At 73.1% G+C, this 56,148-nt stretch carries 54 protein-coding genes and 1 riboswitch (1 of these 55 only partly in view); of the genes, 21 read left to right on the forward strand and 33 right to left on the reverse strand.

The annotated features are described in order from the left end of the window. Nucleotides 1-1,509: the 5' portion of a sensor histidine kinase gene (locus ACZ44S_RS16895; protein WP_466929531.1), read on the reverse strand. The gene continues 213 nt to the left of window position 1, outside the view; only the first 1,509 of its 1,722 coding nucleotides appear in the window; its start codon is at nt 1,507-1,509; its stop codon lies beyond the left edge, outside the window. Between the two features lie 220 nt (nt 1,510-1,729). On the opposite strand from ACZ44S_RS16895, the gene ACZ44S_RS16900 reads away from it, so the two are divergent. From ACZ44S_RS16900 to ACZ44S_RS16915, 4 genes are all read left to right on the forward strand, one after another. Further along, nucleotides 1,730-2,326, forward strand: a complete 597-nt coding sequence (locus tag ACZ44S_RS16900; RefSeq protein ID WP_466929533.1) for an LURP-one-related family protein — start codon at nt 1,730-1,732, stop codon at nt 2,324-2,326. Nucleotides 2,327-2,374: 48 nt separating this feature from the next. Continuing rightward, nucleotides 2,375-2,983, forward strand: coding sequence for a DUF1349 domain-containing protein (locus tag ACZ44S_RS16905; RefSeq protein ID WP_466929536.1), 609 nt, complete (start codon nt 2,375-2,377; stop codon nt 2,981-2,983). A gap of 82 nt (nt 2,984-3,065) precedes the next feature. Continuing rightward, nucleotides 3,066-3,776, forward strand: coding sequence for a DsbA family oxidoreductase (locus ACZ44S_RS16910; protein ID WP_466929538.1), 711 nt, complete (start codon nt 3,066-3,068; stop codon nt 3,774-3,776). A 116-nt stretch (nt 3,777-3,892) separates the two neighbouring features. Then, on the forward strand, nt 3,893-4,945 hold the full coding sequence (locus ACZ44S_RS16915; RefSeq protein ID WP_466929541.1) for an aminotransferase class V-fold PLP-dependent enzyme: 1,053 nt from the start codon (nt 3,893-3,895) through the stop codon (nt 4,943-4,945). A gap of 262 nt (nt 4,946-5,207) precedes the next feature. Here ACZ44S_RS16915 and thpD read toward each other — a convergent pair whose 3' ends face one another. The 5 genes from thpD to ACZ44S_RS16940 all read right to left on the reverse strand — a co-directional run bounded on the left by thpD (nt 5,208) and on the right by ACZ44S_RS16940 (nt 9,855). After that, nucleotides 5,208-6,104: an ectoine hydroxylase gene (gene thpD, locus ACZ44S_RS16920; RefSeq protein ID WP_466929544.1), complete on the reverse strand. Its 897-nt coding sequence runs from the start codon at nt 6,102-6,104 to the stop codon at nt 5,208-5,210. Between the two features lie 6 nt (nt 6,105-6,110). Then, nucleotides 6,111-6,509: an ectoine synthase gene (locus ACZ44S_RS16925; RefSeq protein ID WP_190161834.1), complete on the reverse strand. Its 399-nt coding sequence runs from the start codon at nt 6,507-6,509 to the stop codon at nt 6,111-6,113. A 35-nt stretch (nt 6,510-6,544) separates the two neighbouring features. Continuing rightward, on the reverse strand, nt 6,545-7,816 hold the full coding sequence (gene ectB, locus ACZ44S_RS16930) for a diaminobutyrate--2-oxoglutarate transaminase (RefSeq protein ID WP_466929546.1): 1,272 nt from the start codon (nt 7,814-7,816) through the stop codon (nt 6,545-6,547). A gap of 77 nt (nt 7,817-7,893) precedes the next feature. Next, a complete protein-coding gene (gene ectA / locus ACZ44S_RS16935) occupies nt 7,894-8,400 on the reverse strand; it encodes a diaminobutyrate acetyltransferase (protein WP_190161832.1) in 507 nt (168 codons plus the stop codon). 354 nt (nt 8,401-8,754) lie between these two features. Further along, nucleotides 8,755-9,855, reverse strand: a complete 1,101-nt coding sequence (locus ACZ44S_RS16940) for a pyridoxal-phosphate-dependent aminotransferase family protein (protein WP_466929548.1) — start codon at nt 9,853-9,855, stop codon at nt 8,755-8,757. A gap of 181 nt (nt 9,856-10,036) precedes the next feature. On the opposite strand from ACZ44S_RS16940, the gene ACZ44S_RS16945 reads away from it, so the two are divergent. The 5 genes from ACZ44S_RS16945 to ACZ44S_RS16965 all read left to right on the forward strand — a co-directional run bounded on the left by ACZ44S_RS16945 (nt 10,037) and on the right by ACZ44S_RS16965 (nt 14,723). Next, nucleotides 10,037-10,888, forward strand: coding sequence for an ABC transporter substrate-binding protein (locus tag ACZ44S_RS16945; protein WP_466929550.1), 852 nt, complete (start codon nt 10,037-10,039; stop codon nt 10,886-10,888). Between the two features lie 4 nt (nt 10,889-10,892). After that, nucleotides 10,893-11,729, forward strand: a complete 837-nt coding sequence (locus tag ACZ44S_RS16950; RefSeq protein ID WP_466929552.1) for an amino acid ABC transporter permease — start codon at nt 10,893-10,895, stop codon at nt 11,727-11,729. After that, complete coding sequence (locus ACZ44S_RS16955) at nt 11,726-12,517, forward strand: amino acid ABC transporter ATP-binding protein (RefSeq protein WP_466929553.1); 792 nt, start codon at nt 11,726-11,728, stop codon at nt 12,515-12,517. Before ACZ44S_RS16950 ends, ACZ44S_RS16955 begins: the two co-directional genes overlap by 4 nt. A gap of 21 nt (nt 12,518-12,538) precedes the next feature. Further along, a complete protein-coding gene (locus ACZ44S_RS16960) occupies nt 12,539-13,630 on the forward strand; it encodes an amidohydrolase family protein (RefSeq protein WP_466929556.1) in 1,092 nt (363 codons plus the stop codon). A 178-nt stretch (nt 13,631-13,808) separates the two neighbouring features. Next, on the forward strand, nt 13,809-14,723 hold the full coding sequence (locus ACZ44S_RS16965; protein ID WP_466929558.1) for an SCO1860 family LAETG-anchored protein: 915 nt from the start codon (nt 13,809-13,811) through the stop codon (nt 14,721-14,723). Nucleotides 14,724-14,839: 116 nt separating this feature from the next. Here ACZ44S_RS16965 and cobC read toward each other — a convergent pair whose 3' ends face one another. The 6 genes from cobC to cobM are packed head-to-tail and all read right to left on the reverse strand — an operon-like array spanning nt 14,840 to nt 21,121. Continuing rightward, nucleotides 14,840-15,907 (reverse strand): Rv2231c family pyridoxal phosphate-dependent protein CobC, encoded by a 1,068-nt coding sequence (cobC, locus tag ACZ44S_RS16970; protein WP_466929559.1) that lies wholly within the window; start codon nt 15,905-15,907, stop codon nt 14,840-14,842. Continuing rightward, complete coding sequence (locus ACZ44S_RS16975) at nt 15,897-16,811, reverse strand: sirohydrochlorin chelatase (RefSeq protein ID WP_466929562.1); 915 nt, start codon at nt 16,809-16,811, stop codon at nt 15,897-15,899. The genes cobC and ACZ44S_RS16975 overlap by 11 nt, the downstream gene beginning before the upstream one ends. Then, on the reverse strand, nt 16,808-17,395 hold the full coding sequence (locus ACZ44S_RS16980; RefSeq protein ID WP_466929564.1) for a precorrin-8X methylmutase: 588 nt from the start codon (nt 17,393-17,395) through the stop codon (nt 16,808-16,810). Before ACZ44S_RS16980 ends, ACZ44S_RS16975 begins: the two co-directional genes overlap by 4 nt. Beyond that, nucleotides 17,392-19,074, reverse strand: coding sequence for a precorrin-3B C(17)-methyltransferase (gene cobJ, locus ACZ44S_RS16985; protein WP_466929566.1), 1,683 nt, complete (start codon nt 19,072-19,074; stop codon nt 17,392-17,394). The genes ACZ44S_RS16980 and cobJ overlap by 4 nt, the downstream gene beginning before the upstream one ends. Beyond that, nucleotides 19,071-20,306 (reverse strand): precorrin-6y C5,15-methyltransferase (decarboxylating) subunit CbiE, encoded by a 1,236-nt coding sequence (cbiE, locus tag ACZ44S_RS16990; RefSeq protein WP_466929569.1) that lies wholly within the window; start codon nt 20,304-20,306, stop codon nt 19,071-19,073. The genes cobJ and cbiE overlap by 4 nt, the downstream gene beginning before the upstream one ends. Continuing rightward, the gene (gene cobM / locus ACZ44S_RS16995; protein ID WP_466929570.1) at nt 20,303-21,121 is read right to left on the reverse strand and encodes a precorrin-4 C(11)-methyltransferase; all 819 of its coding nucleotides are present in this window, start codon (nt 21,119-21,121) and stop codon (nt 20,303-20,305) included. Before cobM ends, cbiE begins: the two co-directional genes overlap by 4 nt. A gap of 95 nt (nt 21,122-21,216) precedes the next feature. On the opposite strand from cobM, the gene ACZ44S_RS17000 reads away from it, so the two are divergent. Next, nucleotides 21,217-21,945 (forward strand): ZIP family metal transporter, encoded by a 729-nt coding sequence (locus ACZ44S_RS17000; RefSeq protein ID WP_466929573.1) that lies wholly within the window; start codon nt 21,217-21,219, stop codon nt 21,943-21,945. Between the two features lie 17 nt (nt 21,946-21,962). On the opposite strand, the gene cobI is transcribed toward ACZ44S_RS17000, so the two are convergent. From cobI to ACZ44S_RS17045, 9 genes are all read right to left on the reverse strand, one after another. Further along, the gene (gene cobI / locus ACZ44S_RS17005) at nt 21,963-22,694 is read right to left on the reverse strand and encodes a precorrin-2 C(20)-methyltransferase (protein WP_466929575.1); all 732 of its coding nucleotides are present in this window, start codon (nt 22,692-22,694) and stop codon (nt 21,963-21,965) included. Beyond that, nucleotides 22,691-24,145, reverse strand: coding sequence for a cobyrinate a,c-diamide synthase (locus tag ACZ44S_RS17010; protein ID WP_466929577.1), 1,455 nt, complete (start codon nt 24,143-24,145; stop codon nt 22,691-22,693). The genes cobI and ACZ44S_RS17010 overlap by 4 nt, the downstream gene beginning before the upstream one ends. Beyond that, a complete protein-coding gene (gene cobO / locus ACZ44S_RS17015) occupies nt 24,139-24,747 on the reverse strand; it encodes a cob(I)yrinic acid a,c-diamide adenosyltransferase (protein WP_466929579.1) in 609 nt (202 codons plus the stop codon). The genes ACZ44S_RS17010 and cobO overlap by 7 nt, the downstream gene beginning before the upstream one ends. After that, nucleotides 24,747-26,744 carry a putative cobaltochelatase gene (locus ACZ44S_RS17020; RefSeq protein ID WP_466929582.1) on the reverse strand — a complete coding sequence of 666 codons (1,998 nt, stop codon included), beginning with the start codon at nt 26,742-26,744 and terminating at the stop codon, nt 24,747-24,749. The genes cobO and ACZ44S_RS17020 overlap by 1 nt, the downstream gene beginning before the upstream one ends. 108 nt (nt 26,745-26,852) lie before the next feature. Next, entirely contained in the window at nt 26,853-30,503 is a 3,651-nt protein-coding gene (cobN, locus tag ACZ44S_RS17025; protein WP_466929585.1) for a cobaltochelatase subunit CobN, read from the reverse strand. Further along, nucleotides 30,500-32,011 carry a cobyric acid synthase gene (locus tag ACZ44S_RS17030; protein ID WP_466929587.1) on the reverse strand — a complete coding sequence of 504 codons (1,512 nt, stop codon included), beginning with the start codon at nt 32,009-32,011 and terminating at the stop codon, nt 30,500-30,502. Before ACZ44S_RS17030 ends, cobN begins: the two co-directional genes overlap by 4 nt. Next, complete coding sequence (locus ACZ44S_RS17035) at nt 32,008-32,949, reverse strand: cobalamin biosynthesis protein (protein WP_466929589.1); 942 nt, start codon at nt 32,947-32,949, stop codon at nt 32,008-32,010. Before ACZ44S_RS17035 ends, ACZ44S_RS17030 begins: the two co-directional genes overlap by 4 nt. 122 nt (nt 32,950-33,071) lie before the next feature. After that, nucleotides 33,072-33,209: riboswitch (cobalamin riboswitch) on the reverse strand. Nucleotides 33,210-33,361: 152 nt separating this feature from the next. After that, nucleotides 33,362-33,583: a hypothetical protein gene (locus tag ACZ44S_RS17040; protein WP_466929591.1), complete on the reverse strand. Its 222-nt coding sequence runs from the start codon at nt 33,581-33,583 to the stop codon at nt 33,362-33,364. A 31-nt stretch (nt 33,584-33,614) separates the two neighbouring features. Next, nucleotides 33,615-34,868 carry an inorganic phosphate transporter gene (locus ACZ44S_RS17045; RefSeq protein WP_466929594.1) on the reverse strand — a complete coding sequence of 418 codons (1,254 nt, stop codon included), beginning with the start codon at nt 34,866-34,868 and terminating at the stop codon, nt 33,615-33,617. Between the two features lie 161 nt (nt 34,869-35,029). Here ACZ44S_RS17045 and ACZ44S_RS17050 point away from each other — a divergent pair, with 161 nt between their 5' ends. The 3 genes from ACZ44S_RS17050 (at nt 35,030) to ACZ44S_RS17060 (ending at nt 38,655) form a co-directional block, all read left to right on the forward strand. Further along, nucleotides 35,030-35,740: a class II aldolase/adducin family protein gene (locus ACZ44S_RS17050; protein ID WP_466929596.1), complete on the forward strand. Its 711-nt coding sequence runs from the start codon at nt 35,030-35,032 to the stop codon at nt 35,738-35,740. Between the two features lie 182 nt (nt 35,741-35,922). Next, nucleotides 35,923-37,050 carry an alpha/beta hydrolase gene (locus tag ACZ44S_RS17055; protein WP_466929598.1) on the forward strand — a complete coding sequence of 376 codons (1,128 nt, stop codon included), beginning with the start codon at nt 35,923-35,925 and terminating at the stop codon, nt 37,048-37,050. Nucleotides 37,051-37,197: 147 nt separating this feature from the next. Next, nucleotides 37,198-38,655, forward strand: coding sequence for a hypothetical protein (locus ACZ44S_RS17060; protein WP_466929601.1), 1,458 nt, complete (start codon nt 37,198-37,200; stop codon nt 38,653-38,655). A gap of 55 nt (nt 38,656-38,710) precedes the next feature. Here the strand turns inward: ACZ44S_RS17060 and ACZ44S_RS17065 are convergent, their stop codons facing one another. Continuing rightward, nucleotides 38,711-39,124 (reverse strand): VOC family protein, encoded by a 414-nt coding sequence (locus ACZ44S_RS17065; protein WP_466929604.1) that lies wholly within the window; start codon nt 39,122-39,124, stop codon nt 38,711-38,713. A 213-nt stretch (nt 39,125-39,337) separates the two neighbouring features. Between ACZ44S_RS17065 and ACZ44S_RS17070 the strand changes: the two genes are divergently transcribed. The 3 genes from ACZ44S_RS17070 (at nt 39,338) to ACZ44S_RS17080 (ending at nt 42,429) form a co-directional block, all read left to right on the forward strand. Further along, nucleotides 39,338-40,936, forward strand: coding sequence for an ABC-F family ATP-binding cassette domain-containing protein (locus ACZ44S_RS17070; RefSeq protein WP_466929607.1), 1,599 nt, complete (start codon nt 39,338-39,340; stop codon nt 40,934-40,936). Nucleotides 40,937-41,298: 362 nt separating this feature from the next. Further along, nucleotides 41,299-41,520 carry a helix-turn-helix domain-containing protein gene (locus ACZ44S_RS17075; protein ID WP_029385158.1) on the forward strand — a complete coding sequence of 74 codons (222 nt, stop codon included), beginning with the start codon at nt 41,299-41,301 and terminating at the stop codon, nt 41,518-41,520. 105 nt (nt 41,521-41,625) lie between these two features. Beyond that, nucleotides 41,626-42,429, forward strand: a complete 804-nt coding sequence (locus ACZ44S_RS17080) for an enoyl-CoA hydratase/isomerase family protein (RefSeq protein WP_466929610.1) — start codon at nt 41,626-41,628, stop codon at nt 42,427-42,429. A 385-nt stretch (nt 42,430-42,814) separates the two neighbouring features. Here the strand turns inward: ACZ44S_RS17080 and ACZ44S_RS17085 are convergent, their stop codons facing one another. Continuing rightward, nucleotides 42,815-43,540, reverse strand: coding sequence for a nucleopolyhedrovirus P10 family protein (locus tag ACZ44S_RS17085; protein ID WP_466929612.1), 726 nt, complete (start codon nt 43,538-43,540; stop codon nt 42,815-42,817). Between the two features lie 86 nt (nt 43,541-43,626). Between ACZ44S_RS17085 and ACZ44S_RS17090 the strand changes: the two genes are divergently transcribed. The 5 genes from ACZ44S_RS17090 to amaP are packed head-to-tail and all read left to right on the forward strand — an operon-like array spanning nt 43,627 to nt 45,916. After that, nucleotides 43,627-44,118 (forward strand): Asp23/Gls24 family envelope stress response protein, encoded by a 492-nt coding sequence (locus ACZ44S_RS17090; RefSeq protein WP_466929614.1) that lies wholly within the window; start codon nt 43,627-43,629, stop codon nt 44,116-44,118. A gap of 25 nt (nt 44,119-44,143) precedes the next feature. Then, nucleotides 44,144-44,329: a hypothetical protein gene (locus ACZ44S_RS17095; RefSeq protein ID WP_073937463.1), complete on the forward strand. Its 186-nt coding sequence runs from the start codon at nt 44,144-44,146 to the stop codon at nt 44,327-44,329. Further along, complete coding sequence (locus ACZ44S_RS17100; RefSeq protein WP_466929616.1) at nt 44,326-44,709, forward strand: Asp23/Gls24 family envelope stress response protein; 384 nt, start codon at nt 44,326-44,328, stop codon at nt 44,707-44,709. The genes ACZ44S_RS17095 and ACZ44S_RS17100 overlap by 4 nt, the downstream gene beginning before the upstream one ends. Then, complete coding sequence (locus ACZ44S_RS17105; RefSeq protein WP_466929618.1) at nt 44,706-45,335, forward strand: DUF6286 domain-containing protein; 630 nt, start codon at nt 44,706-44,708, stop codon at nt 45,333-45,335. Before ACZ44S_RS17100 ends, ACZ44S_RS17105 begins: the two co-directional genes overlap by 4 nt. Further along, on the forward strand, nt 45,332-45,916 hold the full coding sequence (gene amaP / locus ACZ44S_RS17110; protein ID WP_466929725.1) for an alkaline shock response membrane anchor protein AmaP: 585 nt from the start codon (nt 45,332-45,334) through the stop codon (nt 45,914-45,916). The genes ACZ44S_RS17105 and amaP overlap by 4 nt, the downstream gene beginning before the upstream one ends. Before the next feature lie 152 nt (nt 45,917-46,068). Here the strand turns inward: amaP and ACZ44S_RS17115 are convergent, their stop codons facing one another. The 10 genes from ACZ44S_RS17115 to ACZ44S_RS17160 all read right to left on the reverse strand — a co-directional run bounded on the left by ACZ44S_RS17115 (nt 46,069) and on the right by ACZ44S_RS17160 (nt 56,117). Continuing rightward, on the reverse strand, nt 46,069-46,824 hold the full coding sequence (locus ACZ44S_RS17115; protein ID WP_466929621.1) for an SDR family oxidoreductase: 756 nt from the start codon (nt 46,822-46,824) through the stop codon (nt 46,069-46,071). Nucleotides 46,825-46,828: 4 nt separating this feature from the next. Beyond that, the gene (locus ACZ44S_RS17120) at nt 46,829-48,631 is read right to left on the reverse strand and encodes a glycoside hydrolase family 15 protein (RefSeq protein WP_466929623.1); all 1,803 of its coding nucleotides are present in this window, start codon (nt 48,629-48,631) and stop codon (nt 46,829-46,831) included. Between the two features lie 12 nt (nt 48,632-48,643). Continuing rightward, nucleotides 48,644-49,009, reverse strand: a complete 366-nt coding sequence (locus ACZ44S_RS17125; protein ID WP_466929626.1) for a hypothetical protein — start codon at nt 49,007-49,009, stop codon at nt 48,644-48,646. Next, nucleotides 49,006-49,623: an RNA polymerase sigma factor gene (locus tag ACZ44S_RS17130; protein ID WP_466929628.1), complete on the reverse strand. Its 618-nt coding sequence runs from the start codon at nt 49,621-49,623 to the stop codon at nt 49,006-49,008. Before ACZ44S_RS17130 ends, ACZ44S_RS17125 begins: the two co-directional genes overlap by 4 nt. Continuing rightward, entirely contained in the window at nt 49,620-51,182 is a 1,563-nt protein-coding gene (locus ACZ44S_RS17135) for a sodium:solute symporter family protein (RefSeq protein ID WP_466929631.1), read from the reverse strand. The genes ACZ44S_RS17130 and ACZ44S_RS17135 overlap by 4 nt, the downstream gene beginning before the upstream one ends. 219 nt (nt 51,183-51,401) lie before the next feature. Further along, nucleotides 51,402-52,193, reverse strand: coding sequence for an SURF1 family cytochrome oxidase biogenesis protein (locus ACZ44S_RS17140; protein WP_466929633.1), 792 nt, complete (start codon nt 52,191-52,193; stop codon nt 51,402-51,404). Nucleotides 52,194-52,245: 52 nt separating this feature from the next. Continuing rightward, complete coding sequence (locus ACZ44S_RS17145) at nt 52,246-52,479, reverse strand: hypothetical protein (protein WP_125507584.1); 234 nt, start codon at nt 52,477-52,479, stop codon at nt 52,246-52,248. A 64-nt stretch (nt 52,480-52,543) separates the two neighbouring features. Continuing rightward, nucleotides 52,544-53,533, reverse strand: coding sequence for a DEDDh family exonuclease (locus ACZ44S_RS17150; protein WP_466929636.1), 990 nt, complete (start codon nt 53,531-53,533; stop codon nt 52,544-52,546). A 119-nt stretch (nt 53,534-53,652) separates the two neighbouring features. Continuing rightward, nucleotides 53,653-54,660 carry a CopD family protein gene (locus tag ACZ44S_RS17155; RefSeq protein WP_466929638.1) on the reverse strand — a complete coding sequence of 336 codons (1,008 nt, stop codon included), beginning with the start codon at nt 54,658-54,660 and terminating at the stop codon, nt 53,653-53,655. Nucleotides 54,661-54,746: 86 nt separating this feature from the next. Next, on the reverse strand, nt 54,747-56,117 hold the full coding sequence (locus tag ACZ44S_RS17160; protein WP_466929639.1) for a CoA transferase: 1,371 nt from the start codon (nt 56,115-56,117) through the stop codon (nt 54,747-54,749). Nucleotides 56,118-56,148 lie beyond the last annotated feature (31 nt).

Consider the following 56,148-nt stretch of genomic DNA (forward strand, 5'->3'; position numbering starts at 1 on the left):
CTCGTACACGCTCGCCGGGATGACGCCGCTCTCCACCTCGTCCAGCAGTTTCGACACACCCCAGACCAGGAGAGCGCCGACGCCCACGACGAGGACGACGGCGGTGAGGGCGCACCCGAGGGCGACGTTCTTCTTGCTGCTCATGATGGCGGCGAACTCCTTCTGCGGATCGGAGCGGTGTTCGGTGACCGCTCCACCGTCGCCCGCCGGGTCCTCGCCGTTCTGCCCCCGGAAGTCGTCGTCCGCGGCGACGGAAGTCGCGCCGTCCGGGCGGGCCACCGTCTCGCCGCTGCCGTAGGGCAGCACTCCGGCGAGCCGGAACCCGCCGTCGGGTGTGGGACCGGTGTGCACCATGCCGCCGACCAGCCGTGCCCTCTCCGCGAGGCCCGCCAGGCCCTGGCCGCCGCTGATCGCCGGCGGTCCCGCGGGCGCCCCGGCCGGCACCGGGCCGTTGGCCACCTCCACCACCAGGCTGTCCGGTTCGTAGCGCAGCGCCACGGTGATCGGGGCACCCGGCGCGTGCTTGTGCGCGTTGGTCAGGCCTTCCTGGGCGATGCGGTACACCGCGTGGTCGGCGGCGGGCGCGAGGGGCCGCCGGGTGCCGGAGCGGCGCAGCTCCACCGTCGCGCCCGCCGCCCGCGACGACTCCACCAGCCGGTCGACGGACGCCGCCGAGCGGGCCGCCGAAGGCGCGGTGTCCTCCCGGTCCGGCTCGGGCGCTCCCCCGTCGTCCCGCAGGATGCCCACGGCCTCGCGCAGCTCCCGCATCGCCGTCCTGGAGGCCTCCCGGAGGATGCCCACCCCCTCCCGCTGGCGGTCGGACAGGTCCGGGTCCACCTCCAGCGCCCCGGCGTGCACGGCGATCAGGGCGAGCTGGTGGCCGAGGCTGTCGTGCATGTCCTGGGCGATGCGCTGCCGTTCCAGCAGCCGGGCCTGACGTGCCACCATCGCCTGCTCGCGCACCAGTTGGGCGTTGTGCCGCTGCAGGGCGTCGAGCAGGGCATGGCGCTGGGCGCGGTACCGGGAGGCGAGCCCCGGCACGACCGCCAGCACCAGGAAGGGCGTGGCGCTGAGCACGGCCGTCAGCAGCAGCGACAGCCCGAGGCCGTCGTCGGCCGCGGTGGCGACGGTGAGGGCGAAGTAGAGGCCGAGCCCGGCCGCGTACGCGGCCAGCGCGTGCCCCGGGCGCTTGATGCGGCTGCCCGCCGACCAGCTCGCGCAGATCAGCAGCGCGAACGTGCCCACGACCGACCCGGCCAGGGCCGACGAGACCATCAGCACCGTCGCCGGCAGCGCGCGCCGGGCGAGCGACAGCACGGCGACGCACAGGGCCAGGGCGCCGCCCTTCACGGCGGACCCGGACTGCGTCGTGTAGAGGAGGCCCGCCGTCCCGCAGAGCACCAGGGCGAGGACGGCCTCCCCGACGATCCGTCCGGGGGGCCAGGGGGAGGCGGCGGCGAGCCGGGAACGGAGCGGCAGGCCTGGGCGGGGTGTCTCGCTTACGTCCACGCGCAGACCATAGAGGGCCGCCCCCGGGCGCCCGCGTCCCCCCTTCGGCTCGGTCCCGGACGACGAAAGAGAACACGCCGCCGCCTGATTCCCCTCACCTTTGGTGGCAGCGGGCATCGACTTATGGAGACTGCGCGGGCCCGGGCCACGGGGGCAGGATGGCTGCCCCGGACGCGCACCGGCGAGGGTGAGCGCCATCGACGACTGCGGGAGCGGACCAGTGGACAGCACGCGAGGCCGGACGAACGACCGCTTCACCATCCGGCAGAGGACCACCCTCATGATCAACCGGTATGTGGTGACCGAGACGCTGCCGGACGGCTCCGACGGCAGGGTCCTCGCCTTCGCCGAGCAGAAGCGGATGACGCTCAGGGAACGGATGACCTTCTACACCGACGACTCCCGGCGGGAGGTCCTGTTCACCGCCTCCGCACGCCAGGTCGTCGACCTCGGCGCCGTCTACGACGTACGCGACGCGGGGGACCGCTCCCTCGGCACCTTCCGCAAGAAGTTCGCCGCCTCCCTGCTGCGCTCGACGTGGGAGCTCGACCAGCCGGGCTCGGTCACCGCCGTCGGGCGGGAACGCAACCGGTTCGTGGCCGTGGCCCGCAGGCTCTGGGAGCTGCTGCCGCTCGACCTGGTGCCGTTCGTGTGGCCGTACCACTTCGACTTCACGTCCGACGGCGGACCGGTGATGAGCGTCGACAAGAAGATCGGACTGCGCGACCGCTACGTCGTCGACGTCACCTCCCCCGATCTCGACCTGCGCCTCGCCATCGCCCAGGCCGTCGCCCTCGACGCGCTCCAGTCCCGCTGACCGGGCCCCCGGCCCCCGGCGCCGGACGCCGCCTGGAAGAATTCCGGCATGGACCTGGACATCCCCGAACTCCCCTTTCCGCTGCGCACATACGGCCCCGAGGGCTCCTGGTCCTACGAGGACGGCGTCCTCACCGGATGGGCGGGGCCCCGGCAGGACCGCTTCGTGCCGCCCACCGGCGAGGCCCTGGACCCCGCGGCCGACGCGCCCCGTCTCCTCGGCGCGCCCGAGGGCGACTTCCAGCTGATCGCCCGGGTCACGGTCGGCTTCGCCGCCTCCTTCGACGCCGGCGTGCTCTACGTCCACGTCGGTGAGCGGGCCTGGGCCAAGCTCTGCCTGGAGTACTCGCCGGACGTGCCCACGTTGTGCACGGTGGTCACCCGGGGGCACTCCGACGACGCCAACTCCTTCACCGTCGACGGCAGTTCGATCTGGCTCCGGGTGAGCCGCACCGGCCGGGCCTTCGCCTTCCACGCCTCGCGCGACGGCGAGCGCTGGACCTTCGTCCGGCTCTTCACCCTCGGTGACGAGAAGGAGACCGCAGCCGCACTGGTCGGGTTCATGACCCAGTCCCCGATGGGGGAGGGCTGTGTGGTGACGTACGACCACATCGAGTACCGCTTCCAGTGGCCGCGTGATCTGCGGGACGGCAGCTGAGGGAATGAAAGCAGCTGCTTGAAGGTTCACCCAGTTACGGAGGAAGTCTCCGCACCCGTACGACCCTGGAGAGAACCGACTCATGCGCGTCGAGATCTGGAGCGACATCGCCTGCCCCTGGTGCTATGTCGGAAAGGCCCGTTTCGAGAAGGCGCTGGCCTCCTTCCCGCACCGTGAGCAGGTCGAGGTGGTGCACCGTTCCTTCGAGCTGGACCCGGGGCGGGCCAAGGACGACGTCCAACAGGTGATCCCCATGCTCGTCAAGAAGTACGGGATGAGCGAGGCGCAGGCCGAGGCCGCCCAGGACAACCTGAGCGCCCAGGCCGCCGCGGAGGGTCTGCCCTTCGGCGCCGGGGGCCGGGACAGCGGCAACACCTTCGACATGCACCGTCTGCTGCACTTCGCCCGCGGGCAGGGCCGCCAGACGGAACTGCTCGACCTGCTGTACCAGGCGAACTTCGCCGAGGAGCGGTCCGTCTTCAACGACGACGAACGACTCGTCGGGCTGGCCGTCGAGGCCGGCCTCGACGCGGACGCCGTGCGCAAGGTCCTGGCCGACCCCGAGGCGTACGCCGAGGAGGTCCGCGCGGACGAGCGCGAGGCCGCGCAGCTCGGTGCGCGAGGCGTGCCGTTCTTCGTGCTCGACCGCACGTACGGCGTCTCCGGCGCCCAGCCCGCCGAGGTCTTCGCGCAGGCGCTGAACCAGGCCTGGGGCGACCGCCCGCCGCTGCAGATGGCCGGCGGCGACGCGGAGGCCTGTGGCCCGGACGGATGCCCGGTGCCCCAGCAGTAGGCGGAACCCCGCAGCGGCTGAAGGCGCAGGTCGGCGCGTATGCATAAGGATTCCTTTGTGATACCGCGCAGAATTCGGCAATGGACGGGGAGGTCCCGGGGCCGCAGAGTGGTTCCATGGAGACCTTCGAGAGCCTCGTCCGTGCCGAGTTCACCCCGGAGAACACCTATCTGAACACCGCGAGCAACGCCCTCCTGCCGGCCCGCACCGTGGCGGCGCTCCAGGACGCCGTGCGGATCCGCGCGGAGGGCCGTTCGCTGGACCCGCTGTTCGCCGACGTCGAGGCCTGCCGTGCCGCCTACGCCCGGCTGGCCGGAGTCCCGGCCGGGCGGGTGGCGGCCGGGGCGACGGTCGCCCTGCACACCGCGCTGATCGCGGCCTCGCTGCCGCCGGGCGCCGAAGTCCTCACCGCGGAGGGCGACTTCACCTCCGTGCTGAACCCCTTCCACGCCCGCGGCGACCTCAAGGTGCGGGCGGTGCCGCTGGAGCGGCTCGCCGACTCCGTGCGGCCCGGCACCGCGCTGGTCGCGGTCAGCGCCGCACAGTCCGCCGACGGCCGGATCGCCGACCTGGCCGCGCTGAGCGAGGCGGCCCGCGCCCACGGGGCGCGCACCTACATCGACTTCTCCCAGGCGGCCGGCTGGCTCCCGGTGACGGCCGACGCGTACGACTACAGCGTCACCATCACCTTCAAGTGGCTGCTCGGCCCGCACGGTGCGGCCTTCCTCGTCGTGCCCGAGGACTTCGGCGATCTGACGCCGGTGCAGGCGGGCTGGGTCGCCGGGGAGAACCCGTGGGACAGCTGCTACGGCCCCGTCACCGAACTCGCCCGCTCCGCGCGGCGGTTCGACTCCAGCCCCGCCCTGTTCGACTACGCGGGGCTGCGGGCCTCCCTCGGACTGGTCGAGGAGCTCGGCGTGGACGCCATCCGTGCCCACGACCTGGCCCTCGCCGACCGGTTCCGCGCCGGGCTCGCGTCCCTCGGGCACCGGCCCGTGCCCGCACCCGGTTCACCGATCGTGTCCGTGCCCGGCCTCGGCCGGCTCCAGCCCGAGCTGGCCGAGGCCGGGATCCAGGTGTCGAACCGCGCGGGCAATCTCCGGGCGTCCTTCCACCTGTACAACACGCCCGACGACGTGGACCGGCTGCTGGACGCGCTGTCCCGCTGACCGGCGCCGGGCACACGGCAGCGGGCCGGCGCCTCCTTGTCCCACACGAGGAGGCCCGGCCCGCAGTCTGTTGGTGCGCCTACCGCACCGGAGTGACGTCCCTCACCGGACGGGGGTGAAGTCCCGCGCCCCGATGCTGTGCCGTCCGGGGGGCGACCCCCGGGCCCCCGGCCGGGGTCGGTTCACCGGACGGGGGTGAAGTCCCGCGCCCCGATGCTGTGCCGTCCGGGGGGCGACCCCCGGGCCCCCGGCCGGGGTCGGTTCACCGGACGGGAGTGAAGTCCCGCGCCCCGATGAACTCCGGCCGCCGGATCGGCGCCGCGAACGGCTCGACCGCCGCGTTCTCGACACTGTTGAACACGATGAACACGTTGCTGCGCGGGAACGGCGTGATGTTGTCCCCGGAGCCGTGCATGGCGTTGCAGTCGAACCAGGTCGCCGAGCCGGCCTTGCCGGTGAACAGCTTGATGCCGTACTCCGACGCCATCTTCGTCAGCGCCTCGTCGGACGGCGTCCCCGCGTCCTGCATCTGCAGGGACTTCTTGTAGTTGTCCTTCGGCGTGGCCCCCGCGCACCCGAGGAACGTCTTGTGCGACCCCGGCATGATCATGAGACCGCCGTTGGTGTCGTAGTTCTCGGTGAGCGCGATCGAGACCGAGATGGTGCGCATGTTCGGCAGGCCGTCCTCGGCGTGCCAGGTCTCGAAGTCCGAGTGCCAGTAGAAGCCGCTCGCGCCGAAGCCCGGCTTGACGTTGATCCGCGACTGGTGGACGTAGACGTCGGAGCCGAGGATCTGCCGGGCCCGCCCGACGACCCGCTCGTCGCGCACCAGCTTCGCGAACACCTCGCTGATCTTGTGCACTTCGAAGACGGACCGGATCTCCTTGGACTTCGGCTCCACGATCGAGCGCTCGTCCGCACGGATCTCCGGGGCGGTGGTCAGCCGCTCGAGCTCGCGCTGGTACTCGCCGACCTCGTCCGGACCGATGAGCTGGTCGATGGCGAGGAAGCCGTCGCGGTCCAGGGCCTGCAGGTCAGCGGCCGAGACGGGGCCGGGGGTGTCCGGGGAGCCCCAGACGACCGGGTCCTGCCGGGGAGTGGCCACCTCGGTGGCGCCGCGGGTGGGGTAGAGATCGGTGACGTTCGTGGTCGTGGTCACGGTGACTCACACCTCCTCGGTGAGCAGCGGGTAGACGCCGTTCTCGTCGTGGTCCTCCCGTCCGGTGACGGGCGGGTTGAAGACACAGATGCAGTGGAAGTCCTCCTTGACCTTGAGCGTGTGCCGCTCGTGGCCGTTGAGGAGGTACATGGTCCCGGGCGTGATGGTGTACGTCTTCCCGGTCTCGCGGTCGGTCAGTTCGGCCTCGCCCTTGGTGCAGACGACGGCCTCGATGTGGTTCGCGTACCACATCGACGTCTCCGTACCCGCGTACAGAATCGTCTCGTGCAGGGAGAAGCCGACCTTCTCCTTGGCGAGGACGATGCGCTTGCTCTCCCACGTGCCGGACGCGGATTTCACGTGCCGGTCGGTGCCTTCGATCTCCTTGAACGAACGGACGATCACGGTGTTGCGATGCCTCCTCGGCTCGGATGTGTGTTTCAGGCGGTCTCGCGGACGGCGCGGGCGAGGGTCCGCAGGCCCTCGTCCAGCTCGTCCGGGGTGATGGTCAGCGCGGGGAGCAGCTTGACGACCTCGCTCTCGGGGCCGGACGTCTCGATCAGCAGCCCGAGTTCGAAGGCGCGCTTGGCGATGCGGCCGGCGCGGTCCTTGTCGTGGAACTCCATGCCCCACACCAGGCCCCGGCCGCGGTACTCCTTCACGGCGGCGAGGTTCTCCTCGGTGATGGCGATCATCGCCTGCTCGACCTGCTCACCGCGCGAGCGGGTCTGCTTCTCCATCGCGGACCCGTCGGCCCAGTAGGCCTCCAGTGCCGCGGTGGCCGTGACGAAGGCGGGGTTGTTGCCGCGGAAGGTGCCGTTGTGCTCGCCCGGCTCCCAGACGTCCAGTTCGGGCTTGAACAGCGTCAGCGCCATCGGCAGTCCGTAGCCGCTGATCGACTTGGACACGGTGACGATGTCGGGCGTGATGCCGGCCTCCTCGAAGGAGAAGAAGGCACCGGTGCGGCCGCAGCCCATCTGGATGTCGTCGACGATGAGCAGCATGTCCTGGCGTTCGCACAGCTCGGCCAGGGCGCGCAGCCACTCGGGCCGGGCGACGTTGATGCCGCCCTCGCCCTGGACGGTCTCGACGATCACGGCGGCGGGCTTGTTGAGGCCCGAGCCCTGGTCCTCCAGGAGCCGCTCGAACCACAGGAAGTCCGGGACCTGGCCGTCGAAGTAGTTGTCGAACGGCATGGGCGTGCCGTGCACCAGCGGGATGCCGGCGCCGGCCCGCTTGAAGGCGTTGCCGGTCACGGCGAGCGAGCCCAGCGACATGCCGTGGAAGGCGTTGGTGAACGACACGATCGCCTCGCGCCCCTTCACCTTCCGCGCCAGCTTCAGCGCGGACTCCACGGCGTTGGTGCCCGTCGGGCCCGGGAACATGACCTTGTACGGCAGGTCACGGGGGCGGAGGATGTAGTTCTGGAAGGACTCCAGGAACGCGCGCTTGGCCGTCGTCGACATGTCGAGGCCGTGGGTGACGCCGTCGCGCTCCAGGTAGTCGATGAGCGCGCGTTTCAGCACGGGGTTGTTGTGCCCGTAGTTGAGTGAGCCCGCTCCGGCGAAGAAGTCGAGGTACTCGTGGCCGTCCTCGTCGTACATGCGGCTGCCGTGCGCACGGTCGAAGACGGCGGGCCAGCCGCGGCAGTAGCTTCGCACCTCGGACTCGAGGGTCTCGAAGACGCTGAGATCGGGCTGGGTGATGGTCACGACGAATCGCTCCTCGGTGGCGTGGGAGGTCAGAGGGAGTCGGAAGATCAGGGGTGCGGGCCGTGCGGGCCGGCGGCTCAGAGCGCGAACGGTCCGATGCGGTACAGGACCTCGGGGTCGTGCGGCCCGTCGGGGAACTGTCCGGCGTCGAACAGCACCTCGCGCTCCAGCAGGGCGCCGTGGCGCTCCGCGAACGCGGTGAACAGTCGCTCGGACGCGGTGTTGCCCGGCGTGATGGTGGTCTCCACGGTGTCCACGCCGTGCTCCGCGGCGGTCCGGGCGGCCAGACCGTCGAGCAGGGCGGCGGCGAGGCCGCGGCCGCGGTACGACGCGTCGACCGCGACCTGCCAGACGAGCAGGGTGCGCGGGCTGTCCGGTCGCAGATATCCGCTGACGAAGCCGATCGGCTCTCCGCGCTCGTCGCGAGCGACGGCCGAGGTGGCGGCGAAGTCGCGGCACCACAGCAGATAGCTGTACGACGAGTTCAGGTCGAGAACCTTCGAGTCCCTGGCTATCCGCCACAGCACGGCTCCGTCCGCCACGGTGGGGCGGTCGATTTGCAGGTCTGCTTGTGCGGCAGTCATGCGAATTGAACTTACCGAGGTAAATTCAAAATTGCATCGTCTGTCGGGGTTCCGTACGAGCTTGATCTGTGTTATCACGCGGGCGGGCGGGTCCGCGCGAAAACTGGCCTATATGCACCATTTCTGCCGGTACATAAGGCGCAAAAGGGGCGTGGTGTGGAACCGGTCACAAGTGTGTAACTCCGGTGACTCCCCGCTTCCCCTTCTCGAAATCGTGGCGTTTAGGGCCGAGGAAAGCGGGCAGAAGAAGACGGGAAGCTGCTCCGCAAGGTAATCGAGAAATAAGGGAAAGAATGGCGCCGCAGAATGTGTGCGACGGATTCCGATAATCGCTCGGAATTCCAGGACGGGCGATCAGCCCCAGGCCGCTTCCACGGCCCGCAGGGCACCCGCCGTATCCACGTCGAGCCCGTGCTCGCCGAGCGCCGCTCCCAGCGCCGTCAGGCTCGACCGCACCACGCCCGGCGTCGCCTCGGGGCCGTAGTGGTTGACGCGGATCATCTCCTTGGCGAGCGCACCCCCGCCCGCGGCCAGCGGAACGGCGGGGTCGGCGGCCAGCGCGCGGGCCACCAGGTCCGCGGCCACCGTGCCGGCCGGTGCCCGCAGCGTCGTGGCGACCGGTGCGGCCTCCGCCGCGTCGTGGACGTACGGCGTGAGACCCCCGCCCAGTGCCAGGGCGCCCGCCCGCGTCGCCGCCGCGGCCGACGCGTGCCGGGCCATCACGACGTCCGGGCCGACCGCCTCGATGCGCTCCACGCACGCCTGGAGCGCCAGCATCTCCAACTGGGCCGGCGCGTGCAGCAGCGTCGTGCGGCCGCCGTCGATCCAGCGCTCCTTCCAGTCCAGCAGGGAGAGGTAGGAGCGGCGCGGTGCCCGCGGGTTCGCCGCCATCCGCGCCCACGCGCGCTCGCTCACCGACACCGCCGACACCCCGGCCGGGCCGCCCATCGCCTTCTGGGCGCCGATCACGCACAGGTCCACGCCCCATGCGTCCGGCAGCACCGGCTCCGCGCCGATCGAGGCCACCGCGTCCAAATAGAAGAGCGCCCCGTGCTCCCGCACCACCTCGCCGATCTCCGCGACCGGGTTGGTGTTCCCGGTGGCCGCCTCCGCGTGCACCAGGGACACGAAGTCGATCTCCGGGTGCGCCGCGAACGCGGCCCTGACCTGCTCGGCCGTCACCGCCGTGTGGAAGGGCACCGTCAGATCGACCACGGTGGCGCCGCAGTCCCGCAGCCAGTCGCCGAAGGTCTGTCCGTAGGGGCCGGTGATGACGTTCAGCGCGGTCGTGCCGGGACCGGCGGTCGCGCGGATCGCGCCCTCCAGCGGCAGCAGTGCCTCGCCCTGCATGATCACGACGTCCTGCCGGGTGTTCAGCAGCCGTGCCACCCGGTCCTCGATCGAGGCGAAGTGCGCGGCGCTCAGCGGGGGCAGACCGAGGAGAAGATGGGTCACGGCGGGGCTCTCTCTGCTTCGCGACAGCGCGGGTACGACGCAGTCGAGGGTAAACCGTCGCCCGCGGGGAAGCGGACCGCAGGGTTCTTAGGCCGTACCGCCCCGCTGCCATCGGTTTGGTTTGAGGACCTCAAACCTCTCCTTATAATCGGAACCCACAGTTCCCTGACAGGAGGCCCCCGTGAAGACGCTCCTCGGCCGCCGGACCCGCGTTCTGGCCGCCACCACCGCGACGGCCGGGCTGGTGCTCCTGACCGCCTGCACCTCCAGCGACGACGGAGGCAGCGGTTCCACGACCGCCGCCGGCGGGATCGAGCTCGTCAAGGCGGGGCAGCTCACCACCTGCACCCACCTTCCGTACCCGCCCTTCCAGTCGGAGATCGACGGCAAGGTCCAGGGCTTCGACGTGGCGCTGATCGACCTGGTCGCCGACGACCTCGAGGTGAAGCAGCAGATCCTCGACACGCCCTTCGAGAACTTCAAGACCGGCGCCTTCCTCAACTCCGGCGAGTGCGACCTGGCCGCGGCCGGGATGACCATCACCGAGGAGCGGAAGAAGAACGTCGACTTCTCCGACCCGTACTTCAACGCCACCCAGGCCGTCCTCGTCGACAAGGACAGCGGCGTCACCTCCCTCGCCGACGTGAAGTCCAAGAACGTCAAGCTCGGCGCGCAGGCGCAGACCACCGGCGAGGACTACGTCAAGGGCGAGGGCTTCGACCCGGTCTCCTTCGAGTCCTCCGACGCCGTCCTCAACGGCCTGCGCACCGGCCAGGTCAAGGCCGTCGTCATCGACTACCCCGTCGTCCAGGGCTGGCTGAAGGACCAGGCCAACGCGGACGCCTTCCAGGTCGCCGAGCAGATCGACACCGGCGAGCAGTACGGCTTCACGGTGAAGAAGGGCAACACGGCCCTGCGCGAGGCCGTGAACAAGGCACTCGCGGACGCCAAGGCCGACGGCACGTACAAGAAGCTCTACGAGCAGTGGATCGGCCCGTACGACGAGTCCGCCGCCTCGCCGGCGGCATCCTGATTCCATGACCGACACGGAGAAGCAGCAACTCCAGCCGAAGAAGAAGGGCCTGACCCGGCGCCAGAAGCGCAGCCTGTCGCGCGGCATCCAGTACGCCGTGTTCGTCGCGGCCGTGATCGCCTTCGCGGTCGCGGCCGACTGGGACCGGCTGCAGAACCAGTTCGCGCAGGCCGACATCGCCGAGCGGATGTTCCCCGACGTCATCACGCTGGCGCTGAAGAACACCGTCCTCTACACGGTCACCGGCTTCGCCGTCGGGCTCGCCCTCGGCATGCTGATCGCGCTGATGCGGCTGTCGTCCGTCGGGCCCTACCGCTGGCTCGCCGGGATCTACATCGAGATCTTCCGGGGCCTGCCCGCGCTGCTGATCTTCATCTTCATCGGCGTCGCCGTGCCGCTCGCCTTCCCGGGCACGGAGATCATCGGCGGCACCTACGGCAAGGTCGCCCTCGCGCTCGGCCTGGTGGCCGCCGCGTACATGGCGGAGACGATCAGGGCCGGCATCCAGGCGGTGCCCAAGGGGCAGATGGAGGCCGCCCGGTCCCTGGGCTTCTCGCCCGCCCGGGCCATGGTCTCCATCATCATCCCGCAGGCCTTCCGGATCATCCTCCCGCCGCTCACCAACGAACTCGTCCTGCTCTTCAAGGACTCCTCGCTGGTCCTCTTCCTCGGCGTCACCCTGGAGGAGCGCGAACTGTCCAAGTACGGCCGCGACCTGGCCAGCCAGACCGCCAACTCCACCCCGATCCTGGTGGCCGGACTGTGCTACCTGCTGATCACCATCCCGCTCGGCTTCGTCGTGCGCCGGATGGAGGCCAAGGCCCAGGAGGCCGTGAAATGAGCCGACCGGAGATCCGCGTCAGCGGTCTGCACAAGTCCTTCGGCGACAACGAGGTGCTGCGCGGCATCGACCTGGAGATCGGCCAGGGCGAGGTCGTCTGCGTCATCGGCCCGTCCGGCTCGGGCAAGTCGACCCTGCTGCGGTGCGTGAACCTCCTGGAGGAACCCACCAAGGGCCAGGTCTTCGTCGGCGGTACGGAACTCACCGACCCGGACGTCGACATCGATGCCGTACGCCGCCGCATCGGCATGGTCTTCCAGCAGTTCAACCTGTTCCCGCACCTCACGGTCACCGAGAACCTGACGCTGCCGCAGCGCCGGGTGCTGCGCCGGGTGAAGGCGGAGGCCGCACGGGTCGCCGCCGAGAACCTGCGGCGCGTCGGCCTCGCCGAGAAGGCGGACGCCTACCCGTCCTCCCTCTCCGGCGGCCAGCAGCAGCGCGTCGCCATCGCCCGCGCGCTGGCCATGGGCCCCGAGGTGATGCTGTTCGACGAGCCGACCTCGGCGCTCGACCCCGAGCTGGTCGGCGACGTCCTCGCGGTGATGCGGATGCTCGCGAACGAGGGCATGACGATGATGGTCGTCACCCACGAGATGACCTTCGCCCGCGAGGTCGCCGACCGGGTCGTCTTCATGGACGGCGGAGTGATCGTCGAGGACGGCCCTCCCGACCGGGTCATCGGCGACCCGCGGCACGAACGCACCCGCCACTTCCTCTCCCGCCTCCTGGACCCCGCCATGGCGGACGTGGAGGAGGAGACCTCGGACCAGGTGGGCAAGCCCGAGTAGCGTCTTATTAGGGTGCCGGGTATGAGTGAACGCGCGGTGCTGCACGTGAAGGGGCGGATCCTCGTCGGCCCGGACGAGGTCCGCGACGAGCTGTGGGTCGTCGACGGCCGGATCTCCTACGACCGCCCGGCCGGCGCCCGCGACGTGCGCACCGTCGAGGGATGGGTGCTGCCCGGCCTCGTCGACGCCCACTGCCACGTGGGCCTCGACCGGCACGGCGCGGTCCCCGAGGACGTCGCCGAGAAGCAGGCGCTCACCGACCGCGACGCCGGCGCGCTCCTGCTGCGCGACGCGGGCTCGCCCTCCGACACCCGGTGGATCGACGACCGCGACGACCTGCCGAAAATCATCCGGGCCGGCCGGCACATCGCCCGCACCCGCCGCTACATCCGGAACTACGCCTGGGAGGTCGAGCCCGACGACCTCGTCGCGTACGTCGCCCAGGAGGCCCGGCGCGGCGACGGCTGGGTGAAGCTGGTCGGCGACTGGATCGACCGCGACCTGGGCGACCTGTCCGCCTGCTGGCCGCGCGGCGCCGTCGAGGCGGCGATCGCCGAGGCGCACCGGCTGGGCGCCCGCGTCACCGCGCACTGCTTCGCCGAGGACTCCCTGCGGGACCTGGTCGAGGCCGGCATCGACTGCGTCGAGCACGCGACGGGCCTGACCGACGACACCATCCCGCTCTTCGCCGAGCGGGGCGTGGCGATCGTCCCCACCCTCGTCAACATCGCCACCTTCCCCGCGCTCGCCGACGGCGGCGAGTCGAAGTTCCCGCGCTGGTCGGCCCATATGCGCCGGCTCCACGAACGCCGCTACGACACCGTGCGCTCCGCCTACGACGCCGGCATCCCCGTCTTCGTCGGCACGGACGCCGGCGGGACGCTCCCGCACGGTCTCGCCGCCGACGAGGTCGCGGAACTGGCCAAGGCCGGCATCCCTCCCGTCGAGGCCCTGGCCGCCGGCACCTGGGCGGCCCGGAAGTGGCTCGGCCGACCCGGCCTGGAGGAGGGCGCCCCGGCGGACCTGGTGGTCTACGGCGCCGACCCGCGCGCGGACGTCCGCGTGCTCACGGATCCGCGCCGGGTGGTGTTGAACGGGCGCGTCATCGGGTAGGAGCGCCCGCCCGGCGGGACACACGCGGGTGACGGCGGGGAACAGCCGTGCCCCATGATTCGAACGCATCCGCCAAGCCGCCTCGAAGGAGTGAAGAGTCGGCGGATCGCTGACGGTCTGCCGTGCACGCGGACATTCTTTCCGGGTCCCAGTCATGTCTCATGGGGGTCCCACCGCCTTGAACAGCATCAACTTCCGTATGCCCGCACGTCGTTGGGCAATCGTCGCCGTGGCCACCGCTCTCGCCGCGGGGCCCGCCGCCGTGGCCGGTACCGGCTCCGCGTACGCCACCGAGGAGCGGGGCAGCGCGAGCGCCGCCGTGCTGCGCACCGGGCTCGACGTCTCCCTGCTCAACAAGACCGTCCACGCCCCGCTCTCCGTCTCCCTCAACGAGGTGCGGGCACCGCAGAGCGCGCGGAGGACGGCCCTCACCGCCAGCCTGGACGGCGTCGACGGCGGCAGGCCGTTCAGCGTGCTGCGGGCGGAGGTGGCCGACGCGAAAGCGACGGTCGACGGCGACCGTGCGGAGGCGTCCACCACCCTCGCCAAGGCCCGGCTCCATGTCCCCGGGCTGCCGCTGCTGTCGGTCGTCGAGCTCGAGACGGTCGGCTCGAAGGCCGTCTGCGAGGCGGGGAGGGCGCCGCACGCCTCGGTGACGCTGCCGGCCTCGGCGACGGTCCTCGGCAAGCGGGTCTCGCTGACCTCCGGTGGTCCCACCGAGGTGGAGGTGCCGGGGGTCGGGTCGGTCCGGCTGGACCTGTCGAAGACGTCGACGACCTCGACGACGGCCGCGGCGACGGCACTGCGACTCGACGTGTCCGTCGATCCGTTGAAGCTCAATGTCGCCGAGGTGGAGGGCACCGTCACGCTGGCGGAGGCGAAGTGTGAGATCCCTGCCGTCGAGGTCGCCGCCGAGGATTCTGCCGACGTCCGGCCGCAGGGGGCGAGGGCGGAGGCGGCGGAGCCCGAGGAGGCGAACCTCGCCGAGACGGGCGGGAACTCTCTGACGCCGTACATCGCGGGCGCTGCGGTCGCCCTGCTGGCGGCGGGCGGGGGAGCGGTCGCCCTGGCCCGCCGGGGGCGCGCCAACTGAGGCATCCCCGCTTCTCAAACGCCGGAGCGGCTGGAATCAGCCCTCCGGCGTTTGAGGAGCGGGGGTCCGGGGGCAGCGCCCCCGGGTCGGGAACGGGAAGGGGCGGCGGGGGCGATTCAAACCCGCCCCAGCGACCTGCCCAGCGCGTCCAGGAACCCGTCCGTCGTCCCCCGGTCCCGCACCGCCACGCGCAGCCAGTTCTCGTCGAGGCCCGGGAACGTGTCGCCTCGGCGGGTTGCGTAGCCGAGGGTGCGCAACCGCTGCCGCACGCCCCTCGCGGCCGGGACGCGTACCAGGACGAAAGGGGCCTCCGCCGGTTCCATCACCCGTAGGCCGTGGGACGTGAAGTCCCGCAGGCCTGCGATCAGGTGGGCGCGGTGCGTCGCGACGACGCGGGCCGCCTCCTCCGCCTCCGCGAGCGCCGCAGGCGACACGCACGCCTCCGCCGCCGCCAGCGCCGGTGTGGAGACCGGCCACAGCGGCTGGGCGCGCTCCAGTTCCGCGACGGTCTCCGGGGCGGCCAGGACGTAGCCGATCCGCAGCCCCGCCAGCCCCCACGTCTTGGTCAGGCTGCGCAGGACGACGAGACCGGGGACGTCCGTACGACCGGCCAGCGCCTCGCGCTCGTCCGGCACCGCGTCCATGAACGCCTCGTCCACCACCAGCGTCCGCCCGGGACGGGCCAGCCGGGTGACGTCGCCGGCCGGGTGAAGCACCGACGTCGGGTTCGTCGGGTTGCCGATCACCACCAGGTCCGCGTCCTCGGGCACCGCCGCCGGGTCCAGCCGGAAACCCTCCGCCTCCCGCAGCAGCACCCGTTCCACCGTGTGCCCGGCGTCCCGCAGCGCCGCCTCCGGCTCGGTGAACTGCGGATGCACCACCACCGGTCGCGACACCTTGAGCGCCCGCGCCAGCAGCACGAACGCCTCCGCCGCGCCCGCCGTCAGCAGCACCCGCTCCACGGGCAGCCCGTGCCGCGCCGCCACCGCCGCCCGCGCGGCCCGCCCGTCCGGGTAGGAGGCGAGCCCCGCCAGCGACGCCGCGACGCGCTCCCGCAGCCACGCCGGGGGCGTGTCCGCGCGGACGTTCACCGCGAGGTCGACCAGCGCGACGCCGTCGTCACGGACCTCGGCGTCCCCGTGGTGCCGCAGATCGTGCCCGCCGGCCGTCGGCTCAGTGCGCATGGGAGTGCGCGTGGCCGTGCCCGTGGTGATGCCCGTGATGGTGACCGTCGTCGTCCGGATGGAAGTGCGGCTGCTGCGCGAGCCCCACCTTGTCCTCGAAGCCCGGCAGCGCGATCCGGTACACGCACGAGTCGCAGTTCATCCGGAGATCCCCCTTCACGGCCTCCTCGTACCGCTCCCACACCAGATCCAGCAGCTCCGGCTCCGGGCCGATCACGTCCGCCGACCGCACCCGCGTCTCCGGGTGCGCCGCCGCCCACTCCTCCGTCTGCCGCCGCACCCGGTCCGGCAGGATCCCGGTGAACAGGAAGTACGGCAGGACCACGACCCTGCGAGCCCCCAGCCGTGCGCAGCGGTCCAGCCCGCCCGGCACGTCCGGCGCCGCAAGCGACACGAACGCCGTCTCCACGCCCGCGTAACCGCGCCCCTCCCACAGCAGCCGCGCCGCCTTGAACACCTCGGCGTTGGCGTCCGGGTCCGTCGACCCGCGTCCCACCAGCAGCACGGTCACCTCGGCGGGATCCCAGGACGGGTCGACCGCCTCCGCCAGCCGCCGCTCGAGCACGCTCAGCAGCGCGGGGTGGGGGCCCAGCGGACGACCGTAGGTGTACGAGATCCCCGGGTGGCGTTCCTTCTCGCGGGCCAGCGCCGCCGGGATGTCCCCCTTGGCGTGCCCGGCGGACACCAGCATCAGAGGTACGGCGGCGAACCGCCGCACCCCCCGCTCGACCAGCTCGCCGACGGCCTCGCCCAGCGGCGGCGGGGAGAGCTCGATGAAGCCTCCGGCGACGGGCAGTTCGGGATGGCGGCGCCCCAGCTCCCGCACGAAGTCGCGGAACGCCTCCGCTCCGGCGTCGTCCCGGGTGCCGTGTCCGGCGATGAGCAGGGCGGGCGGGGTGGTCACAGGGTCTCCTCGGCTGAAATCGGTTGGTACAGCAGGGCGTTGAGTGCGGCCGCGGCGACCGCGGACCCGCCCTTCTCGGACACGTTGCTCACGGCGGGCAGTCCGCTCTCCCGCAGTGCGGCCTTGGACTCGGCGGCGCCGACGAAGCCGACCGGCAGACCGACGACGAGGGCGGGGGAGGCGTCCAGGGCCAGCAGCTCCTCCAGGGCGGTCGGCGCACAGCCGATCACCCACAGCGCGCCCGGACCGACCTCCTCGTACGCCAGCCGCACGGCGTGCGCCGAACGCGTGAGCCCCGGACCGGCGACGGCGTCCTTGAGCCGGCACACGGTCTCCCGGCGGGTGATCCCCGCCGCGACCATCTCCACGTCCACCACGACCGGCGCACCGGCGTGCAGCGCGGCATGGGCCCGCACCAGCTCCGCCTCGTCCATGACGAGGTCGGAGGCGTACTCCAGGTCGGCGGCGGAGTGGATGACCCGCTCCACCACCGCCCGGGTCAGCGGCGGGAAGTGCGACGTGTCCAGGCGGGCGCGCAGCCGCCGGAAGGACTCCTGCTCGATGGGGTGCACCACGCGGTTCACCGGGCCTCCTCCTGCCAGCGGTAGCCACGCGGGGTGACCATGCGTCCCGCGATCTCCCGGGTCGCCGTGTTGCCCACGGTCACGACCGTCATCATGTCGACCGTCGCCGGATCGAGCGCGGCCAGTGTGGTCAGCCGGCTCGACTCGTCCGCGCGGGACGCGTTGCGCACGACCCCGACCGGCGTCGCCGGCGCCCGGTGCTCGGCGAGGATGCCGAGGGCCTTCGGCAACTGCCAGTCACGGCCCCGGCTGCGCGGGTTGTAGAACGTCACCACGATGTCGGCCTCGGCCGCCGCCCGCACCCGCCGCTCGATGACCTCCCACGGCGTGTGCAGGTCGGACAGGCTGATCGACACGTGGTCGTGGCCCAGCGGCGCCCCGAGGACCGCCCCGGCCGCCAGCGCCGCCGTCACACCGGGCACCCCGACCACGTCGATGTCGTCCGACGCCTCCGCGAGCGCCGGGGACGCCATGGCGTACACGCCCGCGTCCCCGCTGCCGATCAGCGCGACCGCCCGGCCGCGCCGGGCCTGTGCGACGGCCGTACGGGCCCGCTCCTCCTCCGCCCCGAGGCCCGACTCCAGCACCCGCGTGCCGGGCCGCAGCAGATCGCGGATCTGGTCGACGTACTGGTCGAGGCCGACCAGGACGGAGGCGCGGCGCAGTTCGGCCTTCGCCCGCGGGGTGAGCAGATCCCGGGCACCCGGCCCCAGCCCCACCACCGCCAGCCGCCCCCGCCCCGGACGCCGTACCACCGCACAGGTCGCCATCGCGGGACGTGCCGCCGACTTCCGTTTGGGCACGAGGAGTTCACCCCCGCGCACCAGCGCGGCGGCCTCCGCGACCGACGGGGTGCCGACGGCGGCCAGCGGGGCGTCGGACGGGTTGGGCACGTCGACCCGCGCCAACTCCTCGGCGCCGTACGTCACCAGGGGCACCCCGAGGCGCCGGGCCGCCTCCACGATGCCCTCCTCCCCGGCCTTGGCGTCCACGGTGGCAAGCTCGGCCAGTGACGCCGCCGACAGCCCGGCCCCGCGCAGCGCGTCCTCGACCAGGCCGAGCACCTCCTCCACGGGAGCACCCTTCGACGCGCCGACGCCGACGACGAGGGTGGGCGGCCGCAGCACGGCCTCCCGCTCGCCCGGCTCGACCAGCCGGTCCGTGACCCGGATCGTGTACGACCCCTCGTCCGCGACCGGCAGCGGCGGCAGCGGCCAGGTCACCTCGGGGTGCAGCGCGACCGCCTCCCCGTCCAGCAGGGCCCGCGACACGGCGGCGACGTTCCCCTCCACCGGCAGACCGACGGTGTCCAGACCCGGCAGGCCGGCCGCGTCGGTCGCCGTCGTCACCACCGGCTCCGCGCCCAGCACCTCGCCGACCGCGCGGGCGAGGTCGTTGGCCCCGCCGCCGTGCCCGCCCAGCAGCGACACCGCGAACCGTCCGCCCTCGTCGACACAGACCACGCCCGGATCGCTCGCCTTGCCGGCCAGCAGCGGCGCCACCAACCGCACCACGGCCCCCGTGGCGAGGAAGCACACGAGCTGCTCGCACTCGGCGAACGCGGCCCGCACGGCGTCGGGTACGGGACCCTCGTACACCCGCGTACGGTCCGGCCACGCGGCGGCCAGCCGGTCCCGCGCCGCTGCTCCCGCCGCGGTGGCGGAGATGAGGCCGATCACTGGTCGACTCCTTCGCTACGGCCGTGGGGCCGGACGCCCCACAGCAGGAAAACGGGATTGGCCGCCGCGAGCCGGGTCACGTCCCCGGGCAGCGGCGCCAGCCGCGACGACTGCAACAGCACGCCGTCGCAGCCGAACCCGGCGCCGGCGAGCGCCTCGCGCACGGCCGGCACCCGGTCGAGGGCGGCCAGCGCGACCACCACCGTCCGCCGGGCCCGCCGCGCGCACGCCGTGACGACGGCCGGCAGCTCCCGCCCGCCCCCGCCGACGAACACCGCGTCGGGATCGCCCTCCAGACCGGCCAGCGCCTGAGGCGCCGTCCCGTGCACCACCCGCACGTCGACCCCGTGCGCGGCGGCGTTGGCACGGACGCGCTCCACCCCGTCCGGGGTCTTCTCCACGGCGGTGACGGCGGCACCGAGCCGGGCGCACTCCACGGCGACGGACCCCGAGCCCGCGCCGACGTCCCACACCAGCTCACCGGGGCGCGGCCCCAGCCGGGCCAGCGCCAGCGCACGCACCTCGAACTTGGTGATCATGGAGTCGCGGTGTGCGAACTCCGTCTCCGCCAGCGCCCATCCGGCGGCCCCGTCCGGCAGTCCCGCGACCGTACGCACCGGCCCCAGCGCCCGCGCCTCGTCCAGACACAGCACCACGTTCACCGCCGTGCCCCAGTCCCGGGCGGCGGCCTCGGCGGGTGTCACCCGCTCCACCCGCTCCTGCGCGCTGCCGAGCGCCGAGGCGACGACCAGCACCCGCGCGTGGTCCCGCAGCGCCGCCCCCAGCTCGGCCGGGCCGGCCCCCGGACCGGTCAGCACGGCCACCTTCGGCCGGGCCCGGCACAGGTGCACCGCCGTCCGCGGGTCCCTGCCGTGCGCGCTGACCACCACGGCGTCGTCCCACGGCAGCCCCACCCGCGCGAACGCGGCGGCCACCGACGGAACCCCGGGCCGCACGTCGAGCCGCTCCGGCCCGAACCGCTCGGCCAGCGCCCGGACGATTCCGAAGAACCCGGGGTCGCCCGACGCCAGCACCACGACCGGCCGCTCCTCGGCGACGTACTTCTCCACGGTGTCGAGCGCGGGCGCCAGCGGCCCGAGCACGACCCGCTCGGCCCCCTCGGGCAGCCGCACGGCGTCCAGATGCCGCCGCCCGCCGACCACCAGCTCGGCCCCGGCCGCCACGTCGGCGCCGGCCGGCGCCCCGGCCCCCATCCCGACGACGGTGATCACGTGCTCGCACCCCGCGAACGCAACTCCCGGCGTGCCTGAGGATCGGCCTTGCGGAATCCGTGGAAGTGACCCGGGTGGTACAGGTGCGAGCGGGTGCCGTGCGCGTCGAGCGCCGGGCCGACCAGGAACAGCGTGTGCTTCCACAGCTTGTGCTCCTTGACCGTCTCCTCCAGCGTGCCGATCGTGCACTTCACGACCAGCTCCTCCGGCCAGGTCGCCTGATACGCGACGACGACCGGCGTGCCCGTCGGATAACCGCCCTCCAGCAGCTCCCGCACCAGCTGCCCGCTGCGGGCGGCCGACAGGAAGACCGCCATGGTGGTGCCGTGCCGCGCGAACTCGCGGACCTCCTCGCCGGGCGGCATCGGCGTCTTGCCGCCGCCGAGCCGGGTCAGCACGACCGACTGCGCCACCTCGGGAATGGTCAGCTCGCGCCGGGCGAGCGCCGCGACGGCCGAGAAGGACGACACCCCGGGCACGACCTCGGTCGCGATGCCGAGCTCCGCGCACCGGTCGAGCTGCTCCTGCGTCCCGCCCCACAGCGCGGGGTCCCCGGAGTGGATGCGGGCGACCTTCAGCCCCTCCTCCCGGGCCCTGCGGTAGACGGCCACTACGTCCTCCAGGGACATCGTCGCCGAGTCGAGGATCTCCGCCTCCTCCCGGGCGTGCTGGAGGACCTCCTCCTGCACCAGGCTGGCGGCCCAGATGACGACGTCGGCGTCGGCGATGGCGCGGGCGGCGCGGAACGTCAGCAGATCGGCGGCGCCGGGGCCGGCCCCGACGAAGGTCACCTTGCCGGTGGGGGCGTCGGCCATGGGAACGGTTCCTCTCCTGCGAGTGGTCGAAGACGGTGGGTGGTGAGCGGCTGTCACGCGTGCGCGACCGGCCACGGATCGGATACGAAGAGCACATGGCGGTCCTCGTCGCGCTCGGCGCGTTCCTGATGACGCTGGCCGGCGGCTGGTCGGCACACCGCGTGACCGACCGCCGCCATCTGGTGCTGGGCCTGGCCGGCGGGCTGATGCTCGGCGTCGTGGGCCTGGAACTCCTCCCGGAGTCCCTGGAAGCGGCGGGCACCGAGGTGCACGGCGTCCCCGCGGCGCTGCTGCTGTTCGTCGCGGGCTTCCTCCTCGCCCATCTGGTGGAACGCCTGCTGGCGCACCGTCAGGCCGCCCACGGGGCGGGGGAGAGGAACGGCCGCACGCCCGAGGTGGGCCTCACCGCTGCCGCCGCGATGGTCGGCCACAGCGCGATGGACGGCGTGGCGATCGGCGCCGCCTTCCAGGTCGGCGGGGGCATGGGCGCCGCCGTCGCGGTGGCCGTGATCGCACACGACTTCGCCGACGGCTTCAACACGTACACGCTCACCCACGCCTACGGCAACGCCCGCCGCCGCGCCCTGATGATGCTGTTCGCGGACGCGGCGGCACCGGTCGCCGGAGCCGCCTCCACGCTGTTCTTCACCCTCCCCGAGCCCCTGCTCGGCGGCTACCTCGCCCTGTTCGGCGGCGCGCTGCTCTACCTCGCGTCCGCCGAGATCCTGCCCGAGGCCCACCACGAACACCCGGCCCGCACCACCCTGCTGTGCACGGTCGCGGGCGCGCTGTTCATCTGGCTGGTGGTGGGCGCCGCGCACTGAGTACGACCCGGCCCGCCTCACAGCTTGCCGCCCCGGCCGCCGTCACGCCGGGGCGGCGCGATGAGCGTCGACAGATACGGCAGCGGCGCCCCGTCCAGCTCGGCGGCCGGCCGCACCGACTCCTCCGGCAGCCCCAGCGCCGACCCCCACACCGCGTCCCCGATCCGCCCGGTCTCCCGCAGCGCCTCGGCGACCTCACCGGCCTGCCGCCCGAACTTGTACGCGACGACGGTCCCGGGCCCGGCCAGGGCGTCCTTCAGTACGGCGGCCCCGGCGGTCACCGGCACCAGCGTGAGCGGCTCGGTCCCCTCGGTCAGCACGGCCCCGGAACGCGCCGCGAGATCCTGCATGGCGGTGATCCCCGGAACGGTCTCGACGACGACGTCCGGCACCGCTTCCACCAGGGTCTGCGCGAGATACGTGAACGTCGAGTACACGTTGGGATCCCCGATGGTCGCGAACGCCACCGCACCGTGCTCCCGCAGCAGCCCCGCGACCCGCTCACCGGCGGCGTCCCAGGCCGTCTCGCGCCGCGCCCGGTCGGTCCGCTCGTTCAGCGCGAACACCACCCGGACGACCTTCTCGCCTGGCACGTAGTGCAGCACGGTCGCCTCGGCCCGCCCGCGTTCACCGGTGTCCATCACGGGTACGACGACGACATCGGCGTCCCGCAGCGCGTTGACCCCCTTGACGGTCACCAGCTCCGGGTCCCCGGGCCCCACCCCGACCCCGATCAGCCTGCTGCTCATGACGTCCGGCACCTCTCCACGAACCGACGGGCGACACCGGGCTCGGACGCCCAGTGCGTGTGCAGATAACTCGCGTGCACACCGCGCTGTACGAATCCCTCGACACGCCGCTCGGGCGTCCGCATCCCCCACGCCGGAGCCGCTCCGGCCCCCGGCTCCACGACGGTCCGGTGGAACTCGTGCCCCCGCATCCGGGTCCCGGCGCCGGCCAGCGCACTGTCGCTCACGGCCACGGCGTCCCGGTATCCCAGGGTCAGCCGCTCCGACATCCGCGCGGAGGCGTCCAGCACGCCGCACATGGGCAGCCCGTCCAGCTCCCGGGACAGGTACAGCAGCCCCGCACACTCGGCCGCGACGGGAGCACCGCTCACCGCCAGCTCGGCAACGGCCTTCCGCAGCGACGCGTTGGCGGACAGCTCGCAGGCGTACACCTCGGGAAACCCGCCCCCGATCACCAGCCCGGCAGTCCCCTCGGGCAGTTCCTCGTCCCGCAGGGGGTCAAAAATGACAACCTCGGCCCCGGCGGCGGCCAGCAACGCGCCATGCTCGGCATACGAAAACGTGAACGCCGCCCCACCGGCAACGGCAACAACCAGCCCGTCCGGGGCTACCCCCTCTGGGGTTCGAGGACGAGGCCCGTCCAGGGCCGACGGGGGGTCCGGGGGCGCAGCCCCCGGGGACGGGACGGGAAGGGGCGGCGGGGGCGAGGAAGCCAGGGCCTCACCCGCGTCCCACGCCGCACCCGCCAAGGGACCCGCACTCCGCGCCAGCGCGACCAACGCCGACAGATCACACCCGTCGGCCACCTGCGCGCCCATCGCCGCAACAGCCTCGACAGCCGAGGAACCCCGCTCGGCCACCGGCACCAGCCCCAGATGCCGAGCCGGCGTCTCCACCTGAGCGGCCCGCCGCAACACCCCGAGCACCGGCACCCCGACGGAGTCCAACGCCTCCCGCAACAGCCCCTCATGCCGATCAGAGGCCACCTTGTTGAGGATCACGCCTCCGACCCGAACTTCCGGATCCCAGCTCACGAACCCGTGCACCAGCGCCGCCACCGACCGCGACTGCGACGACGCGTCCACGACCAGCACCACCGGCGCCCGCAGCAGCTTCGCCACCTGCGCGGTGGACGCCAGCTCCCCTTCCCCCGCGGCCCCGTCGTACAGCCCCATCACGCCCTCGACCACGGCGATGTCGCACCCGCCCGCCCCGTGCGCGAACAGCGGAGCGATCAGCTCCGGCCCGCACAGATACGCGTCGAGGTTCCGCCCCACCCGACCGGTGGCCAGCGCGTGGTACCCGGGATCGATGTAGTCGGGCCCCACCTTGTGCGGAGACACGGCGAACCCCCGCGCGGACAGCGCGGCCATCAGCCCGGTGGCGACGGTGGTCTTCCCGCTGCCCGACGCGGGCGCGGCGATCACCAACCGTGGGACGGAGCTCACCACTCGATGCCCCTCTGCCCCTTCTGCCCGACGTCCATGGGGTGCTTCACCTTGGACATGTCGGTCACGAGATCGGCGAACCCGACGAGCTTCTCCGGCGCGTTCCGCCCGGTGATCACCACATGCTGTGTCCCCGGCCGCTCCCGCAGCACGGACACGACCTCATCGGTGTCCACCCACCCCCAGTGCATCGGATAGGCGAACTCGTCGAGCACGTAGAGCTTGTACGTCTCGGCGGCGAGGTCCCGCTTGACCTGCTCCCAGCCCTCGCGGGCCTTCTCCTCGTTGCTGAAGTTGTCCCCCTGCAGATCGCGCTGCACCCACGACCAGCCCTCACCCATCTTGTGCCAGTCGACGGTCCCTCCCTCACCGGAGGCACCGAGCACCCGCAGCGCGTTCTCCTCGCCGACCTTCCACTTCGCCGACTTGACGAACTGGAACACCCCGATCGGCCACCCCTGGTTCCAGGCCCGCAGGGCGAGCCCGAACGCAGCGGTGGACTTGCCCTTCCCCACACCCGTGTGCACGACGACCAGCGGACGGTTACGCCGCTGTCGGGTCGTCAGCCCGTCGTCCGGTACGACACTCGGCTGTCCCTTCGGCATTACGCGGCCCTCCTTCGCACGTCCTTCACCAGCCCGGCGATGCTGTCCGCCCGCAGCTCGTCCAGCGTCACGGCACTGCCGCCCAGCTCACCGGCCAGCCGCCCGGCGAGCCCCAGCCGCACCGGCCCCGACTCGCAGTCCACGACCACGGAGGCGACCCCGTCGGCGGCGAACAGCCGTGCCGCGCGCGAGGCCAGCGCGACCGGCTCCGGACCACCGGTCGCCCGTCCGTCGGTCACCACGACGACCAGCGCCCGACGCGCGGGGTCCCGCAGGCGCTCCACCCGCAGCACGTCGTGCGCCCTGAGCAGCCCCGCCGCCAGCGGGGTCCGCCCACCGGTCGGCAGCGACTCCAGCCGCGCCGCCGCGGCGTCCACCGACGACGTGGGCGGCAGCGCCACGTCGGCCGACGATCCCCGGAAGGTCACCAGACCCACCTTGTCGCGCCGCTGGTAGGCGTCGAGCAGCAGCGACACCACGGCACCCTTCACGGCACCCATCCGCTGCCGCGCGGCCATGGACCCGGAGGCGTCCACCACGAACAGCACGAGGTTCGACTCACGCCCCTCGCGGGTGGCCTGCCGCAGATCGTCCCGCCGCACCACCAGCCCCGGCCCCGACCGCCCCCGCGCCCGCTGGTGCGGAGCCGCCGCCCGCACGGTGGCGGCCAGGTGCAGCTTGGTCAGCGCACCGCTCGGCCGCCGCGCCCCCGTGGTCCGCCCGTGCTCGGTCCGCGCCCGCGACCGCCGCCCGGCGGCACCCTCACCGATTCCCGGCACGCTCAGCACCTTGGTGCGGAACGGCTCCGCGGCGCCCACGGGCGACCGCTCACCGGATCCCGCCCCGGCGGGCTGCGACGGACCGGCCTCCTCGTCCTCGGCCGGCGCTCCCGCGTCACCGCCGCCCTCCGAGCCCTCCGCGGGTGGCCGCCCGCCACCCCCGTCGGGTCCGTCCGGCCCGTCCGGGTCGGGGTCTGTCTCGTCGTCGCCCCCGAACTCCTCCAGCGTCTCGTCGAGCTTGTCCTCGTCGAGTCCCGGCGCGTCGAAAGGCGAACGCCGCCTGCGATGCGGCAGAGCGAGCAGCGCCGCCTGCCGTACGTCCTCGGCGAGCACGTCGCTCCTCCCCGCCCAGGCGGCCAGCACCGTCGCAGTACGCGCCATCACGATGTCGGCCCGCATGCCGTCGACCTCGAAAGCGGCGCACGTCGCCGCGATCTGCCGCAGCGCCCCGTCCCCGAGCCGCACCGACGGCAACAGTTTCCGCGCCGCCACGATCCGCGCCCGTACGGCGGCCTCCTCCTCGGCCCACCGCGCGGCGAACTCCTCGGGTTCGTCCTCATAGGACAGACGTCGCTTGACGACCTCGACGCGCTGCTCGGGAGCGCGGGAGGCGGCGACCTCGACCGTGAGGCCGAAGCGGTCCAACAATTGGGGACGCAATTCGCCTTCCTCAGGGTTCATGGTCCCGACGAGCAGGAACCGTGCGGCGTGCCGCACGGAGACGCCCTCACGCTCGACGTACGAGGCGCCCATCGCCGCGGCGTCCAGCAGCAGGTCGACCAGGTGGTCGTGGAGGAGGTTGACCTCGTCGACGTAGAGGATCCCCCGGTGCGCGGCGGCGAGCAGCCCCGGCTCGAACGCCTTCACGCCCTCCGCCAGCGCTCGCTCGATGTCGAGCGCGCCGACCAGCCGGTCCTCCGAGGCGCCGACGGGCAGTTCGACCATGCGGGCGGGCCGCGACGCGGCAGCGCCCGGCTCGTGCGGGGCGTCGGGACAGGTCGGGTCGGGGGCGACCGGGTCGCAGGAGAACCGGCACCCGGGTACGACGCCCACCTCCGGCAGCAGCGCCGCCAGAGCGCGCACGGCGGTGCTCTTCGCGGTCCCCTTCTCACCACGCACGAGGACGCCACCGACGGATGGGCTCACAGCGTTGAGAAGCAGCGCCAGACGCAGGTCGTCCTGGCCGACGACGGCTGTGAACGGATAGGGGGTGCTCACGCGGTGATCGCTCCTTCGGATGATGTGTAGGCGAATGGGAGGGACGCCGGGAGCCGGTGAGTCATGCTCATCCCCTGCTCCCCGCCTTCGCGGGGATTTCCGGTGAGATCACGCGTCCCCCTCCAGATCTCCCTCAAGTTCGAGGTAGGTCTGCCGGAGCCGGTCCAGGGTCTCCTGGTCCGGCTCCGCCCACAGCCCCCGGTCGGCGGCCTCCAGCAACCGTTCGGTGATGCCGCGCAGCGCCCAGGGGTTGGACTTCTTCATGAAGTCCCGGTTCTCCGCGTCGAAGACGTACTCCGCGCTGAGCTTCTCGTACATCCAGTCGTCCACGACCCCGGCCGTGGCGTCGTAGCCGAAGAGGTAGTCGACGGTGGCCGCCATCTCGAAGGCGCCCTTGTAGCCGTGCCGCCGCATCGCCGCCATCCAGCGCGGGTTGACCACCCGCGCCCGGAAGACCCGGTGCGTCTCCTCGCCGAGCGTGCGGGTCTTCACCTGGTCCGGAGTCGCCGAATCCCCCACGTACGCCTCCGGGCTCGCGCCCGTCAGGTGCCGCACCATGGCGACCATGCCGCCGTGATACTGGAAATAGTCATCCGCGTCGTGGATATCGTGCTCACGCGTGTCGACGTTCTTCGCCGCCACCGCGATCCGCTGGAACGCCGTCTCCATGTCGCCGCGCGCCGCCCGCCCGTCGAGCCCGCGCCCGTAGGCGTAGCCGCCCCACACCGCGTACACCTCGGCGAGGTCAGCGTCCGACCGCCAGTTCCGGGCGTCGATCAACGGCAGCAGCCCCGCCCCGTACGCCCCCGGCTTCGAGCCGAAGACGCGGGCCGTGGCCCGGCGCCGGTCGCCGTGCCCGGCGGTGTCCTCGTCCACGTGGGCGCGTACGTAGTTGCGGTCGGCCGGCTCCTCCAGCTCCGCCACCGCCCGCACCGCGTCGTCGATCAGCCCCACGACGTGCGGGAACGCGTCCCGGAAGAACCCGGAGATGCGGACGGTGACGTCGATGCGCGGCCGGCCCAGCTCCTCCAGGCCGACCACCTCGAACCCGGTCACCCGCCGCGACGCGTCGTCCCACACCGGGCGGCAGCCCAGCAGCGCCAGGATCTCGGCGATGTCGTCGCCCTGGGTGCGCATCGCGGACGTGCCCCACACCGTCAGACCGACGGACTTCGGATACTCGCCCGTGTCCTGCAGATACCGCCGCACCAGCGAGTCGGCGAGCGCCTGCCCGACCTCCCAGCTCAGCCGTGACGGGATCGCCTTGGGGTCGACGGAGTAGAAGTTCCGCCCGGTCGGCAGCACGTTGACCAGCCCGCGCGTGGGCGAGCCCGACGGCCCCGCCGGCACGTAACCGCCGTCCAAGGCCCGCAGGATGTGCCCGATCTCGTCCGTCGTCCGGGTCAGCCGGGGCACCACCTCCTCGCACGCGAACCGCACCACGGCCACCGCGTCGGGGAGTTCCGTGCCCAGCACCCCGCCCACCAGCGCGGGGACCGCGTCGGCCGCCCAGCCGCGCTCCTCCATGCCCTCCGCGATCCGCCGGCAGAGCCGCTCCAGCAGGTCGATCGCGTCGGCGCCCGTACGCGCGGGGCCGTCCACCAGGTCCGTCAGCTCCACCGGCACCTTCACCGGCGCCCCCGGCTCGGCCAGCAACTCCTTCTCCACCAGCCCGAAGTGCGCGGCCAGCGCGGCCCGCAGACCCGGCAGCGCGTTCGCCCGCCCGCCCCACACCTGCGAGGCGCGCAGCACCGCCAGCACCAGGTTCACGCGCGGCTCGCCGACCGGGCCGCCGCCGAGGATGTGCAGGCCGTCCCTGATCTGCACGTCCTTGATCTCGCACAGGTAGCCGTCGATGTGCATGACGAACTCGTCGAAGTCGTCGTCGTCCGGCTGGTCGTCCACATGCAGGTCGTGGTGGAGCTCGGCGGCCTTCACCAGCGTCCAGATCTGCGCCCTGACCGCCGGTGCCTTCGCCGGGTCCAGGTCGGAGACCAGCGCGTACTCGTCGAGCAGCTGCTCCAGCTTCGCGAGATCGCCGTAGGTGTCGGCCCGCGCCATCGGCGGCACCAGGTGGTCGACGACCGTGGCGTGCCCGCGCCGCTTGGCCTGCGTGCCCTCGCCGGGGTCGTTGACGATGAACGGGTAGATCAGCGGCAGGTCGCCGAGGACCGCGTCCGGCGCGCACCCGGCGCCCAGGCCCAGCCCCTTGCCCGGCAGCCACTCCATCGTGCCGTGCTTGCCCATGTGCACGATCGCGTCGGCGCCGAAACTGTTCTCCAGCCAGCGGTAGGCCGCCATGTAGTGGTGCGACGGCGGCATGTCGGGGTCGTGGTAGATCGCGATCGGGTTCTCCCCGAAGCCGCGCGGCGGCTGGATCATCACCACGACGTTCCCGAATCGCAGCGACGCGAGGACGATGTCCTCCCCGTCGACGTACAGCGACCCCGGCGGTTCGCCCCACGCCTCGCGCATCCCGTCCCGCAGCTCCGGGTCGAGCTTCTCGAACCAGGCCCGGTACTCCGCCAGCGGCACCCGCGCGGGAGCGGCGGCCAGCTGCTCCTCGGTCAGCCACTCGACGTCGTGTCCGCCGGCCTCGATCAGCCGGTGGATCAACTCGTCGCCGTTGTCCGGGTATTCGGTCAGGGAGTAGCCCGCGTCCCGCAGCGCGTCCAGCACCCGCACCGCCGAGGCCGGGGTGTCGAGCCCCACCGCGTTGCCGACCCGCGAGTGCTTCGTCGGGTACGCGGTGAAGACCAGCGCCAGCTTCTTCTCGGCGTTCGGCCTGTGCCCCAGCCGGGCGTGCCGTACGGCGATCCCGGCCACCCGCGCGGCCCGCTCCGGGTCGGCGACGTACACCGGGACGTCGTCGGGGCCCTGCTCCTTGAAGGAGAACGGGACCGTGATCAGCCGGCCGTCGAACTCCGGGATGGCGACCTGCATCGCCGCGTCCATGGGGGACAGGGCGGCGTCGGACTCCTCCCACGCGGCGCGCGAGGACGTCAGGCAGAGCCCTTGCAACACCGGCACGTTCAGCTCGGCGAGCGCCCCGACGTCCCAGGCCTCCTCGTCTCCGCCCGCCGACGCCTGCGAGGCGTGCGTGCCGCCGGCCGCGAGCACGGTGGCGATCAGGGTGTCGGCCCGCGCCAGCAGCTCGTACAGCCCCGGGTCGGCGCCGCGCAGCGAACCGCAGTAGACGGGCAGGGCGTTGGCGCCCCGCGCCTCGATCGCGTCGCACAGCGTGTCCACGAAGGCGGTGTTGCCGCTCAGTTCGTGCGCCCGGTAGAAGAGCACGCCGACCGTCGGGCGGCCCTGTGCGAGGGGGCGTTCGCCGTGGACGCCGAACTCCGGCATCATGCGGGGCTGTTCGAACCCCTCGCCGGTCAGCAGCACGGTGTCCGACAGGAACCGGGCCAGCTCGGTCAGGTTCTCCGGGCCGCCCTCGACCAGGTAGCGCAGCGCCTCCGCGACCACACCGGCCGGCACCGTCGACTCGGCCATGAGTTCCGCGTCCGGCACGGTCTCCCCGCCGAGCAGCACCGCCGGGATCCCGGACGCCTTCAGGGCGGCGAGCCCGTCCTCCCAGGCGCGTTTGCCGCCCAGCAGCCGTACGACGGCGAGGTCCGCCCCGTCCAGCAGCGCGGGCAGTTCCTCCGCGACGTCCACGCGGGTCGGGTTGCCGATCCGGTAGGGGGCGCCGGAGGCACGGGCCGCCAGCAGGTCCGTGTCGGCGGTCGACAACAACAACACAGTGCTCATGCGGGCGCTCCCGGTGGAATGAAGGGCAGTCCTTGTGGCGCGCCGGACTCGATGAGCCGCCACAGCGCGTCCGTGTCCGCGTGCTGTTCGATCAGGTCGCCGAGCCGGTCGAGCTGCTCCTCGCGCAGCGCGGCGAACGAGGTGTCGGGGGCCGGTACGAAGCGGCGGCCCGCGGCCCGCGCCACCTCGCGCAGGAAGGCCCGCCGGAAACCGTCCGACTCCAGCGAACCGTGCCAGTGCGTGCCCCAGGTCTGCCCGACCCGGCAGCCGTCGAGGAAGGCCTCGCCGCCGAGGACTTCGGCGACACCGTGATGGATCTCGTACCCCTCCACGGGCTCCCCGAGGGCTTCCCCGACGGGCCGGGTGAGTGTCTTCTCGTGGGCGAACCGCACCCGCACGGGCAGCACGCCGAGCCCGTCGACGCGCCCCCGCCGGCTCTCCACGTCGTCCTCGATGTGCTCCCCGAGCACCTGGAAGCCCCCGCAGATCCCCAGCAGGGGCCGCCCCTCGGCCGCCCGCCGCGCCAGCGCGTCCGCCAGCCCGCGCTCCCGCAGCCACTCCAGCGCCCGTACGGTGCCGCGCGTCCCCGGCACGACGACGAGGTCGGCGTCGGCCAGCTCCTCGGGCCGGTCCACGAACCGCACCACGACACCCGGTTCGGCGGCGAGGGCGTCCACGTCCGTGAAGTTGGACATCAGCGGAACCGCGCACACGGCGACCCGCAGCACGTCCTCGCCGACCGGCGCGGCGACCACGGACTCCCGCACGGTGCCGCGCAGCGACACGCGCAGCCCGTCCTCCTCGTCGATGCCGAGCCCGTGCCGGAAGGGCAGCACACCGTACGTCCGCCGTCCGGTCAGGCCGTGCAGCATGTCCAGACCGGGTTCCAGGAGCGACACGTCGCCCCGGAACTTGTTCACCAGGAACCCGGCGACCAGCTCCTGGTCCTCGGGGGAGAGCAGCGCGACCGTGCCGAAGAACGAGGCGAAGACGCCGCCCCGGTCGATGTCGCCGACGACCAGGACCGGCAGACCGGCACCCCGGGCGATCCCCATGTTCACGATGTCGGTGCGCCGCAGATTGATCTCGGCCGGGCTGCCGGCCCCCTCGCAGATCACCGCGTCATACGTGCCCCGCAACTGCTCCAGACAGTCCAGCACCGTGCCGAGGAGCTGTTGCTGCCGTCCGCCGTGGTACCCGCGGGCGCTCATCTCGCCGACCGGCCTGCCCAGCAGCACCACCTGGCTGGACCGTTCGCCGCCCGGCTTGAGCAGCACCGGGTTCATCAGCGCGGTCGGTTCGACGCGGCAGGCCTGGGCCTGCATGGCCTGCGCCCGCCCGATCTCCGCGCCCTCCCGCGTCACGAACGAGTTCAGCGACATGTTCTGCGCCTTGAACGGGGCGACCTTGACGCCCTGCCGCACCAGCCACCGGCAGATCCCGGCGGTCACCACGCTCTTGCCGGCGTCCGAGGTGGTCCCGGCGACCAGCAGCCCCCCACCGCTCACGATGCACGTCCTTTCATGACGCTCCGCGCGGCGGCTCCGACCCCGAGCGCGAGCCAGCCGACCCGCCGCGAGAGCCGTACCGCCCGCTCGATGTCGGACACGGCCACGGCACGCCCGCCGCCGCCCAGGACCGGCCGGTGCTCGACCCGTCCGCCGTAGGAGAGGGTCCCGCCGAGCCGTACGCCGAGCGCGCCCGCGAAGGACGCCTCGACCGGTCCGGCGTTGGGGCTCGGGTGCTTCGCCGCGTCCGCGCGCCACGCCCGTACCGCTCCGCGCGGGTCGGGTCCCGCGAGGGCGGCGAGTACGGCGGTCAGCCGCGCCCCCGGCCAGCCGGCGACGTCGTCGAGGCGGGCGGAGGCCCAGCCGTAGCGGAGGTGGCGGGGGGACTTGTGGCCGACCATCGCGTCGAGCGTGTTGACCGCCCGGAACCCGAGCAGGCCCGGCACCCCGGCGACGGCACCCCACACCAGCGCGCCCACCACGGCGTCGGAGGTGTTCTCGGCGACGGACTCGACCACCGCGCGGGCGATGCCGTCGGCGTCCAGCGCCTGCGGATCCCGGCCGCACAGATGGGGCAGCCGGGCCCGGGCCGCCTCGACGTCCCCGGCCTCCAGGGCCCGCCCGACGGCGCGGGCCTCACGGGCCAGCGAGGTGCCGCCCACGACGGCCCAGGTGGCGGCGGCGGTCAGGGCGGTGGAGGCGGCGGGGGAGGAGCGTACACAGCGGGCGGCGAGGGCGCCCAGGACGACGGTCCCGCCGACGCACACGGCGGTGTGCACGGCGCCCCGGCCCCGGTCGTCCCGCCACAGCACCCGTTCCACGGCGGCCGCGGCCCGTCCGAAAGCGGCGACCGGATGCCCTCGGCGGGGATCGCCGAGCAGCAGGTCGCCGAGGAGGCCGGCGGCGGCGCCGTACGCGAACACGCGGTCGGCACCCATGGGTTCAGCCGGTGACGGATCCGGAGGGAGCGGCCCCGAAGCGGGGTGGTACGTCGCTGGTCGACCTCGGCAGGCAGCCGCGCATGGCGATATGTCCTCACTCAGGGTGTCCACGCCCTGGTTCGACGAGACCGGCGGTGAGAGTTCCTGGCTCCCGGGGTGTGCACCCCGGTGACAGTGGCGGGACCGCGCCGGAATCGCACCGGCTTCCTCTCCTGCCGCCGTAATGGCTGAGGCAGTCCACCACGGCTCCCGAAGGGCCGTCAACTTGCCGTTGACCTGCGAGGCTGAAGTGTGCTGAGCCCCACAGAGAGGCGCCGGTGGGTGAACCGCGGGCGGGCCGCGCACACGCCGGCGGGCGGTGCGGGAGCCGGAACTCCCGCACCGCCCGCCGGACGGATGCGCTCTGCGGTCAGGCCATGATCATGTAGATCCCGTACCCCACCGCCGCCGCGCACGCCGCGAAGCAGGCGTAGGCGCCGGTGACCGCCAGGGCCGCGGACTGGCCCTGTGCGGCGGCCCGCTCGCGGCGGGACAGACCGGAGATGCCGAGGGTGAACAGGGCCACCAGGGCCACGGTGACCACGAGGCTGACGCCGAAGACGGAACCGAGGGCCGCCCAGTCGATCTTCATGGTGCTCTACTTCCTTCGTACCGGGTCGCGGTCAGACGGTGGTCGTGGCCGACGGGGCCGACGGGTCGGCGGACGCCGGAGCCGGGATCGTGGCCGCGAGCTCGTCGGTCACGGTGCCCGCCGGGGGAGGGGTGACCGCGGCCATCGCCTGCGTGACCACGCCGGACGGCTCCTCGCCCGGCTCGTCGTGGTCGTTGACGTTGGTGTGGTCGATGACCTCGCGCCGGGAGATCTTCCAGATGGCGGCACTGGACGCGACCAGGAAGACGGCCACGAGGGCGGTGCCCCAGTCGCCGAAGCCGCAGACCCACTCGGCGAGCGCGGCGACGAGGGCCGCCGCCGGCAGCGTCAGACCCCAGGCGACGAACATCCGGGTGGCGGTCGACCAGCGGACGACACCGCCCTTGCGGCCCAGGCCCGCACCCATCACGGAACCGGAAACGGAATGCGTGGTGGAGAGGGAGAAGCCGAGGTGCGAGGAGGCCAGGATGACCGTCGCGGCACTGGTCTGGGCGGCGAAGCCCTGCTGCGGCTGGAGATCGGTCAGGCCCTTGCCCATGGTGCGGATGATGCGCCAGCCGCCGAGGTAGGTGCCGAGTGCGATGGCGATGCCCGCCGAGAGGATGACCCACATGGGCGGGTCGGAGTCGGGGGCCAGGGTGCCGCCGGCCACCAGGGCCAGGGTGATGATGCCCATCGTCTTCTGGGCGTCGTTGGTGCCGTGGGCCAGGGAGACCAGGCCGGCGGAGGCGATCTGCCCCGCCCGGTAGCCCTTCTTGGAGGCCTCGCCGTCGGCGTTCCTGCCCAGGCGGTAGGTGAGGCGGGTGGCGAACATCGCGGCGAGGCCGGCCACCAGCGGGGCGGCGATCGCGGGGATCAGCACCTTGGTGACGAGGACGTCGCCGTGCACCGCGCCGAAGCCGGCGGAGGCGACCGTGGCGCCGATCAGACCGCCCATGAGCGCGTGCGAGGAGCTGGACGGCAGACCGACCAGCCAGGTCAGGAGGTTCCAGAGGATCGCGCCGACCAACGCGGCGAAGATGACCTCGGGACGGATGCCGGCCTCGTCGACGAGGCCCTTGGAGATCGTGTTGGCGACCTCCACCGAGAGGAATGCGCCGACAAGGTTCAGCACGGCGGACATGGCCACCGCGACCTTGGGCTTGAGCGCACCGGTCGAAATGGTCGTTGCCATCGCGTTCGCGGTGTCGTGGAAACCGTTCGTGAAATCGAACGCGAGTGCGGTTACCACCACAATCGCGAGGATCAGCGAGAAGCTTTCCATTTACCCAGGCAATCGTTCGAGGTCATTGGCTGGTCGAACGTAGGTAACCAGGGTGAACGGAAGATGAACTGGAACCGGCATCGTGGTGACCGTAAGAGGGGGTGTCCGCTCCGCCGGATGGCCGGGCCCCGGGACGGATCTCCGCCTGGCAGGATCGCGGCATGACTGAGCAGCGAGGGGACGGCCGGAGACATGCGGCCGAGGAGGAGACCCGTGCCTGGGCGGAGCTCGTGGAGACCGCGCGCCGGAGCGTCGCCGACGGACTCGTCGTCGGCACCTCCGGCAATGTCACGGTACGGGTCGGCGAGACGGTCCTGGTCACCCCGTCGGGGGTGCCGTACGACCGGCTGACACCGGACGACGTGACCGGTGTCGACCTCGCCGGCCGGCAGGTGCTCGGCTCCCTGGTCCCGACCAGTGAGCTTCCCATGCATCTCGCGGTGTACCGCACCACCGCCGCGCGTGCCGTCGTGCACACGCACGCCGTGCACGCCACGGCCGTCTCCACGCTCGTCGACGAACTGCCGCTGATCCACTACATGGCGGCGGCGCTCGGCGGCCCCGTCCGGGTCGCCGGTTACGCCACGTACGGCACCGACCGGCTGGCCGAAAGCATGCTCCGCGCCCTCGACGGCCGCACCGGATGCCTGCTGCAGAACCACGGCACGATCACCCACGGGGCGACCCTCGCCCAGGCCTACGACCGCACGGCCCAGTTGGAGTGGATGTGCCGCGTCTGGCTGACCGCGTCCTCGCTCCCGGGCCTGACCCCGCACCTGCTGACCCCTGAGCAACTGGCGGAGGCGACCGAACGCCTGAGCGGCTACGGTCAGAGCGGCTACGGCCGGAGCGGCTACGGCCGGAGCGGCTGAGGCCACCACCCGGCCCGTCCGGCGTGTCTGGACGAGGCCCGAAGGGCCGCAAGGGGGTCCGGGGGTGCAGCCCCCGAGGTCGGGACGGGAAGGGGCGGCGAGGGCGAAAACCCACCTCTCGCCCGCCCACCCGCGCGTCGGCCCACTGGCCGGGTACCCGTCCCGACATGACACTGGAAAGCGTGCGCACTGTCAGAGCGACGGCCGCTGCCGTCACCGCCGTGATAGGCGCCGGCGCCGCCGCGGTGGCCGCCGGCCGCTTCGCCAGCGATGCCGCCCTCAGGATCCCGCCGGGCGGACCCCTGCCCACCGAACCCGGGCTCACCGTCCACGCCACCGCCGCCGGCCAGGTCACCCTCACCCGGGACCTCGCCGCGCTGCGCCCCGGCCGCCACGGTCTCGCCGGTGACGGCTTCCACGCGGTGGTCGGACCCGTGCTGTCCGGCACCTCGAACCCCGCCGACACCGTCGTCCGCCGGCTGGAGCGGGTCACGCACGGCACCCTCGAACCCGGCGACCGCGCCTGGTTCACCCCGGCCCTGCACGTCGGCGACCCCGGGACCGCCCTCGGCCTGGACCACACCGACCTCGACGTCCCCGGCGAACTGGGGCCCCTGCCCGTCTGGTTCGTGCCGGGCGCCCGGGACACCTGGGTGATCGCCGTCCACGGCCTGGGAACCACCCGGGAACACGCCCTGAACGTCCTGGAGCTCCTGCACCGCCACCGCTTCCCGGTGCTCGTCCCCGCCTACCGGGGCGACCCCGGCGCCCCGCGCTCGCCGGACCGCCTCAACCACCTCGGGGAGACCGAGTGGCGAGATCTGGACGCCGTGCTCCGGCACGCGGTGAGTTCCGGCGCCCGGCAGGTGATCCTGTACGGCTGGTCCACCGGCGCGACCATGGCGCTGCGCGCCGCCGCCCGTTCCGAGGTCCGCGAACGCGTCACCGGCCTCGTCCTCGACTCCCCGGTGCTCAACTGGGAGGCCACCCTGCGCGCCCTCGCCGCCGCCCACCACACCCCGGGCGCGCTGCTGCCGCTGGCCGTCCGCGCCGCACAGGGCCGCACAGGGCTGTACGGCGACCGCAGGCCCGGCGCCGTCCACCTGGACCGCGTCGGTGTCCCCACGCAGATCATCCACGGTCCCGACGACGTGGTGGCCCCCTGGCGGTTCTCCCGCGGGCTCGCCGCCGCCCAGCCGAACTTCATCACCCTGCTCCCCGTCAGGGGCGCCCCCCACGCCGCCATGTGGAACGCCGGCCCGGAGGCCTACGAGGAGTCCCTGCGACGCTTCCTCACCCCCTTGATGTGAGGCCGGTTCCGGGGATTCCGTTTAGCGCCGTACCACTGGCCTGATTCCGTCCCTGCCGCCGCATCAGGGCCCGGGGCGCGCGCCCTCCCCGGGCCCCCGTCGACATTCCGTTTGGGTTTTCGGACCGTCAACCGCAAGACTGCACCCGTGACGTCCCGTATCCCGCGCGACTCCAGGCTTCGACTCGTCCGCCCGCGACCCCTGGCCGCCGCCCCCACAGCGATCAACCAGCGGCGCTCGCGCCGCCCCGCGCCCCGCCCCCCGGAGGGCACCCCCGCACCGGCGGAGCTGGCCAGAATGGCGCGCTCCTGTCTGGCCGCGGCGGCCCGTGTCGCCCGCTGGGCCGACGCCGCCCTCGGCCCCGGCCGGGACGGCGCCACCGCCGACGGCAAGGCCACCCTCTCCGACGCGACCGCCGAACGCGCGGCCCGTGCCCTCGGCCTGACCTCCGCTCAGGTCCGTGCCGACTGGGACACCGCCCGCCTGGCCGGCCTGATCGAGGTGCACGGCGACACGGCCCGCCCCGGCTGGCGGCTGCGCGCCTGGGACCGCGACGACAGCGCCGTACTGCGCGGCTGGGTCGCCCTCTGCGACGCCTGGTCGCTCGCCCACCCCGAGCCCGAGGAGTACGAGCCCGCCGCCGTCGCCGAGGTCGTCACGGCCATGCCGCAGGTGCTCTCCTTCCTCCAGCTGTCCGCCGGCCCCGTCCCCGTGCCGCAGCTCCTCGACCTCCTGCAGCAGCGCGTCACCGAGCTCCGTACGGAGCGCTGCGAGGTCGACTACGTGCCGCAGCCCGACGAGGCGTCCGAACCTCCGGAGAACCGGCCCGGTACCGGGCCCGGACTCCAGCGGCCCCGCCCCGCGCTCGCCGAGCCGGCCGCCGACGCCCCCCTCGAACCGCTGCTCGACTGGGCGCTGCGCGCTCTCGCCTCCGTCGGCGCCCTCACGTACGGCGACGGACAGGCCACCCTCACCCCGCTGGGCAACTGGGCGGTGTGGGTCAAGCTGGAGCAGATCTGCGTCGCCGCGCAGAGCCCCGCCGGGAACATCGAGCAGAGCGCCGAGGACATGCTGCGCGGCTGTGCCCAGCTGCGCCCCAACGCGGCCCGCGCCGAATACCGGGCCTGGCTCGCCGCCCGGCCGGTCGGCAGCGCCGTCACCGAGCTGATCGGCGCCGCCCGGGGCGAGGACGCCCTGCTGCGCGGCCTCGCCTTCGAGGCGCTGCGCGTGGTCGGTGCCCCCGCCGAACCCGAGGTCCGCACCGTGCTCGACGAGCCGGCGCTGCGGCCGTACGCCCTGCTGTGGCTCGCCGAGCACGACGGCGCCGACCCCGAGGACGCCCACGCGGTCCTCACCCGCCAGGAGGCCACCTGGCTCTGGGTGGACACCGCCGCAGCCGTCGCCGACCACGGCGAGGCCCCGCTGCTGGTCCGCCACCTGGAGTCCGCTGTCCAGCCGACCGTCCCCGCCCTGCTCACCGAGGTGCGGGCCGTCGGCCACCCGCGCACCGTGCAGGTCCTGGTGGCCCTGGCCGCCGCGCACCCCGATCCCGCTCTGGCGAAAGCGGTCCGCCGGGCCGCGTTCCAGGTCCACACCGGCGGCTGAGCCGGCCCGTGGTGTGCCCCCGGACCGGTTGTGCGCCGGTCCGAGGGCCCGCGGCTCAGGTGCCGGTCTCCGGCGCGTACGTGCCGAAGCTCCAGATGTTGCCCTCGAGGTCCCGGGCCATGTAGTCCCGTGAGCCGTAGTCCTGGTCCGTCGGGGGCATCAGGATCTCCGCGCCCTGCTCCACCGCACGACGGTGGTGTCCGTCGACGTCGTCCACGACGACGTACACCCCCGCCGGGCCCGCGCCCTTCATCGCCGTGTCGAACACTCCGCCACGGCCCTTGGAACCCAGCATCACCACGCCGTTGCCCTGCATCAGCTCGGCGTGCATCACCGCCCCGTCCTCGCCCTCGTACACCGACAGCTCCGTGAAGCCGAAGGCCTCCGTCAGCTGCCGGATCGCCGCCTTCGCGTCCCCGTACAGCAGCGTGGGAACGATGCTCGGACGCCCGCCGCCCGTGCCTGCCATGGCGATCACTTCCTCGTGTCTCACGTACACCGGAATGTCCAGTTGCCGCCCAGTCTGGCACCGGGCACCGACAACGGCCGGGACGCCCGCACGGAGAAAAAGCGCTTGCACGGCCCCGTTAGAATGGCTCGCATGGCCATTCTCCTCGCGCATTAGACGGCGGGAACGTCCTCAGCCGCCCACCGCCACCCCAACCTGCCCTGGAGTCTGTCCGTGATCTCCGCCTCCGGCATCGAGCTGCGCGCCGGTGCCCGCGTCCTCATCGAAAGCGCCACCTTCCGCATCGCCAAGGGCGACCGCATCGGCCTGGTCGGCCGCAACGGCGCGGGCAAGACCACCCTCACCAAGGTCCTCGCCGGCCAGGGCATCCCCGCCGCCGGGAACGTCACCCGCTCCGGCGAGGTCGGCTACCTCCCGCAGGACCCCCGCACCGGCGACCTCGACGTCCTCGCCCGCGACCGCATCCTCTCCGCCCGCGGCCTCGACGTGCTGATCCGCAAGATGCGCGAGAACGAGCAGCGCATCGCAGGCGGCCAGGGCGCCACCCGGGAGAAGGCCCTCAGGCAGTACGAGCGCCAGGAGACCGAGTTCCTCACCAAGGGCGGATACGCCGCCGAGGCCGAGGCCGCCACCATCGCCGCCGCGCTCAACCTGCCCGACCGTGTGCTGGGCCAGCCCCTGCACACCCTCTCCGGCGGTCAGCGCCGCCGCGTCGAGCTCGCCCGGATCCTGTTCTCCGACGCGGACACCCTGCTGCTCGACGAGCCCACCAACCACCTCGACGCCGACTCGATCGTCTGGCTGCGCGACTACCTCAAGACCTACCGTGGCGGCTTCATCGTCATCTCCCACGACGTGGACCTGGTCGAGACGGTCGTCAACAAGGTGTTCTACCTGGACGCCAACCGCGCCACCATCGACGTCTACAACATGGGCTGGAAGCTGTACCAGCAGCAGCGCGAGGCCGACGAGAAGCGCCGCCGGCGCGAGCGCCAGAACGCCGAGAAGAAGGCCGCCGCGCTCAACGCGCAGGCCGACAAGATGCGCGCCAAGGCCACCAAGACGGTCGCCGCGCAGAACATGGCCCGCCGCGCGGAGCGTCTGCTGTCCGGCCTGGAGGACGTCCGCCAGTCCGACAAGGTCGCCAAGCTGCGCTTCCCCGAGCCCTCGCCCTGCGGCAAGACCCCGCTGATGGCCGAGGGCCTGTCGAAGTCGTACGGCTCCCTGGAGATCTTCACCGACGTCAGCCTGGCCATCGACAAGGGGTCCCGGGTCGTCATCCTCGGCCTCAACGGCGCCGGCAAGACCACCCTGCTGCGGCTCCTGGGCGGGGTGGAACAGCCCGACACCGGCGCCGTCGTCCCCGGCCACGGCCTCAAGCTCGGCTACTACGCCCAGGAGCACGAGACCCTCGACCCCGATCGCACGGTGCTGGAGAACATGCGCTCCGCGGCGCCCGACATGGATCTCGTCGAGGTGCGCAAGGTGCTCGGCTCGTTCCTGTTCTCCGGCGACGACGTGGACAAGCCGGCCGGTGTCCTCTCCGGCGGCGAGAAGACCCGTCTCGCGCTCGCGACCCTCGTCGTGTCGTCGGCCAACGTGCTGCTCCTCGACGAGCCGACCAACAACCTCGATCCGGCCAGCCGCGAGGAGATCCTCGGCGCCCTGCGCACGTACAAGGGCGCGGTCGTCCTCGTCACCCACGACGAGGGCGCCGTCGAGGCGCTCCAGCCGGAGCGGATCATCCTGCTGCCGGACGGTGTCGAGGACCTGTGGGGCTCCGACTACGCGGACCTGGTCGCCCTCGCCTGACCCGCCGGAGCGGTCAGCGGTGGTTGATCGAAAGCGTGATCCACAGCGTATGGATCATTCGGCCCATCGGTGATCCATCATTCGTGTGAGATCTCCTCATCCCGAGGTGTGTCCTACACCGATTTCGCGGCCGAGCCCCCGGACGACGGGGGCTCGGCCGTCGCGTCTTCCTGACCTGGCACTTCGCGGAAGAACCCGATTGGAGGTATCGGCGACGCCTCCCGGAATAGCGGGTTCCGGATGTGGGGACGCGCTCCTGTCGTCACAACCTTGTCTCATCGACCTTGCCGAATGGGTGGCCATGACGGCCGGGAGGGGTGATCATGAGGAGACCAGAGCGCACTTCCCATGAGGAGGCACGGGTGGCCGAGACTCTGAAGAAGGGCAGCCGGGTGACCGGCGCCGCGCGCGACAAGCTCGCGGCAGACCTGAAGAAGAAGTACGACGCCGGTGCGAGCATCCGGGCGTTGGCCGAGGAGACCGGCCGCTCGTATGGCTTTGTGCACCGCATGCTCAGTGAGTCGGGCGTCACGCTCCGAGGGCGTGGCGGGGCGACACGGGGCAAAAAGGCTCCTTCGGCCTGACCCCCGGCGCCACGAGACCCGATGGTGGCCACCCGGTCGGCCGACCGACCGGCCGGGTGGTTACTGTGCAGTCACTTAGATGACCGCACCCATCGGAGGCGCCCCATGGCTTCGTCCGCCCAGGACCTCGGTCCGGTACTCGACAAGGACGGGGTACGGCTCACCGTCGACGACGCGATCGCCACGGTGACGCTGACCAACCCGGCCAAGCGCAATGCGCAGAGCCCCGCTCTGTGGCGGGCGCTGACCGAGGCGGGCCGGCTGCTGCCCGGATCCGTCCGGGTCGTGGTGCTGCGCGGGGAGGGCAAGTCCTTCTCCGCCGGGCTCGACCGGCAGATGTTCACGCCCGAGGGAATCGAGGGCGAGCCGTCGTTCATCGACCTCGCACGCGGTGACGACGCCGAACTGGACGCCACCATCGCCGTCTTCCAGGAGGCGTTCACCTGGTGGCGGCGCAGCGACATCGTGTCCGTCGCCGCCGTGCAGGGACACGCCATCGGGGCCGGATTCCAGCTGGCCCTCGCCTGTGACCTGCGCGTCGTCGCGGACGATGTGCAGTTCGCCATGCGCGAGACCAGCCTCGGTCTCGTCCCCGACCTGACCGGCACGCACCCCTTGGTCGGACTCGTCGGTTACGCCCGCGCGCTGGAGATCTGCGCGACCGGGCGCTTCGTCACGGCCGAGGAGTCGGTGAGCACCGGACTGGCCAACCTCGCCGTGCCCGTCGCCGACCTGGACGCGGCCGTGCAGGACCTCGCCGCGGCGCTCCTGGCGGCTCCCCGTGACGCCGTGATCGAGACGAAGGCCCTGCTGCGCGGCGCCCAGGACCGCACCTTCGAGGAGCAGCGCACCGCCGAACGCGCCGCCCAGGCCCGCCGCCTGCGCGACCTGGCCGGCCTCGGCGAGTAGCGGCACCACGACCGCCGGGACGGGGCCGCATGGCCCCCTCCCCGCGCGACCGTGCGCCGACCGGGTGTCGCCGGCCCGGGCACTTCGGTCGTGTGCGGCGACCAGGACGGCTGCCGTCGTCCATGCGGGCGTGTCTTCGGGTCGGCCGGTGTGTTCCGGCCGGGGTGCTTCGCTGGTGTGCGGTGAGCTGGGCGGCTGCTGGTCGGGCACGCGGGCGTGACTTTGCGTCGGCCGGGGTGTTTCGGTGGTGTGCGGTGAGCTGGGCGGCTGCTGGTCGGCCATGCGGGTGTGTCCTTGAGCCGGCCCGGGCACTTCGGTCGAGCGCGGCGACCAGGACGGCTGCCGGTCGGGCACGCGGGCGTGACTTTGTGTCGGTCGGCGCACCTCAGTCGAGCGCTGTCACCAGAACGGCCGCCGTGGGCCGGTCCGGCAGGGAGGCGGTCACGGCCGCGCGGACGGCCCTGGCCACCTCCAGCGGGCGGTGGTCCACCAGGACCGCGAGATCCACGCGCGCGTGGCGGTGGGGCAGGGCCGCCCCGCCCGGCTGCCCGGACGCGGACAGATGGACCGGGCGGCCCAGCGTGCCCGTCAGCCGGCTCACCCCCGGAACGGCGAGCGCGGCCGCCGCGACACGGCCGGCCTCCGCGTCACCCGGGTCCGGCGGCTCGGGCGCGGGCTCCCGCTCCGCGGCGTCGGACGCCACCGGCGGCTCCGTGTCCAGCAGCTCCGTCACCCGCAGATCCACCTCCGCGACCGCCAGTCCGATCCGTTCCGCCGCCGCCTCGGCCAGCACCGTACGCAGCAGCGACGCCGTCACCGGCAGCGGCTGCCACGCCGTGGCCGCGAACTGGGCGGTCAGCCGCAACGGGCCCGGCGGCAGCGCGCTCGGCGGAGGCGGCACGACCGGCTCACCCGCCTCCTCGGGACCGGCGGGTCCGATCCGCAACCCGTCCAGGCGCACGCCGGGCGCGCCACGCGCCGCCGCGCGCCGCAGCAGCACGGTCGCCGCCCGCTCCGCGATCCACGCGCCGTCGCGCGGCCCGCCCAGGGGCACGATCCTGCCCAGCCCCACCTGCTGCCGTACCGCTTGCGTCCACCGGTCCGCCGTCACTCCTCCAGCCTGCCGCATTCCTGGCGCGATGCCGGGCAACCGTGCTTACGGTTGTCGGAGGAGGACGACCGAAGGGACGTACGGCGATGACCGACATGACCGAGGGAGGCTCGGTACGGGCCCCCGACTCCGAGAAGAACCCCGAAACCACCCCACGCAAGGGCCAGGGGACCCGGCGCGGCGGCGGTGACCCCGCCACGCGCGGCCGTACCACCATTGCCGACGGCGTCGTGGAGAAGATCGCCGGGCTGGCCGCCCGGGACGTGCTCGGCGTCCACGCCATGGGCAGCGGGCTGTCGCGGACGTTCGGAGCCGTGCGCGACCGCGTGCCCGGCGGCTCCAAGTCCGTGACGCGCGGAGTGAAGGCCGAGGTCGGCGAGGTGCAGACCGCACTCGACCTGGAGATCGTCGTCGACTACGGCGTGTCCATCGCCGACGTCGCCAGGGCCGTGCGGGAGAACGTCATCGCGGCGGTCGAGCGGATGACCGGCCTCGAGGTGGTCGAGGTCAACATCGCGGTGAGCGACGTGAAGCTGCCCGACGAGGAGGACGAGGAACCGGAGACCCGCCTCCAGTGAGGCCGGGTGAGCGGAGGAGCGCACCATGAACATGGCCGTGGTCGGCATGATCGCCGGCATGGCGCTGGGCTTCGCCGGATACTTCGGCGGCTTCGGGGCCTTCCTGTTGGTGGCGGCCCTGGGCGCCGTCGGGTTCGTCGTCGGCCGGTTCCTCGAGGGGGACCTGGAACTCGGCGACTTCTTCCGGTCCCGTGACGAACGGCGGCGGTGACGACCGTGAGCACGGGAACCGCCGAACTCGGCGGGAGCCCGGCCGGCGTCGCGGCGGGCGAGCGCGGTGCGACCAGGATCGCCGACCGGGTGGTCGCGAAGATCGCCTCGCAGGCGGCCCGTGAGGCGGTCGGCGCTCTCCCGCCGGGGGCCGCACCGCCGCACGCGAGCGTGGTCGTCCACCACGACGCCGCCCGCGTCCGCGTGCACATCGAACTCGACTACCCCGGCGACATCGGCGGCCGGTGCGCACGGGTACGGCGCCGCGTGGTCGACCGGGTGCGCGAGCTGGCGGACATGGCCGTGCCGGAGGTCGTCGTCCACGTGGAACGGCTGCATCTGACGGCCGCGCCCGGCGCGGAACACGGGAGGACGCCATGAGCGAACCCCACGGCACGGTCCTGGAACAGCACCCGCCGTCCGCCGGCGGCGGAGAGGACGGGGCCGGCGGGCGCGACGACGGGCACCGGCGCTTCTGGTCCGCCCGCCGGGTCCCGGCGGGGCTCCTCGCGCTGGTCCTCCTGGTGATCGCGGGCATGTTCCTGTACGACATCGTCGCCGTGCGCGCCCACCGGGACGGGATGAGCTGGCGCCGTGAGCTGGCCCGGCAACTGGACCAACGGCCCCTGGACGACGTCTGGGTGCTGACCGGCGCCGCGGTCGCCGCCGCGCTCGGACTCTGGCTGCTCCTGCTCGCTCTGACGCCCGGCCTGCGCTCCCTGCTCCCGATGCGCCGCACCCATCGCGACGTCCGCGCGGGACTGCACCGCGCCGCCGCCGAGATGGTGTTGCGGGACCGGGTCATGGAGGTGGCCGGGGTGCAGTCCGTGCAGGTCAGGGTGAAGCGCGCCCGCGCCGACGTCCGCGCGGTGTCGCACTTCCGTGAACTGGACGACGTACGGGCCGACGTGACCTCGGTACTCGACGAAGCCGTCAGAGGGCTGGGCCTGGCCCGGCCGCCCGCGCTGTCGCTGCGGGTGCGGCGACCCGGCCGAAAGGGGCGATAACGGTGCTCGGGAGTGTCAACCGTGTGCTGCTCGCGATCGCGGGGCTGGTGCTGATCGCCCTCGGCGGGTCGGTGCTGGCGATCGGACTCGGGGCGCCCGCGCCCTCCTGGTGGCTGCACCACGGACGGGACGACGTGCTGCTCGACGCCGCCGAGCGGACCCGGTGGCGGGACGAAGGCTGGTGGTGGCCGGTGGTCATCGCCGCGCTCGCCGTGCTGGTCCTGCTCTGCCTGTGGTGGCTGCTGGCGGTGCTGCGCCGACGGCGACTGACCGAGATCCTCGTCGACACGGGCGACGGGGAGGGCGCGGCCCTGCGCGGCCGGGCCCTGGAACACGTCCTCGCCGAGGAGGCGAACCGCCAGGAGGGTGTCGCGCAGGCCCACGTCGTGCTGACCGGCCGCCGCGGCGGTCCGGCGGCCCGGGTGCTCCTCACCCTGGAACCCCACGTGGACCCGGGCACCGCCCTGGACACCCTCACCACCGGCGCCCTCACCCACGCCCGCGACTCCTCGGGTCTCCCGGAACTCCCCACGGAGGCCCGCCTGCACGCGGTGAAACACCACCCGGAACGCGTCACCTGACCCCTGCCCGCACTCCGCGGGCAATCATGCCTCCCTCAGTGCCTCAAGGGCCTGGGAGGTGCCCCCAGCGGCACGGGTGGGCGCGACGGCACCCCGCAGACGCCGGGCTGCGCAAACACCCCCGGCCCGCACCAGCACACGGTGCCCCGTCGTCAGAACCCGTGCCGGTACCCACCGTCCACCGGCAGCATGACCCCCGACAGATAGGAAGCCGCCGGCGACAGCAGGAACGCCGCCGTCCGCCCGAACTCCCCGGGGGTCCCGTACCGCCGCAACGGAATCCGGGACTCGGCCGCCTGCCGGGTGGCCTCCGGATCCGCGGACAGCGCATCCAGCTCCCGCACCCGGTCCGTGTCGATCCGCCCCGGCAGCAGCCCCACCACCCGGATCCCCCGCGGCCCCAGTTCGTCCGCCAGCGACTTCGCGAACCCCGCAAGCCCGGGCCGCAGCCCGTTCGAGATCGTCAGCCCGGGGATCGGCTCGTGCACCGACCCCGACAGCACGAACCCGATGACACCCCCCTCGCCCAGCTCCTCCGCCGCCGCCCGCGCCATTCGCACCGCGCCCAGGAACACCGACTCGAACGCCGACTGCCACTGCTCGTCGGTGGTGTCGGCGACGAACCCGGGCGGCGGCCCGCCCACACTGACGAGGATGCCGTCGAAGCGCCCGAACCGCTCCCGCGCGGTCGCGATCAGCCGCGCCGGCGCCTCCGGGTCGGCGTTGTCGACGGCCACCCCGACCGCGTCCGGCCCCAGCGCGGCCGCCGCCTCCGCGACGGACTTCTCCTCCCGCCCCGTGACGACCACCTTCGCGCCGTCGGCGACGAGCTCCCGCGCGGAGGCGTTGCCCAGGCCGCGGGTCGCCCCGGTGACGACGTACACCCGGTCCTTCAGTCCAAGATCCATGGCCCTATCCTGCCTCCTCGTCCCCGAACAGGGCGAGGGCGGTGTTCACCAGGCCGATGTGGCTGAACGCCTGCGGGAAGTTGCCCAGCAGCCGGTCGCCCACCGGGTCGTACTCCTCCGCCAGCAGCCCCACGTCGTTGGCCAGCCCCAGCAGCCGTTCGAACAGCTCGCGGGCCTCCTTCGTCCGGCCGGTCATGTGCAGGGCGTCCGCCAGCCAGAAGGAGCACACCAGGAAGGTGCCCTCCTGGCCGGGCAGCCCGTCGACGGCCGTGGCGTCCGGGGTGTAGCGGCGTACGAAGCCGTCCTGGCCCAGCTCGGAGCGGACCGCCTCGATGGTGCCGAGCACCCGGGGGTCGTCGGGCGGCAGGAAGCCCACCCGGGGGATCAGCAGCAGCGCCGCGTCGAGTTCACGCGAGCCGTAGGACTGCGTGAAGGTGTTCCGTTCGGGGTCGTACCCCTTGTCGCACACCTCCCGGTGCACCTCGTCCCGCAGTTCCCGCCAGCCGTCCAGGTCACCCTCGAGATCCGGGAACTCCTCCATGGCGCGCACCGCGCGGTCGGCCGCCACCCACACCATCACCTTGGAGTGCACGAAGTGGCGCCGGCCGCTCCGTACCTCCCACAGCCCTTCGTCCGGCTGCCGCCACGCCGTGCGCAGGAAGTCCAGGAGCACCACCTGCAGCGCCCACACGTCCGGCTGTGCCGACAGCCCCGAACGCCGGGCCAGCGTCAGGGAGTCCACGACCTCCCCGTACACGTCGAGCTGGAGCTGGTTCACGGCGTCGTTGCCGACCCGCACCGGCGTGGCGCCGCCGAAGCCGGACAGCCACGGCAGTTCGAACTCCGGCAGCCGTCGCTCACCCGCGAGCCCGTACATGATCTGCAGGTCCGCCGGATCGCCCGCCACCGCGCGGAGCAGCCAGTTGCGCCAGGCCTCCGCCTCGCTCTGGTACCCGGCGGCCAGCAGCGCCTTCAGGGTCAGCGTGGAGTCGCGCAGCCAGCAGAAGCGGTAGTCCCAGTTGCGGACACCGCCCGGCTCCTCCGGCAGGGAGGTGGTGGGCGCGGCGACGATGCCGCCCGTGGGACGGTACGTGAGCGCCTTGAGCGTGATCAGCGAGCGGACCACCGTGTCCCGGTGCGGGCCGTCGTAACGGCAGTGCGCCGCCCAGCTCTGCCAGTCCTTGACGCTGTGCCGCAGCGACGCGTACGGGTCGACCAACGGGGGCCGCGGCTCGTGGGAGGGGTGCCAGGTGAGCACGAACGCGACCCGCTCGCCCTCCTTCACCGTGAACTCCGAGAAGGTGCCCATGTCCTCGCCCCAGGTCGGCACCTCGGGAACGCTGCGCAGCCACGCCGAGTCGGGTCCGGCCACCGCCACCCGGTGCCCGTCGGCCTTGCGCACCCAGGGCACGACCGAGCCGTAGTCGAAACGCAGGCGGAGTGTGCTGCGCACGGTCACCTCACCCCGTACGCCCTGCACGATCCGCACCAGGTCGGGCGCGCGGTGCCGTTGCGGCATCAGGTCGGTGACCAGCACCGTCCCTTGCGGGGTCGTCCACTCGGTGTCCAGGACGAGGGTGTCCTCGCGGTAGGACCGGCGGGTGTACCGGTCCGCGCCGACCGGCGCGATCCGCCAGTGTCCGTTGCTCTCGTCCCCGAGCAGCCGCGCGAAGCAGGCCGCCGAGTCGAAGCGGGGCAGGCAGAGCCAGTCGACCGAGCCGTCCGCGCCCACCAGGGCAGCGGTCTGTTCGTCGCCGATGAGCGCGTAGTCCTCGATACGGTGCACGGGGTGCGGGTTCCCGGCCATCGGGGGCCGCAATCAGGGGAGGAGCCGGGGGAGTGACGGGCCGTCGGCCGCCGCGGCACCGTTGCCGTTGAAGATCACACCGGGGTCGGAGGGCGCCTGGTTGAGCACCCACAGGCCGATCAGCGTGGCCAGCGCGAAGACGACCGCGACGAGCACGGTGAGGACGAGCCGCCGCCGGCGTTCCCGGCGCAGCCACTCGCCGCGCGCCGTGCGGTAGGCGTCGGGGTCGGGCAGCACCCCTCCGGCCAGCGCCTGCAGGGCGTCGCGCAGTTCCCGTTCGGTGCGCTCCGTACCCTGCGGACGGGACGGCTCCTCCCGGTCGTGGTCCGTGCGGTCCGGACTGGTGCCGTGCGACCCAGTCGCATCTCGATGCGTCATCGCCGGGCCTCCATCGCCTGGGTCAGCGCGGCGATGCCGCGCGAGGTGTGCGTCTTGACGGAACCACGGGAGATCCCCATCGCGGCGGCTATCTCGCTCTCCTTCAGCCCCAGCCAGTGCCGCAGCACCAGCGCCTCGCGCTGCCGCGCCGGAAGGTGCTGGAGCGCGTCGATCAGCACCCGCTGGTCGTCGTGGAGCAGCGCGGTGTTCTCGGCGGAGGCCACGGTCTCGTCGGCCGGGGCCGGCGGACGCTCCTCGTGCCGCCGGGCGACCTGCAGGTGGCGTATCCGCATCCGGGTCAGATTGCAGACGGTGGACCGCAGATACGCCTCCGCCGCGGCCACGTCCTTCAGCCGCCGCCACTTGCGGTAGATCTGGTAGTACGCCTCGGCCACCACGTTCTCCGGGTCGTCGGCGCCCAGCAGCACGGCGAGCCGCAGCATCGAGGAGTAGTGCAGCTCGAAGAGGCGGGCGACGCCGGCCTCCCGCTCGAGGTCGGCCGGATCGCCGACGGCGGGCCCCAGCGGTCCGGCCGGGACCGCGGCCGGAGGAGGCGGTGGAGCCGGGGCAGGGGCGGGGGACAGAGTGGTCCGGGACTGCTGTCTGCGTCTCACGTGTTGTTCGCTCCCGTCTCCGGACGTCGCCCGGCCATCAGGCGGGACGGCAGGTCGGTGGCGTCGGCGCCGCGCGGGACGCCGAGCCGGGCGAGGGCCGCGGTGCCGGCGACCGCGACGGTCAGATTGAGCAGCAGGGCGGCGACACCGGCGTAGATCTCCAGGGGTCCGGCGCCGGTGTCGAGCGGCACGATCGAGGAGAACCCCTCCCGCACCACCAGGTACGTCCCGGCCACCATGCCCACGGCCCATCCGGCGAGCAGCGCCCGCGGATGCAGCCAGCGTGTGTACAGCCCGACCGCCACCGCCGGGAAGATCTGCAGGATCCACACCCCGCCGAGCAGCTGCAGGTTGATCGCGTCCTGGTCACGCAGCCCGAACACGAACGCGACGGCCCCGAGCTTCGCGGTCAGCGACACCGCCTTGGCGACCCGCACCTGCCGTTTCGGCGTGGCCGTCGGATGGACGTACTCGACATACACGTTCCGTACGAAGCTGGTCGCCGCGGCGATCGACATCACCGCCGCCGGCACCAGCGCGCCCACGACGATCGCGCCGAAGACCAGTCCGGCCAGCGGGCCCGGCATCAGCCGGTCGACCAGCATCGGCACCGCCGCCTCGGCGCCGCCCTCGGGCGCCCGCACTCCGGCCGCCAGGGCCGCGATGCCGAGGAACCCGAACAGCGCGAGCAGCGCGGTCCAGGCGGGCAGCCCGGCCGACACCTTGCGCAGGGTGCGGCCGCCGTCGGCGGCGAACCCGGCGGTGAGGACATGCGGGTACATCAGCAGGGCCAGCGCGGAGCCGAGCGCGAGCGTGGCGTAGGCGGGCTGCTGCTCCGGCGACAGCAGCAGCGGGGAGTGCGCCGCGTCCGTGCCGCCGAGGGCGCGCGCCGCCCCGTCGAAGACCGCGCCGAAACCGCCGAACCGCCGCAGGACCAGCCAGCAGACGGCGGTCAGCGACACGAACACCGCCACCGCCTTCAGGGCGGAGATCACCGTGGGCGCCCGCAGCCCGTGCCGGTAGGTGGCGACGGCCAGCCCCGCGAACACGGCCACCATCACGAGGTCACCGGTGGCTCCGCTCGGATACAGTCCGCCCGCGGTGAGCACCGCGCGGATGCCGAGCAGCTGGAGCGCCAGGTACGGCATCGTGGCCAGGATGCCGGTCAGCGCCACGACCAGGGCCAGCGGCGGCGATCCGTACCGGCCGCGCACGAAGTCGGCGGCGGTGATGTAGCCGTGCCGCCGCGCCACGTCCCACAGGCGGCTGAGCAGCACGAACGCGAGCGGGCAGACGATCACCGTGTACGGCACCGCGAAGAAGGCGGGCGCGCCGTTGCCGTAGGCCAGGCCCGGCACGGCGGTGAAGGTGTACGCCGTGTAGATCGTCCCGCCGAGCAGCAGCCAGGTCCAGCCGGCGCCGAGACTCCGGTCGGCGAGCGCCCAGCCCTCCAGCGAGGGCAGCCGGTCGCTCGGGCGGAGCCGTCGCGCGGTGACGGCGAGCAGCGACGCCCCGCCGATCACGGCGAGGAACGTCGCGGTCATGGCTGTGTCGGCCATGAATCACCGTCCTTGGTGTGCTGTGCCCTCGGGGGAGAGTTGCGCGGACGGCCCGTCCGGATGACAGAAACCGGCGGGACATCCGTCCGGAACGTGGCGTCAACACATCCGACCGGTGCGCCACTCTCGCACACAACGCCGCGCATCGGGAGGGCGGCGCAGGTCACAGCACGCAACGGTGGTTCCCGGCCACGGATCGTGTCTCCGCCCCGGGACCGGCTACACCGTCGCCGGTTCGGCCTCCTCGGCGTCCGTCGTCCCGTCCGCCGCCCGCTCCCGGGCCTCCCTGCGGACCAGGACGACCCAGCCGGCCGGCACGGCCGCGGCGAACAGCCACCACTGGATGGCGTACGCGTAGTTCAGGGCCGCGTTCTCCTTGCCGGGGTTCCCGAGCGGTTCCGGGGTGCCGTTCCCCGGCTCGGGCGCCGTCAGCGCCACATAACCGCCGAGCACCCTGGCGCCGAGGCGCTCCGCCTCCTGCTCGCTGTTGATCAGCATGATCTGCCGGTCGGGCAGGCCCTCGAGGTTCTTGATGCCGCTCGCCTCGGTCGTCTCGTCGGGCATGAGCCGGCCCTTGATCGTGACCTCGCCGCGCGGCGGCGCGGGAACCTCGGGGAAGGCGGTCTGGCTCGGCCCGTCCGCGGGGATCCAGCCCCGGTTGACGAGCAGCACCCTGCCGTCGTCGAGCACGAAGGGGGTGAGAACGTGGAAGCCGACCTTGTCGTCGGCGTTGGTGCGGCGGCGCACGACGACCTCGTCATCCGTGTCGAAGCGCCCCTTCGCGGTCACGGTGCGGTACCGCTCGGCGCGGGTCACGGCGTCCCCCGGCGCGGCGAGCTGCTCCACGGGCACCGGATCGGCGGCCAGCGCGTCGGTGACCAGCTGGTTCCGGGCGGAACGCTCCCCGTGGCGGTCCATCTGCCAGGTGCCCAGCCAGATCATCGTGGGGATGAGAAGGAGGGCGACCAGTGTGATGATCACCCATTGGCGGGACAGCAGGAAGCGGTACACCCCACGACCGTACAACCCCGGCCGCGGGGTGCATTCAGGCGGGTACGTCCCTTCACACCCGGTCGACGATCCCCGCCTGTCCCTCCGCGCGGGCGCAGTGGGCGCCGCAGTACCAGTGACCGTCCGCCTCGACGCCCTGGCCGATGATCTGCACCCGGCAGTGCTCGCAGATCGGGGCCATGCGGTGGATCGCGCAGGAGAAGCAGTCGAAGACGTGCACCGCGCCCTGCGCGTGCACCTCGAAGGTCATTCCGTAGCTGTTGCCGCAAACTTCGCATGTCGCCATGCGCCACAGCGTGAGCCGTCGGCCCGGCGGGGGGCGAGCGGGCGGCGGGCGAGTCGCCCGCCAATCACCCGTCCGTACGGTCCGCCGGCTCCACGTCCCCGAGCAACTGGCCGAACGCCGCCTCGTCGACGACCGGGGTGCCGTACTGCCGGGCCTTGACCACCTTGGACGTGCCCGAGTCCGGGTCGTTGGTGACGAGCAGGCTCGTGAGCCGGGACAGGCTGGTGGCCACATGCAGGCCCGCCTCGGTCGCGCGGTCCTCCAGCAGGTCCCGCTCGACGGAGGTGTCCCCGGAGAACGCCACCCGCATCCCCTGCTTGAGCCGCCTGCCCGGCTCGTAGCGCCCGGGGTTGGGATGGGGGCACGCGGGCCGTTTGCGGGAGGGGCGCCAACTGGTCGGCCGGTAGCCCCCGGGGCCCGCCTGCTGCCCGATCCGGGGCCGGTCCGTCCACTCGGTCAGCGGCCGGCACTCGTGCAGCGGCAGCCGTACTCCCCCCGCGGCCGCGGCCCGCAGACTGGGCCGGAACGCCTCCGCCAGCACGCGTGCGTCGTCCAGCGCGTGGTGTGCCCGCCGCTGCACGACACCGAAGTGCGCGGCGAGCGACTCCAGCTTGTGGTTGGGCAGCGGAAGCTTCAGCTCCTTGGAGAGGGCGATGGTGCACAGCCGCTGCTTCACCGGCGCCTCGCCGCGCGCGCGGGCGTACTCCCGGGCGATCATCTGCCAGTCGAAGACGGCGTTGTGCGCCACCAGCACCCGGCCCTCCAGCCGGGTCGCGAACTCCGCGGCGATGTCCTGGAAGAGGGGCGCCCCTTCGAGCACGTCGCTCGTCAGACCGTGGATCCACACCGGGCCCGGGTCCCGCTCCGGATTGACCACCGTGTACCAGTGGTCCTCGACCTCGCCGCGCGCGTCCAGCCGGTAGACGGCCGCGGAGATGATGCGGTCGTCCCGGGCCAGCCCCGTGGTCTCCACGTCAACGACCGCGTATCCCTGGGGATACGCGGCCGGCCACGCGGTGGGGGAGGAGGCTGGGGCGGTGAGGTCTTCGAGCATGGTTCATGAGGATACGGGCCGCGACTGACACTCCTGTCCGTCAGGTGCCCTGCGCGGGCCGCCCGTTCGGATTCCGGACATGTCCGGAAGGGGGTCGAGGGCCGGTCACCGGCGCCCCGTCACCAGCGGATCGGCACGGGCAGCGCCGTCAGCAGTCCCGACACCGCGACCACCAGGGCGAGCAGGTACACCTCCGCCCGCGCGGGTGAACTCGCGCTCAGCGGGTCGGCCGCGCGGGCCAGCCGGAGCCGGGCCCATAGCGCGAGCGCGGCGACACCGGCCATCAGGATCACCTTGGCGAGCAGCACACGCCCGTACGCCGTCTCGGTCAGCTGCTCCAGGATCGTCTCCGACGGCATCCGGCGCAGCGAACTGCACACGCCCGTCGCGGTGACGGCGGCGAGCAGCGCGGCCGCGACGCGCGCGTAGCGGCCCAGCAGCGCCGCGCCCGCCTCCGCCTTCTGCCACACCTTCAGCGTGCGCAGTACGTACACCAGCCCGCCCACCCAGAGCGACGCGCAGGTCAGGTGGACCACCGTCAGCCCGGAGCCGATCATCGGGCTGTACTCGGTGGTGGGGTGGGCGCGCAGCGCCTCCGCGACGACGATCGCGGCCAGGGGCCACACCTGTGTGCCGGGGCGTCCGGACGCGGAGCACAGGGCCGCCGCGAGGAAGCCGTTGACCTCCAGCAGGGCGAGTTTGCCGTCCCGGGAGTCGTAGAGGCCGCCGACGTCGATGTCGGCGAGGCTGCCGGGCACCAGGTTGCCGGTGGCCACGACGGAGGCGAGTCCGAGGGCGGCCACGAAACCGGCGGTGTTCGCGGCCGTGGACCAGCCGCGGGGCAGCGTGTCCTGAGCGCCGGGCACGGAGCGGGCCAGCCGTCGCACGAAGAGTTCGCCGACGGGCACGGACAGCGCCGCGAACAGCGCCGTGCGCAGCAGGGCTATGCCGCCGGTGCCGGGCGCGTCGGCCTCCCCGGTGCCGTGCAGCGCCGGGGACGGGCCGAGGAGCGGTATCAGCGCGCCCAGCGCCACCAGTACGAGTACGGCAGTGGCCCGCCCGGTGCCGGGGCGTCTGGCGCCCCTGTGTGCACCGGTCCTCCCGGCCCTGGGTTTCGTCAGAGTCACCCCAGGATCTTCACAAGATCACACACTTCTGGGCAAGTGAGGGGCGAAATGTGAACTCTGCGCTTCCGGTCGTCTTCGCGTGCGTGTCACCGCCAACGTGCCCGGTCCGCGCCCCAACTGCCCGGCGGCCGCGCCCAGTCGCGCGGACCGCCGTCGAACGTCACCGCCGGCAGGGCGTGGCGCAGCCTGCCCAGCGGGCCGTCCGTCTCGGTCAGCCAGGCCTCCGGGGCCACCTCGCCGGCATCCGGTGCGTCCACGGAGCCCGCGCGCTCCGCCGCCTCCAGCAGCCACCCCGCCGTCCGCGCCAGCGCCACCCGTAGGAGCCTGCTCCCGCCCTCCTCCGCCTGCTCGGTGAGCGCCCGCAGCACACCGGCCGCCAGCAGGTAGCCCGTGCCGTGGTCGAGCGCCTGCGCCGGCAGCGCACCCGGTCGCCCCCGGGTCCCTTCGGCCGCGGCGATGCCCGTGGCCGCCTGGACCAGGCTGTCGAAGCCGCGCCGGCCGCCCCAGGGTCCATGCCCGCCCCACGCCGACAGCTCGGCCACCACCACCCCCGGGCGCCGCCCGGCCAGCTCCCGCGCGGTCAGCCCGAAGCGGTCCAGGGCGCCCGGACGGTATCCGGTGACCACCACGTCCGCCGCCGCGAGCAGCTCCTCGAGGGTGTCCCGGTCCGTGCCGAGGTCCAGCAGCGCCGATCGCTTGCCGAAGCCGGTGTCGGCATGCTGGTCGGGGAGTTCGGGCAGGCCGGGGGAGTCCACGCGCAGGACGTCCGCGCCGAGCAGGGCGAGCGTGCGGGTGGCGACCGGTCCCGCGATGACCCGGGTCAGGTCCAGCACCCGCAGCCCGGCGGCGGGCAGCAGCGGATCCCGGTGCACCGGAGTGAACTCCCGCGCGGGGGAGCGGTCCAGGCGCGTGCGCTCGACCAGGGGACGGGTCCGCAGCACCGCGCCCTGGCCGTGCGCCGCCCACTCCTCGGGCGTACGCAGGGCGACGGCGAGGCCTCCCGCCGCGAACACCGACTCCTCCACCTCCCGCGCGGAGCGTTCCGCGAGCGCCGCCGCCACCGCGTCCGGGTCCTCCACCGCGCCGAGCGCGGTCAGCAACCGCGCCCGGTGGTGGGGGTAGTTGGCGTGGGTGCGCACCCATCCGTCGGCCGTGCGCCAGAACCGCGACAGCGGGGCGAAGGTCTCCGGCGCGCGTCCGTCGATCCGCAGATGCCGCTCGCCGGTGAACGCCGTCGCCACCGCCCCGTCGTCCACCCGTACCGCCGGTACCTCCCCGCCCGTGCGCCGGGCCCCGAGCTCGGCGGCGGCCAGGGCGCAAGCGCCCACACAGGCGCGCGCCGCCTCCCGCACCGGCAGCCGGGCCCGCAGCGCACCGGGCCGTTCGACGGCCGACACGCGAGGGAGAAGTGCGGGAGCGCCGCCCAGGGCGGACCAGACGTACGCCATGTCACTCATGACTGTCACTATGCAGTATTGACTCGATCAA

The organism is Streptomyces malachitofuscus, from assembly GCF_055571035.1.

Excerpts from the sequence above, each read along its gene's own strand:
- ACZ44S_RS17150 (WP_466929636.1), bottom strand. The coding sequence starts at position 53,533 with ATGCTCGAAGACCTCACCGCCCCAGCCTCCTCCCCCACCGCGTGGCCG.
- ACZ44S_RS17095 (WP_073937463.1), top strand. The coding sequence starts at position 44,144 with ATGAACATGGCCGTGGTCGGCATGATCGCCGGCATGGCGCTGGGCTTC.
- ACZ44S_RS17125 (WP_466929626.1), bottom strand. The coding sequence starts at position 49,009 with ATGACGCATCGAGATGCGACTGGGTCGCACGGCACCAGTCCGGACCGC.
- ACZ44S_RS17050 (WP_466929596.1), top strand. The coding sequence starts at position 35,030 with ATGACTGAGCAGCGAGGGGACGGCCGGAGACATGCGGCCGAGGAGGAG.
- ACZ44S_RS17000 (WP_466929573.1), top strand. The coding sequence starts at position 21,217 with ATGGCGGTCCTCGTCGCGCTCGGCGCGTTCCTGATGACGCTGGCCGGC.
- ACZ44S_RS17090 (WP_466929614.1), top strand. The coding sequence starts at position 43,627 with ATGACCGACATGACCGAGGGAGGCTCGGTACGGGCCCCCGACTCCGAG.
- ACZ44S_RS16905 (WP_466929536.1), top strand. The coding sequence starts at position 2,375 with ATGGACCTGGACATCCCCGAACTCCCCTTTCCGCTGCGCACATACGGC.
- ACZ44S_RS17145 (WP_125507584.1), bottom strand. The coding sequence starts at position 52,479 with ATGGCGACATGCGAAGTTTGCGGCAACAGCTACGGAATGACCTTCGAG.
- ACZ44S_RS17160 (WP_466929639.1), bottom strand. The coding sequence starts at position 56,117 with ATGAGTGACATGGCGTACGTCTGGTCCGCCCTGGGCGGCGCTCCCGCA.
- ACZ44S_RS17035 (WP_466929589.1), bottom strand. The coding sequence starts at position 32,949 with ATGGGTGCCGACCGCGTGTTCGCGTACGGCGCCGCCGCCGGCCTCCTC.
- ACZ44S_RS16955 (WP_466929553.1), top strand. The coding sequence starts at position 11,726 with ATGAGCCGACCGGAGATCCGCGTCAGCGGTCTGCACAAGTCCTTCGGC.
- ACZ44S_RS16910 (WP_466929538.1), top strand. The coding sequence starts at position 3,066 with ATGCGCGTCGAGATCTGGAGCGACATCGCCTGCCCCTGGTGCTATGTC.
- ACZ44S_RS17135 (WP_466929631.1), bottom strand. The coding sequence starts at position 51,182 with ATGGCCGACACAGCCATGACCGCGACGTTCCTCGCCGTGATCGGCGGG.
- ectA (WP_190161832.1), bottom strand. The coding sequence starts at position 8,400 with ATGACTGCCGCACAAGCAGACCTGCAAATCGACCGCCCCACCGTGGCG.
- ACZ44S_RS17045 (WP_466929594.1), bottom strand. The coding sequence starts at position 34,868 with ATGGAAAGCTTCTCGCTGATCCTCGCGATTGTGGTGGTAACCGCACTC.
- ACZ44S_RS16915 (WP_466929541.1), top strand. The coding sequence starts at position 3,893 with ATGGAGACCTTCGAGAGCCTCGTCCGTGCCGAGTTCACCCCGGAGAAC.
- ACZ44S_RS16960 (WP_466929556.1), top strand. The coding sequence starts at position 12,539 with ATGAGTGAACGCGCGGTGCTGCACGTGAAGGGGCGGATCCTCGTCGGC.
- ACZ44S_RS17105 (WP_466929618.1), top strand. The coding sequence starts at position 44,706 with ATGAGCGAACCCCACGGCACGGTCCTGGAACAGCACCCGCCGTCCGCC.
- ACZ44S_RS16950 (WP_466929552.1), top strand. The coding sequence starts at position 10,893 with ATGACCGACACGGAGAAGCAGCAACTCCAGCCGAAGAAGAAGGGCCTG.
- ACZ44S_RS17065 (WP_466929604.1), bottom strand. The coding sequence starts at position 39,124 with ATGGCAGGCACGGGCGGCGGGCGTCCGAGCATCGTTCCCACGCTGCTG.
- ACZ44S_RS17040 (WP_466929591.1), bottom strand. The coding sequence starts at position 33,583 with ATGAAGATCGACTGGGCGGCCCTCGGTTCCGTCTTCGGCGTCAGCCTC.
- ACZ44S_RS17120 (WP_466929623.1), bottom strand. The coding sequence starts at position 48,631 with ATGGCCGGGAACCCGCACCCCGTGCACCGTATCGAGGACTACGCGCTC.
- ACZ44S_RS17080 (WP_466929610.1), top strand. The coding sequence starts at position 41,626 with ATGGCTTCGTCCGCCCAGGACCTCGGTCCGGTACTCGACAAGGACGGG.
- cobO (WP_466929579.1), bottom strand. The coding sequence starts at position 24,747 with ATGCCGAAGGGACAGCCGAGTGTCGTACCGGACGACGGGCTGACGACC.
- cobI (WP_466929575.1), bottom strand. The coding sequence starts at position 22,694 with ATGAGCAGCAGGCTGATCGGGGTCGGGGTGGGGCCCGGGGACCCGGAG.
- ACZ44S_RS17115 (WP_466929621.1), bottom strand. The coding sequence starts at position 46,824 with ATGGATCTTGGACTGAAGGACCGGGTGTACGTCGTCACCGGGGCGACC.
- cobN (WP_466929585.1), bottom strand. The coding sequence starts at position 30,503 with ATGAGCACTGTGTTGTTGTTGTCGACCGCCGACACGGACCTGCTGGCG.
- cobM (WP_466929570.1), bottom strand. The coding sequence starts at position 21,121 with ATGGCCGACGCCCCCACCGGCAAGGTGACCTTCGTCGGGGCCGGCCCC.
- cobC (WP_466929559.1), bottom strand. The coding sequence starts at position 15,907 with ATGCGCACTGAGCCGACGGCCGGCGGGCACGATCTGCGGCACCACGGG.